Below are 53,385 nucleotides of genomic sequence, written 5' to 3'. Positions count from 1 at the left end.
CAAGGCTCTGGTCGGTCGTCACGTCGGGCATCCTCGCCGGTGACGGCCCCTTCCTGCCATGGCAGGAAGACACCAGAGGCCCGCTCGGCGTTCGTGCGGTTCTCCCGGCTCCTCCGCGGAAGGTGCGGCCGGCACCTCGCCGGATGCCGCAACCGGGGCAGGCTCAGGGGGCGCAGGAGGAGCGTTGCTCCATGTCGCCTTCGGGCGGGGTGAAGGCGTTCCATGTCGTGGGAAAGGCCTGGACGACGCTGGGCAGGTGGGTCCGGAAATCCTCCTCCCAGCGGTCCCGCAGGTACTCCTGAAGGGCTCTGAACACTCTCTTGCACAGGTCGGCGGAGGTCCCCTTCGGCAGCGCGATGCCGAAACTGCCGACGGGCTGCCCATCGGTCGCGGCCGGCGGCACCTCGGTGTCCTCGTACTTCTGCGTGTAGCCGTACAGGGCCACCTGGTTGTCCAGGACCGCGTCCGCCGCGCCGGTGCGCAGGGCCCGGATGCACTGATCCGTGTTCGGACGAATCACGACCTGCGCATGGCTGCCCTTGATCAGGCCTTCCTGCTCGGTGGCATGCTCACGCGTGCAGATGATCCGGCCGGCCAGGTCTGCGAAGGAGGAGACACGCTTGTCCCCCTTCCTGACCAGCACCCCGTGATACGTCCTCATGTAGGGCCCGACGAAATCCACCTGCCGCAGGCGCTCGGCCGTGATCTCGTCGTGCGCGACCACCATGTCCACCCGCCCCTCCCTGAGGGCCGAGAACCGCTCCTCCGCACTCACCGGCACCAACACGAAACCGTCCGCGAAGCCGAGGCTCTCGGCGAGGTGGGCCGTCATGGCCACTTCGAACCCGCTGAAGGTGCCGTGCTCCTGCGTGCTCAGCCCCGGGGCGTCCACGGCCATGCCGATCTTCAGGCGGCCGGCGTCGTGTCCGCCGGTCGTGGGGAGCGGGTCCCAGGCGAGCGTGATCCCCAAGGCCACCATGGCGGCGCATCCCAGGGCGGCGGTCGAGGTACGGGCACGGCGCGGCGTCGCCGAGCGCGAGACGGATGCCATGGCACCGCCGGCGTCCTGACCGCCCCCGCCGTTCTCTACGTCCCGGTCGTCCGAGCCGCCTGCGGGCAACCGGACGCGCAGGAGGGTCGCGTCGTGCACCGGACGGTCGGCGGCCGGGAGCCGCATGTCGGCCCTGAGCGCGTCCATCCCCCGGTCGTGCTCGTCCATTTCTTCGTCGATGGCATGCAGCGCGGGGACCAGTCCGTCCAGCGACGCGAGGTTCCGCGCGGTCTCCGACGGTGGGACGAGAGCCGTGCCGACCCCGGCTTCGGCCAGGCTGTCGCGGGGCAGGTCCAACTGTGCTCGTGCCACCTGGGCCTCGGCGGCCAGCCTCAGTTCGTACGCCTCCATCCGGGCAAGTCGTGCGCGCTTCAGCTTGTGGTTCGCCTGTCGTCGGTACTCCGCCGACATCTCCAGCGCGCGTTGGAGCTCGCCGCGGACCTCGTCGCGTGCCCGATCGCGTTGCCGTTCCAGCAGCACGCAACGCTGTTCGAGCGCGGTCACGAGGTTCTCTAGCCGCTCGCAGCGCCGCTCCGAGTCGGCGAGTCGGCGCATCACCTCCATCTGGCGCAGCCGCGCGTCATCGAGCCGTAGCGCGGCCTGCGCGAGGGCGTCCAGGTGCGGCGGACGGGCGACGGGTCTGAGCTCGGTGCCCCGGTCGGGGAGCGCGTCGGCGCTCCGCAGCGCCGCGTCCAGAAGCCGCAGTCCCACGTCGAGTTGGCGCTGTCGCATGGCCGGCTCGTGGAGGTAGCGGCTCACCACCTGGCCGAGGAGATCCCGTGGCAGGAGACGGCTGCCGTTGCGGAACTGGCTCCACATCGACTTGCTGTACGGGAAGTCCGCCTCCAGCCGGCGGACACCGACTCCGTTCGTGACCCTCCTCAGCCAGCGCGCCAGCTCGTTCGCCTGCTCCGTCTCGCCTCGCAGCTCGCCCAGAGGCCGCGCCATGGACCCCGCCCCCGACTTGTCCGGCGGACAACCCCGGTGTTGTCACCGATGCCGTGCCCGCCACCTGCACCGCGTCTCCGTACCCGGCCGGACAATCTGACCACGGAGCAGCCTGGGTCTTCAGCCGATCACCGAACCTGGAGTGCCCCCATGTCGAACTCGTTCCGGCCGCCGCGCCGTTCGTGGCCCTACGCCGTCACCGCCGTTCTCGTCCTCACGGTGCAGGAGGGATGGGCCGCCGAGGACGTCCGGAGGCTCGCTGCGACCCTCCTCGTACTCATCGCCTTGATCTGCGTCATCGGGGAAGGCGGTGAACAGTGATGCGTGCCCGGGCGGGCTCCCGAGCGCACCGCGCCCTCGAACCTCGATCATTGCCATCGGGCTTTGGTGATCATTAGGTTTGTGTCATCGAAGTACGGGCGGCACGGCGGGTGTTCGGGACCGCCGCACGTGCCGCCGATGCCGCAGGACGTCAGAAAGATGAGACAGATGCAACCGACATTCGTACTGGTTCACGGAGCCTTCTCCAACTCCTTCGCCTTCGCACCACTCCAGGCCGAACTCGGGCTCCTGGGACACCGCTCGGTCGCCGTCGACCTGCCCGGCCACGGTTTCGAGGCGACCTACACACGCGCCTACCAGACGCCGCAGGATCCCGGGGGGCTCGCCACCGCGCCCGGCTCGCTCAAGGGCATAACGCTCGCCGACAACGCCGCGCACCTGATCGGGATCCTCGAACGGGCCAAGCGGAACGGGCCGGTGATCCTCGTCTCGCACAGTCGCGGCGGCGTGACGGCCACGGCCGCGGCGAACGCGCGGCCGGATCTGATCGACCGCATCGTCTACGTCTCCGCCTGGTGCCCCGTCGACCTCGACGTCAATGACTACTACGCGGAGCCGGAGATGGCCACGGTCGACGCCGCATCCCTGGCCCTGGCGCTGGCCGGGAACCCCGCCGAACTCGGTCTGCTCCGCGTCAACTTCCGCACCGCGAATCCGGACGCGCTCGCGGCCTTCAAGGCCGCCTTCCTCGCCGACGGCACGGACGAGGAGTTCCTGACCTTCCTGAACACCTTCCAGCCGGACGAGAACCTGGACGTCGGCACCTCCGCCGACCGGGCCCAGGCCGAGACCTGGGGCCGCATCCCGAGGACCTACGTCCGCCTGGCCGACGACACGAGCCTGCCGCCCGCCCTGCAGGACCGGCTGATCCGCGAGGGCGACGCGCTGACACCGGACAACCCGTACGACGTCCGCACCCTGGAGGGCAGCCACCTGAAGTGGCTCGTCGACCCGGCGCCGGCGGCTCGGGTCCTGGGTGAGCTCGCGGCTCTGACGAAGTAGCCGGGCCGCGCGGGCGCGGGCACGGCCCGGTGACGGGGCCGGGGCCACGGCGAGCCGTTCCGTGCCGCCGTGGCCGGCTCACGCTTCGATGAAACGGGCGGTGCCTCAGACCACGGCCAGCCGGTCCACCAGGAGCTCCACCCTCCGCCCGGTGTCCCCGGGCGGCAGTCGTTGCGCCCGGGTCAAGGTCGCCAGCCCGTGCAGGGCCGCCCAGAACACCTCCGTGAAGAGCGCCGGGTGGACGCCCTCCCCGGCGACCTCGCCGAGGCTCTCCAGCAAGGCGGCGAAGGCGTCTTTCAGCGGCTCCGGGGTGTCCTCCCGGGCGAACGCCAGGCCGCCGTCGAGCTGGAACATGGCGTCGTAGACCGCCGGGTTGCGGGCGGCGAAGTCGAGGTACGCGCGGGCGAGGGCGGTGACCCGGGCGCGCGCGCCGTCCGCGGCGGAGGCCGCGGCCCGCAGCGCCGCGGCCATCTCGGCGGCCCCCTCGAGGGCGACCGCGCCGATGATCTCGCGCTTGCCGCGGAAGTGGCTGTAGAGGACGGGCTGGCTGTACTCGATGCGCTCGGCGAGCCGGCGCGTGGTGACCGCGTCCCAGCCCTGCTGCTCGGCGAGTTCGCGGGCCGTCGCCACGATGAGACGTTCGCGGCCCGCCCGCTCGCGCTCCTTGCGTTCCTGTACCGACATGATTCGATCCTAGCACCGCTAGACAAGCGAGCGGCAGTAGGTCTAGCGTTGAACCATCACCTAGCGCCGCTAGATTCCTGGAGGGTCATCATGCTCACCGCACTTGAGGTCTTCACCACCGTGGCCGTCGGCGTGATGGTGGGGGTGGAGTTCTCCGTCGCCTTCTTCGTCAACCCGATCCTGAGCGGCCTTCCCGGCGACAACGGCCTGCGCGGGCGCACCCACGGGGCCCGGCTGCTCGGCGCCGTGATGCCGTTCTGGTACATCGGCTCGCTCGTCCTCGCCGCGATATGGGCCGTCGCCGGATGGAACGAGCACGGCGCCGGCCTCGTCGTCACCGCGGCCGCGCTGCTGGTCCTCAGCGTGGTCATGTCGATCATCCTGCTCGTCCCGATCAACAACCGGGTCAAGGCGTGGACCGCCGACGGCCTGCCGGCCGACTGGAAGCAGCAGATGAACCGCTGGGACCGCTTCCACTACGTCCGCGTCGCCGTGATCATCGCCGCCTTCGCCCTGCTGGTCACCGCCCTCGCCTGAGCCCGCCCGGCCGGAGTCCGCCCCCCCGCCCGAGTCCGCCCGGCGCCCCTACGCGCGCCGGGCGAGCCGCTCGCGCGGCGCGAGCGGGACCTCGGCCCAGACCTGCTTGCCGCTGCTGAGCGGTACCGAGCCCCACGACGCGGTGGTCGCCTCGACGATGAGGATCCCGCGGCCCCCGGTCGCCGACCAGTCCACGGCAGCGGGCTTGACGGGGCTGCGGGGCGAGGCGTCGTTCACCGCGATGCGCAGCCGGTCCGCGGACAGGGTCAGATCCAGCCGGACCTCGCCCTGCGTATGGGCGATCGCATTGGTGACCAGCTCGGACACCACCAGCAGGGCGACGTCGAGCTCCTCTTCCACACCCCACGAGCGCAGGGCGCGCGCGGCGAAGCGGCGGGCGTGCTGGACGGCGTTGGGGAGCCGCCAGACCGTCCAGTTCGTCCGCATCGGCCGGACGCGGGTGCCGTCGTAGCGCAGGAGCAGCAGCGCCACGTCGTCGTCCCTCCGGTTGACCCCCGCGAGCAGTTCGTCCGCCACCATGCCCGGGTCGGCGGGGTCCGCGATCGCCAGTGCGTTGCACACCCGGCGCATGCCGTCCTCCAGACGGACGTTGGACGACTCGACCATGCCGTCCGTCAGCAGGGCCAGCATGGTGCCCGGGACCAGACCGACTTCCGTCATGGGGAATTCGGCGTCCGAGACCACTCCCAGGGGCGGTCCTCCCTCGACCGCCAACTCCTCGGCGCTGCCGTCCGGGTGGCGCAGGATCGGTTGCAGGTGGCCGGCGCGGACGAACCAGGCGATGCCCTCCTCCATGTCCAGGTCCACGTACAGACACGTGGCGAACAGGTCCGTCTCCATGCCGACGAGCAGCCGGTTGGCCCTGGCGATGACCACGTCGGGCGGGTGCCGCTCCACCGCGTAGGCCCTCACGGCCGTCCGGATCTGGCCCATGATGGTCGCGGCTCCGGCGCTGTGCCCCTGCACGTCGCCGATGACGAGCGCCACGTGGCCGTCGTTGAGGGGGATGACGTCGTACCAGTCGCCGCCCACTTCGAGCCCGACGGTGGCGGGCAGGTACCTGGCGACGGCCATCCCGCCGGGCAGCGAGGGCAGTTTGCGCGGCAGCAGGCTGCGCTGGAGCATCGTGGCGAGTTCGTGGCCCGCGTCCAGCGCGTGCGCGCGCATCAGCGCCTGCCCCACCAGCCCCGCGGTGGCGGTGAGCAGCGAGCGCTCCTCCGGCCCGAACCGGTGCTCGCCGTCCCATCCGACGAGGCAGACCCCGACCATCCGGCCGTCCGCCGGCAGCGGCAGGACCGCCAGCCCGCCGGGCCCGATGCCCGCGAGAGCGGGTTCGAGGTCCGCGCCCGGCGGCCACAGGCTCACATGGCCCTCCCGAATCGCGTTCTGCAGTGTGGGCAGGTCGTGCATCGAGGCATCCGGCCACTCCGATCGCCATTCCGAACGCCACATGTCCGGCCAGGCGCGCGGCTCGGGCGGGTCGAGCACCGTGAACACCAGCCGGTCGGCCTCCAGCTCGGCGACCGCCACCCGGCTCGCGTCCAGCGGGCCGCGCAGGGAGTTGACGACGATCTGGCTGACGTCCCTGATGGTCGTCGCGCCGGCCAGCTTGGTGGACAGCCGCTGCACGATGGAGACTTCGTCGGCGCTCGGGCGCAGGTAGGAGGCGTCGGCCACGACGCCGAGGACCCGGACGGGGGCGCCGTCGTCGTCCGTCATCACCCGGCACCGCAGGCCCAGCCAGCGCAGCTCACCTCCCGGCCTGCGGATGCGGAAGGCCAGCTGCTGTGGATCCGTCGTGAGTCCGTCTGGCTCCACGATGGCCATGAGCGCGGGGACGTCGTCCGGGACGGCGCTCGCGAGCAGCATCTCCACGTTGCCGGCGAACTGGTCCGGCGGGATGCCGAGCAGTTCCAGTACGCGTGCGTGCGCCTCCATGCGGCCGGAGGCGAGGTCCAGGATGAAGGCCCCGCCCCGCAAAGGCACCAGGGTGTGTCCCAGTACGGGGCGCGGGGTCGTACGCCCGGGGGCGTGGGCGGCCACGGATTCGAGCCCGGCGGCGACCTGGTCGGCGTACAGCTCCAGCAGGCTCCGGCGGTCGCTGCTGAACCCGTCGGGGACCTCGCCGGCGACGATCAGGCAGCCCAGCTCCTTGGCGCCGTGCCCGAGCGGCAGGGCGCCGAGCGAGAGTGTGGCCGGCGATGTCCTGACGGCGTCGTCCCGTACTCGGCCGGGGAAGTGGTGCGGGTCCTCCTCCACGTACGCGGCGAGTGCCTTCGGGGTCAGCCACAGCGGGCGGCCCGAGCGGTAGGCCTCGGCGGCCGGGGAGTGCCCGTCCACGGAGAGGACCGCGGGCAGTCCGTAGAGCATGGAGCGGTTTCCGGTCATCTCGGCCAGATGGAGTTCCTTGCGGCCGTCGGAGAGCACGTAGACAGCGGCCAGCTCAGCCCCGCAGAACGCAAAGCGCTGCCTGCTCACGATCCGTGACGCCTCCTGTGCGGGCAGCCGCAGTCGACCGCCCTCCCTCCATGCTGTCGCGCCTCGTGCCATCAGCGCGAGTCAGGAGGGGCGAGTGGTGGGTGCCCGGACGAGGGCGACGGGTGTGGCCGGCCGGGACCGGCCGGGACCGGCCGAGGCGGGTGCGGCGGTCTCAGGCGCCGTCGATGAGCCGCTGGAGCCCGGGGGCGTAGAGGTCCGCCAGGCGCTCGGCGCCGGCATGGGAGCCGGCGCCGTCGGGACGGTGCAGGCTCAGGGTGGCGCCGAGCCCCAGCAGCTGGCCCGCGATGAGCTCGGCCCGCAGCCGTGTGTCGGGGCCCGTCAGAGAGGCGGCGAGCCGGTCGGTGACCTGTTCGCGGAAGCGCGCGCGCAGCAGGGTGCGCTCGTCCTCGATCCCCAGGGAGAACACGACCCGCAGCAGCGGGTCCCCGCGCAAGCGGTCCCGCAGTTCGACCATCGTCAGGACCAGGTGCCGGCCGAGGGCGTGGGGCGCGGCGGCGAAGAGCTCGTCGGCGGCCGCCCGGAAGTCGGCGACCGTGTTGAACAGGGCTTCCTTGCTGCCGAAGCGTTTGACGATCAGCGACGGGCTCACCCCTGCGTCGGCCGCGATGCCGCGCATCGTGACCTCGGCGTACGGCCGCAGCGTGAACGCGCGGCGGGCGGCGCGGACGATGGCCTCGCGTCCGGTCTCGGAGCCAGGCTCCCCGCCCGCTCCCGCGCCGGCCTCCGCACGGGCCTCCCCGTCGGCCGTGGCCGGCGTCGGGGCGAGGGATTCCTCGGTGCTGCTCATGAGATCTCCCGGGCGGCGGTCGCGGACGCTGACACCGTGACCGTACCGCCCGCACTGCCGCGCAGCGGGCCCCGGCCGCCCCCGGTGCGGTCCGACGGCAGGAACAGCGTGGCGACGAGGGCGGCGAGCGCCGTTCCCCCGGCGATCAGGAAGATGAGCAGGTAGGCGTGCAGGGTCGGTGCGGTGCGCCCGCCGGCGACGAAGGTCACGTGGGCCAGGATCGCGGCGACCACGGCGCTGCAACAGGCCTGGCCCACGGAGCGCATGAGGGTGTTGAGGCCGTTGGCCGCGGCCGTCTCGCTCACCGGCACGGCCCGCATGACGAGGGCGGGCAGCGCCGAGTACGCGATCGCGGTGCCGGAGGCCACCACGGTGGCACCGGCCACGATCATCCAGAGGGTGTGGCTGGTGAAGAAGCGCACCGCGTAGCCGACGGCCATGACGACGGCGGCCAGCGCGAGCGCCGTGCGCGGCCCGTAGGCGGCCGAGATCCGTGCGGAGACGGGGGAGAGGGCCACCATGGCCACGCCGCCGGGCAGCAGGCACAGCCCGCTCACCACGATGGACGCGCCGAGTCCGTACCCGGTGCTGGTGGGCTCCTGCACCATCTGGCCGGTGACCAGGGAATTCGCGTAGAAGGCGAATCCGATCAGCAGGGCCGCCACATTGGTGAGCAGCACGGCGGGCCGGGCGGACACCCGCAGGTCGACCATGGGGGAGACGGTGCGCAGCTCGAACCAGCCCCACAGCAGCCCCCCGGCCACGGAGGCGCCGAACAGGCCGAGCGTGCGCGCGGAGGTCCAGCCCCAGTCCGAACCCTGGGTGATCGCGAGGAGCAGTCCGACGAGGGTGGCGGCGAGCCCCAGGGTGCCGGGGAGGTCGAAGCGGCCGTACGAACGCACCGGCGACTCGGGGACGATCCACAGCACCAACAGCAGGTCGAGGAGGCCGAGCGCCGCCGACGCCCAGAACATGGTGTGCCAGTCGAAGTTCTCCATGACCACCGCGGCCACGGGCAGGCCGATCGCCGCACCGATGCCGAGCGTCGAGCTCATGAGCGCTATCGCGGACAGGACCCGGTCGGCGGGCAGCTCGTCGCGGATGATGCTGATGCCCAGCGGGATCACCGCGAGCGCCGCGCCCTGGAGGGCCCGGCCGGTGATCAGGACGCCGATGTCGGAGCTGACCGCGCACAGCACGGAGCCCGCCGTGAGCACGCCCAGTGAGGCCAGCAGGACGCGCCGCTTCCCGTACATGTCCCCGACGCGGCCGAGGACGGGAGTGAAGACCGCGCCGGTCAGCAGCGTGATGGTGACCAGCCAGCCCGCGGCGCCGGGGCTCGCCCCCGTCAGGTCGGGGACATGAGGCAGCAGGGGGACCACGAGGGTCTGCATGACGGCGACGACCATGCCGCAGAAGGCGAGGACGGGCATGACGAACCCGGGGTGCCGGCTGCGGGGGGTGGCGGGTGCGGGGGAGGGGGAGGGGGAGGCGATCGCGTCGGGTGGCGGGCCGGGTTCGGGTATCGCGGGGGGCATGTTGCTCCAGGGGCGTGAAGGGAGCCGGGACACAAGGGGGTGCACAGTTGTTCACCCCCAGGGTAAACGATTGTGCACCCCCTGGTTCGGTAGGGATCGGCGCCCAGATCCGCGCCCATTGGTCCAGACCTATTGACGGGCCCTGTCGGCGCTCCTACGCTCCGGTCCGGCGCAGCCCCACATGTCCCCCCACCTCACCCAGGCCGGTCGTCACGCCCCCACGCGTGGTCATGCCCATGACGCTCGGCGGGAAGGGAGCACCACATGTTCCGTCGAAGGTCGCGTACTCCACGTCCGCCGGAGCCGCCCGAGGCCCCCCGCCCGTACGGGGAGAGCGCCGAGCGCGCGGTACGGAGGGACCGGACCGGCCGGACCCGGCCCGGACCGGCCGTCCTGAGGCGCGTTCTGGCCGGGGTGAGTGCGGCCGCGGTCATCGCCGCCGGGCTCGCGGTGGCCGGCTCCGTCACGGCCGGGGCCGCCACCGCCGACCTGGTGGCCAACTCCGGCTTCGAGAACGGGCTGACCGGCTGGACGTGCCCCGGCGGTGCCGCCGCGGCCGTCGGCAGTCCGGTCCGGTCCGGCACCTCCGCGCTCAAGGCGGTGCCGACCGGTCAGGACACCGCCCAGTGCAGCCAGACCGTCAGCGTGCAGCCCAACTCCCAGTACACCCTGAGCGCCTACGTCCAAGGCAGCTACGTCTACCTGGGCGCCACCGGCACCGGAATCACCGGCACCCCGTCCACGTGGACGCCGAACAACCCGTCGTACGGCATGCTCAGCGTCGCCTTCACCACCGGGCCGAACACCACCTCGGTGACCGTCTACCTGCACGGCTGGTACGGGCAGCCCGCGTACTACGCGGACGACGTGTCGCTCAGCGGCCCCGGAGGTACGGACCCCACCCCGACCCCCTCGCCGTCGACCACTGCCCCGCCGACGACTGCCCCGCCGACGACTGCCCCGCCGACGACCGCCCCGCCGACGACCGCGCCACCGACCACCGCCCCGCCGGGTGACACCTGCCCCACGAAGCCCAAGCCGTCGGGCAAAGTCCTCCAGGGCTACTGGGAGAACTGGGACGGCGCCTCCAACGGCGTCCACCCCGGCATGGGCTGGGTCCCCATCACGGACAGCCGGATCGCCGCGCACGGATACAACGTCATCAACGCCGCCTTCCCGGTGATCCTCTCGGACGGCACCGTCCTGTGGCAGGACGGCATGGACACCGGGGTCAAGGTCTCGACCCCCGCCGAGATGTGCCAGGCCAAGGCGGCCGGGGCGACGCTCCTGATGTCGATCGGCGGAGCCACCGCCGGCATCGACCTGAGCTCCGGCACCGTCGCCGACAAGTTCGTGGCGACCGTCGTCCCGATCCTGAAGAAGTACAACTTCGACGGCATCGACATCGACATCGAGACCGGTCTGTCCGGAAGCGGCAACATCAACACCTTGTCCCCCTCCCAGTCCAACCTGATCCGCATCATCGACGGCGTCCTCGCGCAGATGCCCGCCGGCTTCGGCCTCACCATGGCCCCCGAAACCGCGTACGTCACCGGCGGAAGCGTCACGTACGGCTCGATCTGGGGCTCCTACCTGCCGATCATCAAGAAGTACGCCGACAACGGCCGCCTGTGGTGGCTGAACATGCAGTACTACAACGGCAGCATGTACGGCTGCTCCGGCGACTCCTACCAGGCCGGCACCGTCCAGGGCTTCACCGCTCAGACCACGTGCCTGAACAACGGCCTGACCATCCAGGGCACCACCGTCAAGGTGCCGTACGACAAGCAGGTGCCCGGTCTGCCCGCCCAGCCCGGCGCGGGCGGCGGCTACATGGCGCCCAACCTGGTCACCCAGTCCTGGAACGCCTTCGGCGGCTCGCTGAAGGGGCTCATGACCTGGTCGGTCAACTGGGACGGCTCCAAGGGCTGGACCTTCGGGGACAACGTCAAGGCCCTCCAGGGCCGCTGATGTCCCGTTGACCCCCGTCTCCCACGCGTCAGGCGGCCGGTCGGCCGCCTGACGCGTGGCGCGGCGAAGGCCGGGGCCCGCAGTTCCACTACGGTCGCGTCATGAGCGACCCGGAGAAGAACAAGGCCAGCGCCATGGCGTTCTACGACCTGATGTTCAACCAGTGCCGTCCCGCCGAGGCGATCGAACGGTACGCCGGCGACACGTACATCCAGCACAACCCGCACGTGGCGGACGGCAAGCAGGCGTTCGTCGACTACTTCGAGCGGATGGCCGCCGAGTATCCCGGCAAGCGCGTCGAATTCAAGCGCGCCATCGCCGAAGGAGACCACGTCGTCCTGCACTGCCGTCAGAGCTGGCCCGACGAGGAGTACGCGGGCATCGACATCTTCCGCTTCGACGCGGACGGCAGGATCGTCGAGCACTGGGACGTACTCCAGGTTGTCCCGCCCACGTCCCGGAACGACAACACCATGTTCTGACGGTCGGCTCCGGCCCGTTCAGGCGTCCGGCGGGCCGGACAGACCAAGGCCTGCAAGGCGCGGGCCGCGCGTGCGCCTCAGCCGTTGAAGCCGCTGCACTGGGTCAGTTCGCCGCCCTGTCGGATGCTGTACTGGGCCGGCGGCACGTTCATGATCTGGAAGCCGCCGTTCTGGGCGATCTCCACGGTCCCGCCGAAGCCGGCAGACCCGTACACGTACGCCGGGCCCGGGGTGAAGCCGCCTCCGGAGAGGTGCACCTTTCCGTTGTCGAGCACGCCGGATACGGAACAGGTCGCGGCCGGGACCGCGGCAGGCGGGGACTGGGGGACCGCCGCGAGGGCGGTGGGGGCGGCGACGAGCGAGGCGGCCGCGAGGGAGCCGATGACGAACATGCGGGTGCGCCGGTTCATGGGCCTTCCTTACGCATGGGGGGGGGGGAGGGAGGCGCGCCCATTCGCCCCGCGCCGACACCCTGGCCGCCCACGGCGAGCGCGAGGTCCGTCCGCCCGCCGGAGACCGGGGCCGCGATCGCGATCGCGAGCGCGCTCCGCCTTCCCATCGTCACCCCGCCCGTCCCGCGGTGCGACCGGGAGCCGGAACGCCCGGCCCCGCGCGGACCGACCCCGCCGTTGCGGGCCGAGCCGGGCGGCACCCTGTCGCCGGGCCGCGGTCCGTGCGGGTTCCTATGCTCGAAGCAGGTGGGGATTCGACACCAGGCGAAGGAGGCGGACGGCATGACCGACACGGCAGACGCACGCGACGCTGACCGCGCGCTCAAGGCGAAGCACCGGACCATGTGGGCCCTCGGCGACTACCCGGCGGTCGCCAAGGAGGTCGTCGGGGCCCTCGGCCCCGTCCTCGTCGAGGCCTGCGGGGTCAAGCACGGCGACCGGGTCCTCGACATCGCCGCGGGGTCGGGGAACGCCGCCATTCCGGCCGCACTGGCCGGCGGCGACGTGATCGCCTCCGACCTCACGCCCGAGCTGATGGACGTGGGGCAACGGGATGCGGCGGCGCGCGGAGCCGAGCTGCGCTGGCAGGTGGCCGACGCCGAGGCCCTGCCCTTCGCCGACGGGGAGTTCGACACGGTCATGTCCTGCGTCGGGGTCATGTTCGCCCCGCACCACCAGGCCACCGCCGGCGAACTGCTCCGGGTCTGCCGGCCGGGCGGCACCGTCGGGCTGATCAGCTGGACCCCGGAAGGGTTCATCGGGCAGATGTTCACCGCCATGAAGGCGTACGCGCCACCGCCGCCTCCGGGGGCGCAGCCGCCGCCCCTGTGGGGGCAGGAGGAGCACGTCCGTACCCTCCTCGGTGACGGCGTCACCGGGGCGGAGGCGCGACGGCAGACGGTCCGCGTGGACCGCTTCGCCAAGCCCGCGGACTTCCGCGAGTTCTTCAAGGCCACCTACGGCCCGACGATCGCGGTCTACCGGAACATCGCCGACGCTCCCGAGAAGACCGCCGCCCTGGACCGGGCCCTCGACGAGCTGGCGGACGGCGCGCTCCAGGACGGGGCGATGGAGTGGGAGTACCTCCTGTTCACCGCGCGCCGGAGCGGCGCCGCGCCCGATTAGGCCCGGCCTCGTCGAGCGGCGGCCCCGGATGCGGGCAGCACCCGCGTGTCCGCTCAGACGGGCGCCGACCGGTGCTGGTGCGGCATGTTCCAGCCTTCGGCGAGCCTCGACGGGTGGATGTTCTCTCCGCCGCCGAAGAACTCGCAGAACTTCATGATCAGAGGATCCCAGCGGAGCGGGTCCACGTGGTGCGTCCCCGGGATGACCAGGTCCTCTTCCACATGGGAACGGAGGATCTCGACCTCGAAGGCGGTGGCGTGGAGTGCGGGACCGGCGAAGGGGCGGGCCGAGACGACCCTGCACTCCAGCTGGATCGGGCATTCCGCGACCCGAGGGGCCCGGACGAGGTCCGACGCCTGCTCGGTCAACCGAGCGGCCTCGAACTTGTTCGGCTCGTGCCGGTAGCCCTGCTTCGCCTTGTAGTCCGGTACGGCCGGCCTCCCGGTGGTGAGCGCGATCCGGTCGACGGCATCGACCATCGCCGAAGAGGGCAGGTTCAGCACGCACTCGCCCTCCCGCAGGAGGTTCGCGGTGGTCTGGGCGGCGTCGCCGAGACCGAGCATGCAGGACTGGCCCAGCCACCACGCCGAGGACATGGGCGCGAGGTTCGCCGTACCGTCCTCGTTGAGTGAGCTGATCAGCACCACAGGGGTTCCGAAGTACAGGACCTTGAGCCCGGGGACGACGTGCATGTGTCGTGCCTCTCGTGAAGTGTCGGACGGACGGACCGGCCCGCGGTCGACACCCCGGGCCGTGGCCGACTCTCCCGTGAACGGGCCCACCGACGCTGGCGGGAATACGACGTCGCGTTCCTTCCGCACCCGCGGAGATACCCCGGGGTGCCCCGGGATGCCCTGGGCGGCTTGACTCTCCAGTGGCTGGAGACAGGAGAGTTGCCGTCATGAACGGCACGACACCCCCGCACTCGATCGGCGGCCTTTCGGCCCGAACCGGCATTCCGGTCCGCACGATCCGGTTCTACTCGGACACCGGACTGCTGCCCCCGACCCGGCGCACCCGGGCCGGCTACCGCCGCTACGACGACGCGGCTCTCGACCGGCTGCGGACGATCGGTGTGCTGCGGGAGCTGGACGTCGGCCTGCCCACCATCCGCCGCGTACTCGACGGCGACCTCTCCCTCACCGAGGTCGCCACCGCGCACGCGGACGCCACCGAACTCCAGATCCGGGCCCTGCGCACGCGGCTGAACCTCCTGCGCCGCATGGCGGGGCACGGCTCGACTCCCGAGGAGATCACTCGAATGCACCGCCTGACCCGACTCGCCTCCGACGAACGGCGCCGCCTGGTGGCCGACTTCCTGGGCGGCCTCCAAGCCGCGACGCCCGCCGCGCAGAGTGCGGTCGCCGCCCTGCGCACCGCCGTGCCCCACCTTCCCGACGACCCGTCCGACGCGCAGCTCGACGCGTGGCTGGAACTCACCGAGCTGGCCGCGGACGACACCTTCCGCGCGCACCTGGCCCAGGCCGAACTCCCGCCCGCCGACGAGGAGGCCCTGGCGGGTACGGGGCCCGGGGAGGCGGCGGACCTCCTGTGCTTCGCCCGGCAGGCGGTCACCGCAGCGATGGACGCGGGAACCGACCCGCAGAGCGCCCGGGCCGTCCCCGTGGCCGACGCCGTCGTGGCGCGCTTCGCCGCCACGCTCGACCGGCCCGACGGCGACGAGCTGCGGGAATGGATGGCCGGGCAGCTCGAAGTGGGGCACGACCCGCTCGTCGCCCGCTACTGGCGCCTGGTCTGGACCGTCAACGGCTGGCACGTGCTGCCCGGCCACCTGCCCTTCCAGCCCTGGCTGGTGACGGCCCTGCGCACGCCCCGGCCGCCCAGGACCGACGCCCGGTACCCCGAGTAGGGAGGCTTGCCGCGGGTGTCCGTCCCGCCTCTCCCGTACGACCGTCAGCCCCGCCCCGGATCGCCCCCGCGGCCCCGCCCGTCGTCAACGCGGGGATTGACCTCCTCCCGTGCCCTCCGTCGGCTCGGCGCCATCGCCCCGTCGGCCCGGGGCCGGCGGTTGGGCGCGGCGCGCCAGTTCGTCGTGGACGAGGCGGCCGACGAGTGCGCCGCCGAAGACGACGACGCCGACGCCGACGAGCCAGCTCTGGATGACGAGGACGGTTCCGAACGGGCCGTAGGTGACGGCGCTGGACGCGATGAGCGGTGAGAAGACGAACCGGGAGAAGACCCGCAGCCCGAGCAATCCGAGCATGGTGGCCACCGCCCCGGGCAGGAGGGCGAGCCAGCCGACCCGGCCGCCGAGCAGCAGCCGCTGGGACCACCAGAAGAACAGCATGCCGATCGCCACGGTGACGAACCCCCGGGCAGGGGACTCGCGCCACGGTGGCGTGATCGCCGACAGGTAGAGGACGGCGACGAGTACGCCGAGCCACAGGACGTGCCGCCAGCGGGCCCACCAGCGCGCCGGAGGCAGGTCCCAGATCCTTTCGTAGCCGCTCTGCAGCAGGGTGCCGAACGACAGACCGAACACGGCGAGCAGGGCCAGGCCGAACGCCGTGGTGGTCCGCCATACCTCGCCGGGGAGGGCGAAGAGACGGTCGATCTCCGCCCTGGCGGCCGGCGACACTCCGAGCCCGTCTCCCAGCCATTGGGCGAACCCTTGCCCGCCGGCGGTGTTCGCCGCGGACACGACGATCAGCAGCGGTACCAGCGTCAGGAACCCGAGCGCGGCGAAGCCCAGCGAGCGCTGCCACAGGTCCACGTCCCGGACACGCCCCCAGCGCCTGCCGGCCCGCGTACGGCGGATCGTGCTGAGCATCCTTCCGAGGCCCGGCCACCGGGCCGGCCCGCGGGAGCCGGTCATGGCGGTCCCGTCCGCGGGTGCGGCGACCGGGACGGGGCATGCGGGGCTGATGTCACGGGCATGGCCGCTCCAGGTGCTGCTGGTTCCCACGGTACCCGGGCCCTGCGGTCCGCCCGGGCGGCATTCCCGCCGGGTGCCCGCGCTCGGGTCCGCGCCCGGATCGGCAGGCTTGGGCGCGGCGGTGTGGGGTAGTCGCGGGACACGGGAGCCACCGAAGGAGGACGCGATGGCGGACAACGAGAGGTCCGGGCGACGCCCGCGGACCACGCCCGCCGAGGCCGCGGGCGAGAGCGGAGACCGCGAGGCCCGGCGCCAGGCGGACGACGCCGTCGTCCGGGGCAGGCCGCAGGAGGACGCGGACGCCGGGGGCCACCGCGCCAAGCGCCACCGCCCCGGCATCGGTCGTGAAGAGCAGACCGAACCGGACCGGGCCTGAGAAGCGGACTCCGCACGAGGCCGGTGCGAACCGGTCCCCACACGTGCCTGCTCGCCGTGGCCGGTCGACGAAGGACTTTGCCATGTCCCCCCAAGAGATCACCCCGGATCGTGCGGTCGATCCCGTCCGGGCAGGCCCGCCGCGGGGTGCCGGACGGATGACGGTGGGAGTGGAGGAGGAGTTCCTGCTGGTGGACCGGCGTACGGGAATCCCCGTGGCGAGCGGTCCGCACGTCGTGGACGCCGCACGCGCGGTACTGGGCGCACAGGCACAGCCGGAGTTCCACGGCGCGCAGGTCGAGGTGTGCACCCGCCCCACGGCCCGGCTGGCCGCGCTGCGGTCGGAGCTGGCGCTGCTGCGGCAGGTGATGGCGGAGGCCGCGGCCGGGGAAGGATGCCTGCTGGTCGCGACCGGCACCCCGGTGATCCCTCCGGAGCGGCCGCCGGCCGTGACCCCCGGCGGGCGGTACGGGCGGATGGCAGCCCGCTGGCCCTCGCCGGCGGCTTCGTACGAGGGCATCGTGTGCGGCTGCCACATCCACATCGGGGTGAGCGGACGAGGCCAGGCACTCGCACTGGCCAACCACATGCGGCCCTGGCTGCCGCCCCTCCAGGCGCTCGCGGCCAACTCGCCCTTCTCCCTGGGCCACGACACCGGCTGGGCCGGCCGGCGGTCCGTGGAGCACGCCCGCTGGCCCGGCGTCGGGCCCGCACCCCTGCTCGACGAGGCCGGCTACGAGCGCCTCGCCGACCACCTGGTGCGCACCGGCACCCTGCTGGACCGCCGGATGATCTACTGGTACGCCCGCCCCTCCGAGCACGTACCGACGCTGGAGATCCGGCTCTGCGACGTGAACGCCGACCTCGACCAGGTGGTGCTGCTCACCGCCCTCGTACGGGGGCTGGCCACGGCCCTGCTGCCCGAGATCGCCGACGGCCGGCCGGTTCCCCGCCCGCCCGAGTCGCGCCTGCGTGCCGCGCACCGGCTCGCCGCGTGGCAGGGGCTGGAGGGTGAGGGGATCGATCCCGTGAGCGGGGAGTGCGTACCGGCCGCCAGGTCGGTGGAGCTGCTGCTGGCGCGGGCGGGGCCGGGGCTGGCGGCGCTCGGGGACTCCGATCTCGCCGAGGAACTGTTCGACCGGGTGCGGCGCCGGGGCGGCGGGGCCGCCCTCCAGCGTGCGTCGTACGAGAGACGGGGGCGCCTGGGCGACGTGGTCGGCGACCTGGTGCGTACGACCCTCGGCGCCCCGGTGGGCGGCGGCCGTCGCGCGGGCGGGCCGGCCTGGTCTTCACGACGTACGTGACCTGCCCGACCCGCCCCCGATCTGGATCGCCGTCTCCGGAGACCGTTCCTCGGTGAACACCTGTACGGCCCGCTCCAGGCGGAGGGCCTCCAGGATCCGGATCTGCCGCTCGGCGCGCCGCAGCAGCTCTCGAACCCGGGCGCCGTCGATGCGCGGGTTGGTGTCGGCCAGGGCCGCGAGCGATCGCCAGGCACACGCCTTGCCCTCGACGCCCAGGCGCATGGCTTCCAGCTCGAGGACGTCGCTGAGCGGCGAGCGGGAGAGGAGACGGCCGTTGAGCTTGAGCCGGCCGGCCTTCTCGGCGAGCCATCCGAGGGCGATCCGGTTCCGCATCACCGGGATGTCGAGGTCGGCCATGATGCGGCGCAGGCTCTCGCGGTCCTGGGTGACCTCCAGCGCGAGGGAGGCCAGCGGGGGCCCCAGGGCGGTGCCCCGATGGACTCGCGCCGCGCGGCGCAGGAGTTCGACACCGGAACCGGCACCGGTCAGATGGTCGTTGAGGTAAATGCCGAGGAAAGGAGGACGGCTGTTCATGGCGGTGGCTCCGTGAGGGTGGATCGCGGCGGGGGAGTCCAGGGGCTGCCGCGCAGAGCGCAGACTCCCTGCTCCCGGGCCGCTGGGATGCGCGTCCGGGCCCGCGGCGGCGGAACACGCCCGGCTTCGGCAAGGGGCGGCTACCCGGAAACCGGCCCCCTACCCGCCGCTCGTCATCCCGGATGAGACCCGCGGCGCTCGCGCCGTGCCGGTGCGTCCCGGGCACCTGGGCGTGAGGAGTACGAAGGGGACGAGCGGGTAGGCGCCTGCGCAGCCGAACCCGGGCCCGGGCTCGGCCACCGGACCCGGCGGGAGGCGCGCATGAACCGGGCCGCGCTCTTCGACGTCGACGGAACCCTTGCCGACACCAACCACCTGCACGTCACCTGCTGGTGGGAGGCACTGCGGCAAGGCGGCCACGACGTCGCCATGCACGACATCCACCGCGCGATCGGCCTGCCCGGCGAGGACCTCCTCGCGCATCTGCTGGGCGAGGACCGCGATACGGACCAGGACGACACGCTGACCACCGCGCACGACACCCTCTACGGGACGTACCTCGACCGGCTGCCGCCGCTGGACGCGGCGGCCGACCTGCTGCGCGAGCTGGACCGGAGCGGCTGGCGCGTGGTGCTCGTCACCTCCGCCCAGCAGGCCGAACTCGATGCCCTGCGGCGTGCCGTCGACGCCGACGACGCCATCACGGCGACGGCCAGTGCGGACGACGTGGAGCGGGGCAAGCCCGCGCCCGACCCGGTCCACCACGCCCTCGACCTCGCCGACGCGTCCGCGCGCGACTCGGTCTTCGTCGGCGACACGGTCTGGGACATGCGGGCGGGCAGCCGCGCCGGAGTCACCTGCGTGGGACTCCTGTGCGGCGGCATCCCCCGCGGCGACCTCGAAGGGGCCGGAGCCCGGGCCGTGTACCGGCATCCCGCGGACCTCCTCGCCCACCTCGGCGACAGCCCGTTCTCCGTCAGTCCCCGCGGCTCGACAGGGTCTCCTTGACCTTGGCGATGGCGAAACCCCACCCCTGGGCCACGGTCGGCTTGCCCGGCACGGCCACCTCCTCGGGGTTGGTCAGTACGTCCAGCAGGACGGGCCCCGGCGTCTCGAAGGCCCGGCGCACACTGTCGTGGAGTTCGGCCGGATCGGTGACCCGGATCCCCGTCAGGCCGAGGGCGGTGGCGACCGCGGCGAAATCGGGATTGTCGAGCCGCGTACCGAACTCGGGCAGTCCCGCCTGCTCCTGCTCCAGTTTGACCATGCCCAGCCGGCGGTTGTCGAAGACGACGAGCTTCACCGGGAGCCCGTACGTCCTGATCGTCATCAGGTCGCCGAGCAGCATGCTCAGCCCGCCGTCGCCGCAGAAGGCGACGACCTGCCGGTCGGGCGCCCAGAGCTGGGCCCCGAGGGCCTGCGGCATGGCGTTCGCCATCGAGCCGAGGTTGTACGAGCCGATCAGCCGCCTGTTTGCGCGCATGCCGACGAAGCGGGACAGCCAGACGGTGGCCATGCCGGTGTCGGAGGTGAACACGGCGTCCTCGTCGGCATACCGGTCCACCGCGGCGGCCAGGGCTTCGGGGCGGATCTCGTGGTCCCGGTTGTCCAGGGCGGCCCGCAGCCTGCCGGTCCAGCGGTGCTCGTGCCCCGGGTCGGCCAGGCGCTGCTGCCCCTCCTCCCAGCGTACGAACCGGTCCCGGGCGCTCTCCAGGTGCGTACGGTCGGAAGCCTTCTCCAGCAGCGGCAGCAGGGCGCGCAGGGTGGCCCCGACATCGCCCGCGAGACCCACGTCCACCGGAACCCGGCGGCCCAGGTGCTCCGCACGGGTGTCCACCTGCACCACCTTGCAGCCCGTCGGGTACCAGTCGCGGTAGGGGAAGTCGGTGCCCAGCATCAGGAGCGCGTCGCCGCCGTCGAGCGCGTGCGCCGCGGCGGGATTGCCGATCAGGCCGGTCTGCCCCACCTGGAAGGGGTTGTCGCCCTCGAAGCCCTCCTTCGCCTTGAGCGTGAGCACCATGGGCGCGGCGAGCAGCTCCGCGGCCCGGAGCACCTCGGTACGGGCCCCGCGCGCCCCGCGGCCGACGAGCAGCGTGACGCGGGAGGCGGAGTTCAGCAGCTCGGCGGCCTCGGCGAGGGCCGGGTCCTCGGGGCGCGTGCGCGGCGCGGCGAGGGCGAAGCGCGTGGGGCGGTCCTCGCCCAGCTCCCGGTCGCCCAGGTCGCCGGGGACGGTCAGGACGGCCACACCGCCCAGGGTGACGGCGGCGCGCACGGCCGATTCGAGCATCCGCGGCATCTGGTCGGGGGAGGTGACCGTGGCCCGGTAGACGGCCACGTCGCGGAAGAGCAGGTCGTTGTCGACCTCCTGGAAGTAGTCGCTGCCCACCTCGGCGAGCGGGACCTGCCCGCAGATCGCCAGGACCGGCGTGCGGCTCTTGGCCGCGTCGTAGAGCCCGTTGAGGAGGTGCACCGACCCCGGACCGACCGTGCCCATGCACACTCCGAGAGTGTCGGAGAGCTGTGACTGCGCCGAGGCCGCGAAGGCCGCCGCCTCCTCGTGCCGGCAGCCGATCCATTCCAGGCCGTCCGTGGTGCGGATGGCGTCGGTCAGGGGGTTCAAGGCGTCCCCGACGACGCCGAAGACGTGGCGGACACCCAGTTCCTTGAGTGCGTCGATGATCACGTGGGCGACGGTACGTGCCACAGGAGTGCCCTTCCGTCCGGGTGCGGCCCCCGGGGCGGGGGCCGGCGCGGTGTCAGTGGGTGAAGCGGTCCGGGTCGGCCGCCCGCCAGTCGGATGCCCAGCCCTCGGGCGCTGATGCGAGCAGTTGTCCCGGTGCGAGCCACTCGTGGAGTTCCGCGTAGGAGCGGACGGTGTGCGGATCCACCCGCTGGAGCAGCTGGTGCGGGCGCAGCCCGGACGGCTCGTCGACCCCCATCGCCGCCATGATCTGCAGGGCGCTCTTGACCGTGGCCTCCTGGAAGCGCCGCACGCGCTGGGCCTTGTCGCCGACGTCGAGGGCGCGGGCGCGCCGCTCGTCCTGGGTGGCGACGCCCACGGGGCAGGTGTTCGTGTGGCAGCGCTGGGCCTGGATGCATCCGACCGCGAACATCATGGCGCGGGCGGCATTGGTGTAGTCGGCTCCCTGGAGGAGGCGTTTGACCAGGTCGCTGCCGGTGGCGACCTTGCCGCTGGCCCCGATCCGGATCCGCTCGCGCAGACCCGCCCCCACGAGGGCGTTGTGCACGGTCATCAGCCCCTCGCCGAGCGGCAGGCCGACGTGGTCGGCGAATTCGAGCGGCGCGGCGCCCGTTCCGCCCTCCGCGCCGTCGACGATGACGAAGTCCGGCGTGGTGCCCTCCTCCAGCATCGCCTTGCACACGGCGAGGAACTCCCGGCGCGAGCCGACGCAGAGCTTGAACCCGACGGGCTTGCCGTCGGCGAGTTCGCGCATCCGGGCCAGGAAGCGCACCAGCTCGCGCGGAGTGGAGTAGACGCGGTGGAAGGGCGGCGACACGACGGTCCTGCCCTGAGGGACTCCGCGGACCTTCGCGATCTCGGCGTTGACCTTGGCTCCCGGCAGGACGCCGCCGATACCCGGCTTGGCGCCCTGGCTGATCTTCAACGACACGCACTTGACCTGCTCGTGCGCGGCCTTCTCGGCGAACTGCCCCTCGTCGAAGCCCCCGTCGTCGGTCCGGCAGCCGAAGTAGCCGGTGCCGATCTCCCAGACGAGGTCCCCGCCGGGGCGCAGGTGGTACTCCGACAGTCCGCCCTCGCCGGTGTCGTGGGCGAAGCGGCCCGACCGGGCGCCGGCGTTGAGGGCGAGAACGGCCTGGGCCGACAGGGAGCCGAAGCTCATCGCCGACACGTTGAGCAGGGCCATGTCGTACGGGCGGGTGCACTCGGGTCCGCCGATCCGGACCCGGGGCGGGTCCGTGCGCACCGCCCGCGGGGCCATCGAGGGCGTGAGGAACTCGCTGCCGGGCCGGTACAGGTCGAGCTCGGTGCCGAACGGCTCCTCCGCGTCCGTCCCCTTGGCCCGCTCGTAGACGATGCTCCGGGTGTCCCGGTCGAAGGGGCGGCCGTCGAAGTTCCGCTCGATGAAGTACTGCTGGATCTCCGGCCGCAGTGCCTCCAGGGCGAAGCGCAGGTGCCCGAGCAGCGGGTAGTTCCGAAGGATCGAGTGCCGGCGCTGTACGAGGTCGTGTACGGCCACCAGCGCGAGCAGGACCAGGGGGACGGCCAGGGCCAGGAACCAGGGCGTGGCCAGGGCGGAGGCGGCCGACGCACATGCGGCGAGCAGGACGAGCAGGACCACGAGAGGTGTCTTCAGCACGTCGCGCTTCTGTCCCGAAGTCTCCCGGCCAACCGCCCGCGGGGTGCGTGCCCGGCCGCCCTCGTCCGCGGGCCCGCCCGTCTCACGACGGCCGCAGGCACACCGGGGTCAGATCGCGACGCCCGTCTCATCGGCCAGCGCCCGCAGCAGGCGGTCCTGGAACGCCTGGTCGTGGACCGCCTGATGCGGCGGTCGCAGCCGGCGGTGATACCAGTACCCGCCGGTGGTCAGGGCCTGGGAATCGTCGCTCGTCGCCAGCCACTCCTGTGTGCGGTGGCCGAGTTCGAGATCGTCCGGCGCGTGCGGGCCTCCCATCCTGGTCGGCACCCAGCCCGGATCCACGGAGTTGCTCAACACCCCCGGGCGCAGGCGGGCCACGGCGGCCGCGAGCGCCGTGACGAACAGCTTGCTGTCCGCGTACGAGCCCGCGTGCTCGCCCCGCCAGTCGACGCCGGCGAGCGAGGGGTGGGGGTGGCCGTCGAAATGAGAGCCGCTGCTCACGTACACGAGGCGGCGGGGTTCGCGCAGCAGGGCGGTGAGCAGGTACGGCGCGACGATGTTGACCGGCATGACCGCCGGGCCGTTCCACACGCCCGCGTTGTGGATGACCGCGTCGAGCGGCCGCGCGTCGTTCAGCTCCTCGGCGATGCGCCGTACGGCGTCGCGGTCCGTGAAGTCACCCACCACGATGCCCGCTCCCCGATCCAGCAGCGGGGCGAGGCCGGCCGCGCGCTCCGGGTTCCGGGCGTGCACCACCACCTCGTGTCCCGCGGACAGCAGGGAGTGCGCCGCGGCCCGTCCCAGGCCGTCGGCGGAACCCGTCACCAGGATCCGGCTGGTCGTGTCTTCCACGGCTCTCCTCGTCGAGGCGGCAGGCGGCAGGCATCACTCGTGGCGACGTGCGACGTGCGACGTGCGGCGGACGCGCAGTCGTTCCGCATCCTGGCATGAGCCGGACAGCCGTGCGCCGAACGGAGCAGGGAGTCGACGCGGGTCTGCCCGAAGGGCGTACGTGCGCCCGCCGGGGCCGACCGTATTCTGGAAGGCCGGACCGAGCAGGGGGCCTACGATCGCGCTGCCCGCCGGAGGGGAGGGGTGCCGCAATGCCACAGCGTTCCCGGGCGGATTCGCCGGGTCGGACGAGTTTCCGGACCACGGACCTGGAGGCCGCCCGCGACTGGATGAGGTCCGCCTACGGCACGAGCCTGCGGATGAAGTCACCGGCTCCGAACGGCACTTTCAGCTACTCCCGCACCCTCGCCGGTCCCGTCACGCTGAGCACGCTCGCACTGGCGACCGAGTACGCGTACGCCAGCGATCCGCTCGGCGCCGTGGCCATCACCCACGTGGTCAGTGGCCGGATGCGCCGGGAATGCGCCGACGACGCCTACTCGGCGGGACCGGGCGACGTCTTCGCGATCTCGCAGCCCGACCTGCCGTACACCGGCCACGTCGACGGGGCCGAACTGCGCGCGGTGTCGCTGTCCCGCCGCATCGTCGAGGACGCCGCGGGCCGTCTGCCCGGACGGCCCGCGCCGCCGCTGCGGTTCATCCGGTTCACGCCCGTCTCCCCGGCCCGGGCGGAGCAGTGGAAGAGGGCCGTGGACTATCTGGAGTCGGGAGTCCTGGCCGGGCCCGCGGCCGGCGAACCGCTGGTGGTGGACGCCGCCGCCCGGATGATCGCCGCCCATGCGCTGACCACGTTCCCGAACACCGCGCACCCCGCGTCCGTACCGGCCGACACCCGCGACGCGACCCCCGAGACCGTCCGGCGAGCCGTGGCCTTCATCGAGTCCGCGCCCGATGCGGAGATCGGACCGACCGAGATGGCCGCGGCCGCCGGCGTCACCCCGAGGGCCCTCCAGTACGCCTTTCGCCGGCATCTCGGCACGACGCCGACCGCCTACCTGCGCCGTGTACGGCTCGACCTCGCGCACGCCGACCTCGTGGCGGGCGACGCGGCGAGCGGGGCCGGCGTGGCGGCGATCGCGCACCGGTGGGGGTTCCACCACCTGGGCCGCTTCGCCGCCGCCTACCGCGCGGCGTACGGCCACTCGCCGAGCCGCACCCTGGGGGAGAGCGGCCGCGCCCGATAGCCGGGCCGGGTGCGTCAAGCCCTAGGGGGTGTCCGCAAAGTAGCGCCGTGCGCCCGCGGGGCAGGCGGGACTTTGCGGACACCCCCTAGGGGGCCGGCCCGGCGTCCGCGGCGTCCGCCGGGTCCGCCGCGTTCCGGGGCCGTACCGCGAGGAGGTGCTCGCCCCGGATCGCCACGTCGAGGCCGCCGTCCCGCAGGGTCACCGCCAGAGCCGTCCGCAGGGCGGTGTGCAGGCCCGGCAGGGCCGTGAACCGGGAGAGGTCCTCTTCGTGGCCGTGGACCTGGATGGTCGGCCGCAGTACCTCCTGAGCGGCCCATCCGATCATGACGCCCTCCGGCGCCGCCCAGACGCGCAGGCCGTTGCCGTCCTGCGGCACCGTCTCGAAACCGGCACGGGCGAGCAGACGCCGTACGCGTGCGCAGTCGTCGCCGGGCCCGTCCTCGGGCGACCCGGCGACCGTTGGGGAGGACATGCCCCAACTGTCGATCAAGCCCGCCCGCCCGCGAAAGCCGTATCGCGAAGACCCTTGCCCGCCACGAGCCGGAATACGAAGAAGACGCCGGTCCCGGCACCCACGTGGGGGCGCCGGGACCGGCGTCATGATGCGCGGAGCGGATCAGAAGGGGCGGCCGCCGAAGGGAGTGGTGCCGTAGTACGTGCCCAGCTCCTCCCGGTATCCGGCGTCGCCGAGGTGCTTGTCCCGGTGGAACTCGGGTGCGTTCTTGATCTGTTCCTTGGTGCGGTCGACGTAGATCTTCCGCTCTTCCGGGTCGATCTTGACGACCGTGCGCGCCGGCAGCAGGACTTCCTTGCCGAAGATCCATACGCCGGTGTCGACGACCAGGTAGGCGTCACCGACCTCGTCGGAGTGCTTGTCGACCTTGCCGATGCCCCCGTCGGTCGCCTCGACCTTGTAGCCGGTCAGGTCCGTACCGGCCAGGTGGCCCGCGGTCGGCTGGTAGCTCCACACATGTTCAGTCACGCGAAAACAACTCCTCGGTCAACGGGGGACGGCGGGGAACTGCTTCTCCGCCGATCCTCCTTGTTCCGTACGTCGTGCGGGGCGGGCCGTGCTTTCCGCCCTGGACTTCGCCTGCCCCGCTTTCACCGCTTGACGCACCCGGATTCCTCCGGTGTACGGCCGACTCTCCGCGGCCGGGCAGGAGGACCCGCCTCGTTCATGTGGCGGGGTGGGCTCCGACGGCCCGCCGGTAGGCCACGTGCCCGCCCAGTGCGCCGGTGACGGCGACGGCGGCCAGGCCGCCGAGGGACCACAGGCGGGCCTTCGCCGAACGGCCCTGGAGCCGTGAACCCAGGGACACGGCATAGCAGGCCACCGCGGCCACGTTGGAGACCGCGTGGGCCAGTCCGACCCGGGCCTGCTCGGGAGGAAGGTCCGCCCAGTCCGCCCAGCCGGCCACCGCCGCCGGGGCGACCCCGGCGAGTCCGACGGCGGTGAGGGTCGTCGTCGCACGCCGAGTCCCCGGTACGACGTCCAACACGGCGGCCGACAGCCAGCATCCGACGGGTACCTGCACCAGCACGGGATGCACCGGGTGGCCCAGCGGCCTGCCGCGCAGCAGATCGCGCATCCCGCCCAGGGGGAGTGAGCGGATTCCCCGCTGGAGCACCTTGACCGCAGGGTCGGCCACCGTTGTCCGCTCGAGCCGGTCCAGGGCCGACAGCCACCAGGCGGAGGCCGTGTCGATGACTGCGGCCGGCCCTGGCGTGGTCGAGGTACCGGGGGTGTGAGAGTCCATACACGACGCCTACCCGGTGTCGCGCCGTGATCCCGGCCTGACCTCGAGTGCACCCGAACGACTGGCCAGCCAATGGGGGAGCCGCGCCCGCCCGGGCAGCGCCGCGCCCGGCGTCCCCGGCGGACCGGGTGTTTCCGCGTGCCGTACGGGCATGAGTGGCCCTGGAGCGGACAGCAGACGGGTATGACACCCCCTGCGAAGCGTGGCCATGGCGGCGAGCGCGACCGTGACCGCGATCGTGCCGGCACCGAGCGCGACAGCGTGGCTGGGCCGAGCGGGCTGGTCGAGGAGCGGGCCCCTGATCAGCTTTCCGACCTGCCCGCACGCTCCTGGCGGGCAGTACTGCGCGGCACGGCCAAGGAGTTCCGGAACGACGAACTGGCCGATCGCGCGGCGGCCTTGACCTACTACGCGGTGCTGGCGGTCTTCCCCGCCCTCCTGGTTCTCGTCTCCCTCCTGGGCCTGGCCGGCGCGTCGACGACCGAGCGGCTGCTGGACAGCCTGCGGCAGCTGACTCCCGGCTCCGCACAGGACGTGCTCAGTGACGTGGTCAGGCAGCTGCAGGGCCGCAGCGGCGTCGGGTCGCTGATGGCGGTCGTCGGTCTCGTCGTGGCACTCTGGTCGGCTTCCGGTTACGTGGCCGCGTTCATCCGCTCCGCGAACGCCGTCTACGACATGCCCGAGGGCCGTCCGGTGTGGCAGGTGCTGCCGCTGCGCCTGGCGCTCACCGTGACACTGATGGTCCTCGCCTGTGCCAGTGCGCTGATCGTGGTCTTCACCGGAGGACTGGCCCGGCAGGTGGGCACCGCCCTGGGGATGGGCGACAGCGTCCTCACCGTGTGGTCGATCGCGAAATGGCCGGGCCTGGTGCTCCTCGTCACGATCATGGTCGCGCTGCTGTACTGGGCGGCGCCGAACGCCAAGGGCCGTGGATTCAGGTGGGTGACACCGGGCAGCGTCCTGGCCCTGGTGATCTGGATGGTCGCCTCGGCCGGCTTCGCGTTCTACGCCGCGACCTTCGCTTCCTACAACAAGACGTACGGGACCCTGGCGGGTGTCATCGTCTTCCTGGTCTGGCTGTGGATCACCAACCTCGCGATCCTCCTCGGCCTGGAGTTCGACGCGGAACTGGCGCGCCGGCGTGCGATGGCCGGAGGGCTGCCCGAAGGCGCGGAACCCTATGTCCGGCCCCGGGAGACCCGTGCCTGGAGCGAGGAGGACCGCCGCCGCATGGAGCGGTGACCGCGCAGGACCGTGCGGCGAACGCGGGCAGCCCCCTCTGGCCGGGCTGATCCGCCGAGATGCCGGCCCTTTGCCGCCGCTCCCACGACACCGTCCTTTCTCTGCCTGAATCACGGGAGGGGAGGTTCCTTAAGCCCGCCGATTGCGGGTAGGCGCCAGCCATGATTCCTACCGAAATTCTTGCGGCCGAAGGCCAAGGATCGTTTTTCCTCATATTCGCCGGCGTGGTGGTGGTCGTCCTTTTGGTCGGCGCGTTCTGGTACGGCAGCCGCAGGAGTGCCCGCCGCCGGGCGCCCGCCCGGCCGGCCGAGCAGAATCCCGTGGCCCGCGGGCGCGAGGATTCCTGGCAGACACCGGACGGCAGCACCAGCGACCAGGGGCCCCGCGCGTGAGCGGGCCCGGTGCGCTGCGGGAGGGGCTGGGCTGGCCGCTCGGTACGGCGCCGTCCCCGCCAGCGCTGCCCGGCGGCCTGATGACCCTGCCGGGGGTCTACCGGCCGCAGGCGGACACCCTTCTCCTCGCCGAGGCCCTCACCCAGGAGGAGCTGGGGCCGAGCACGGACGCCCTGGAGATCGGTACGGGCACCGGCGCGCTGGCCCTGCACGCCGCGGTCAGGGGAGCCCGGGTCACGGCGGTCGACGTCTCCTGGCCCGCCGTGGTCACGGCGCGGCTGAACTCCCTGCGCCGAAGACTGCCCGTCCGCGTCCTGCACGGCGACTTCGCGGCACGCACCGCGGGGTCCCGCTTCGACCTCGTCATCACGAATCCGCCGTACGTGCCCGCCCCGGGGCGCCGGCTCCCCTCGTACGGGCCCGAGCGGGCCTGGGACGCCGGTCCGGACGGGCGCGGGGTCATCGACCGGATCTGCGCCGACGCGCCCGCCCTGCTGCGTCCCGGCGGCGTCCTGCTCATGGTGCACTCGGGGATGTGCGGGGCCGAGCGGACGCTCGACCGGCTGACCGGGGTGGGGCTGGCCGCGGAGGTCACGGCGAAGGCCTCCGTGCCGTGGGGCCCCGTACTGCGTTCGCGACGAGCCTGGCTGGAGCGGCAGGGGCTGGCGGCGGAAGCCGAGGAGTGGGAAGAGCTGGTGATCATCCGTGCCGAGTCCGAATGACCGCGGCCCGTGCCGGGCTGCTTGCGCGGCGGCGCCCGCCCGCCGCCTTTCCGTGGATCCGCAGGGCCCGGTCCTGGTCGAGGGTCCGGTCGAAATCGTCCTGGACGACGGGACGGTCGCCCGCTCGGACCGCTTCATGGTCGCGGTGTGCACCTGCCGTCGCAGCCGTACGTACCCGTGGTGCGACACCAGTCACCGCCGCCGCGAGCGGGCGGACGCCCCGCCCGAGGACAGGATCCCGAGATGACCCCTCCCAGCCCGAGCACGACGGCGACCACCGGAGGCCCCCGCCTCGTCGAGGGGCAGGGCGAGCTGTCCCGCGCCGTGACGCAGGCCCTGCGATCGGGCGCCCCGCCGGTGTACGCCACCGGGTCGGTACTGAAGGCGGACCCGTGGGGTGAGGACCTCCAACTCGCGCTGTACCTCCTCTACGAACTGCACTACCGCGGTTTCGCCGGCGTGGACGACGAGCGCGAGTGGGACCCGGAGCTGCTGCGGCTGCGCCAGGCCCTGGAGACGCGGTTCCTCCACGCCCTGCGCACCGAGCTGTCCGGTGCTCCCCGATCGGTCGAGGAGGCCTTCGCCCCCTTGCTCGTCGAGCCCGTCGACCTCTCGGGCAGCCTGAGCCACCGTCTCGAGACCGAGGGCGAGCTGTGGCAGCTGCGCGAGTACGCCGCCCTGCGCTCGCTCTACCACCTCAAGGAGGCCGACCCGCACCTGTGGGTCGTCCCCCGGCTCACCGGACGGGCGAAGGCCGCGATGGCGGCCATCGAGTACGACGAGTTCGGTGCCGGCCGCGCCGAACGCATCCACGCGAGGCTCTTCGCGGACCTCATGGCCGACCTGGATCTGGATCCGGGGTACGGCCGCTACCTGGACCGAGCTCCCGCGCCCCTGCTCGCGACCGTGAACCTGATGTCCCTCTTCGGCCTCCACCGGGCCCTGCGCGGCGCTCTCGTCGGGCACTTCGCGTGCGTCGAGGTCACTTCGTCGCCCGGATCCAGGCGCCTGGCCAAGGCCATGCGGCGCTGCGGGGCGGGTCCCGCGGCGGAGCACTTCTACGCCGAGCACGTGGAGGCCGACGCCGTCCACGAGCAGGTCGTACGCCACGAGGTCGTCGCGGGCCTGCTGGCCGACGAGCCCGGCCTCGAGGCGGACGTCGCCTTCGGGTGCGCGGCCACCGTCCTGCTGGAGGAGCGCCTCGCGACCCACATCGGCCGGGCCTGGGACCGGGGCCGCAGTGCGTTGCGGTCGCCCTTGCCACGGTCGTAGGGCCTCGGCCGATGAGGATCGGCCAAGGCCCCGGGGGCTTGCTCCGGACCGTCGCTGTCAGCGAGGCGCGGTTCGGTGCCCGAACCAGCGGCCACGGCCGCGTGGAGCATCCTCCGCCGGAGCCGTGGTCTCGGCCACTGGAGCGGCGGTCCCTGCGCGCCCGTCGTCATGGGTGGTCTCGTCACGGGTGGTCTCGGCGCGGGCGTCGTCACGTTGCTTGATCAGGTCGTCGCGCTCGCGTTCGTGCTCGCGCTCGACGGCCGTGGCCTCACGGCGTGATGTCCCCAGCTCCCGTCGGGCCCGCATCGAGCGACGGGCCGAACGACGGGTGCCCATGATGACGAGAGCCAGGCCCAGGAGGGCCACGGCTCCCACGATCATCCCGGTCAGAAAGAGAGCCCCGGTCGAACCGGTCGCGTGGTAGCCGAATATCGAGAAATCGCCGCCGGCGCCGAGACCGTGCCCCGCACCGGTATTGCCGAATACCCCGGCCAAACCGACGACGATGGCGGCGATGAGAATGATGAGTCCGAGGATGAGAATCATGGAACTGCTCCTTGGATCCGCGCCCGGACAATCCGCCGAACACGGTCGGCGCCTACCCCGGTTTTGAACCGGCAAGCCACAACAGCAGACATCAGGGAACGCGCAGCGCCAGTACGACGACATCGTCGCCGGGAGGAGCGTCCGCCGGCCTGCTGCTGATCCGGCGGAGCAGTTCGGCCGGTGGAAGGTCACCGTGTCGAGCGAGCAGGGCGACGAGTTGCGCGATGGAGGCATCGATGTCGTGGCCGCGGCGCTCGATGAGCCCGTCGGTGTAGAGCAGCAGCGTGGAGCCCGGCGGAAGGTCGCGCCGTGCCTCGGTGCGCGGGAACGGCCCGAGGTTCTGGTGGATGAGGATGTCGTGCTCCACGAGGGCGGTCACCCGGCCGTCGGGAGCGCGGAGCAGCGGCGGCGGATGGCCGGCGTTGGACCAGGTCAGCGTCCAGCCGGGGCCGTTGTCGGCCGGGGCGAGGCGTGCGTGGACCAGCGTGCCGCCGGCCTCGACCGGCAGGACCGAGCACGCGGCTTCGAGGGCGGTCAGAGCGGTGGCGGGGCTGTACGGGGGGTGGTCGAGGGTGGCCTGCCGCAGCATGCTGCGGATCTGGCCCATGATCGTGGCGGCGTGCATGTCGTGGCCGGTGATGTCGCCCACCGTGATCATGAGCGCCGCGGGCCCGCCGGCTGAGGCGGGCGGCAGGTGGTAGGCGTCGTACCAGTCCCCACCGATCATGTCGCCGACCGCGGCCGGCTGGTACAGGGCGCTGATCTCGATGGGGTCGGCAAGGGGGAGATCGGTGAGCATGGCCTCCTGGAGCTGCCGGGCCACGGAGATCCGCTCGTCGAGGTACAGGGCGCGCTCCACCGCCTGCGCGATGTAACCGGACGCCGCGGTGAGCGTGGCACGCTCGGTGACGCCCACCTCGTGCCGCTTGGCCCAGCAGATCGCGAGTACGCCCAGCACACCGCGGCTGCCCCAGAGCGGCAGGCACAGCAGCGTGGTGAAGCCCATGCGGTCGAAGAAGCCGACCGCCTCGGAGCCGTAGTCGGCGACGAGCGCCTCGCGGTCGGCTACGAAGACCGCACGCCGCTCCCGCAGGGCCCGCGTGCTCGGGAACGCCGCGGTCACGGGCATCGTGAGGACCTCGCGCTCCACCGAGTGCTCGATGTCCGGGTCGGGAACCCGGTGCAGTTCGTCCTTCTCGGCGACGAGCAGACCGACGTACGAGGGCTCCCCGGCACCGACGAAGAGGTCCCGCAGCCGCCGTCGTACGTCCTCCAGCCCCGACGTCTGCGCCAGCTCCTCCGACGCCCTCAGCAGCAGCTCGGCATGGTCCAGCCCGGCCTGCGCCTCGCGCTCCAGGCGCTGCGCGTCGCTCCGGGCACGGTCGGCACCGGCCCGTGCGGTCTCCAGCACCTTCTGCACGGACCGGCTCTGCGCCGACAGGATGCGCAGGCACAGCTCGGCGGAGCATGCCGCGGCCAGATCCTCCAGGTCGGGCAGCTCGCCGTCACTCCAGGTACGGGGCTCGTGATCGACGGCACACAGGGCGCCGAGGACGATTCCGTCACCGTCGGTCAGCGGCATCCCGGCATACGCGACGACCCCGAGGTCCGCGACGGCCGGGCTGGTACGAAGCAGCTCATCGGCGCGCGCGTCGGGCACGGCCAGGGGCTGCCCGGAGTCCACCACACTCCGGCAGAGCGCGTGCGACGGCGGCAGGGCGCGGGCGGCTGCCCACGGGTGGGGCAGACCGTACAGGCCGGGCAGGATCTGCCGGTCTTCCTCGACCAGGGAAACGAAGGCCACCGGCACGCGAAGCAGCCGGGACACCAGCCGGGCGAAGCGGTCCATCCCGGAATCGGATGCCGCCGAAAGACCGGCCAGGCTCAAAGCCCGCCGCCGGGCACTTTCGGGGGCCACTCCGGCTGTCCCGCCCTGCTCCGACATCTGCCCTCCGGTCCCGCTGTCCCGAAGCGCTGAACGGCACCGTAGACCGGCGCCGGGCTGCCCGGCCGGTCGTCGGTGACGGGGCCGCCGCCGGCAGGTCACTCGTGGGCCTGGTCTACATGGGGTCCATGGTTCCGCTGCCCCTGCCGTTCTCCTGCTCCGTCTTCTCACGGATACGCATGGCCCTGTCCTTCAGCCGCTGCCGCTCTGCGGGATCGGTGGAGTGCTGCGCCGCCTGCTCCAGTTCTTCGGCCCTGGCGCGCATCTGCTGGGCTCGCTTGCTCGGCTGGCTGTCGCCGCTCATGATCACTCCTCGGGTGCGGGGTGCCGGTCCCCCCAGGCAAACAGCGTGAGCGCCGACGCGCCACCGCAGCCGTCCACCCCGGCGGCGGCGCGAACTTCTGGCCGTGGCCGCCATGGCCGTCCTCTCCGGCTACCTGCGCCGGCGCGGATCCCCGGAATCCGATCCCGTGGCGGGCCGTGTGCCGAGGGCGAGGCGGGGCAGACGAGTGCCACCGTGCAGCCCACCCCGGAGGCCCGTCGATGTCCTTCACATCTGCCCTGATCACCGTTCAACTGGACGCGGTGAGGGGCCGTGTACCGCTCCTCGCCCGGTTCTCGTACGACGGCGAGGACCCGTACGCCGTGCGGGCCACGTTCCTCGACGGCCCCACGGTCCTGGCGCGTTGGCACTTCGACCGGCAGATGCTCGCCGAGGGACTGCACCGCCCGGTGGGCGAGGGAGACGTCGTGTTCCGTCCCCACGGGGCGGCCGGCGTCGACGAGCTCCGCGTCGCCTTGCGGGGGCTCGCCGGGGAGGGGCAAGGGGACGCCGTGCTCTTCGTGGAGGCCCGCGCGCTCACGGACTTCCTGCACCAGACGTACGCCGTCACCGGCGCGGGGGAGGAGTTCCTCGACGTGGACAAGCTCCTCGACGAGTTGCTGGCCCGCTGACGCGCGGGCGACCGACTCGGGATCGCCGTGGGCGGGAAGCCCCGGACATGCCTCGGTCCCGAACCCGGACGGGTTCGGGACCGAGGCACCGCTCTGCGGCGAGGTCAGGTCACCGCCGCTTGAACATGTCCTTCATCTTTTCCTTGGCCTGGCGGGCATCGCCCTTCGCCGCTTCGCCGCGGCCTTCGGCAGTCAGTCGCTCGTTGCCCACCAGGCGGCCGGCCGTTTCCTTGAGCTTGCCCTTGGCCTGCTCGGTCTTGGCCCGGCCCTTCTCGTCCTTCGACACAGCTGATCACTCCCTGGGGTGCGGGGAACTGCTTGCCCTGCGCGTTTGGCCCGGATCGCGGTGCGCAAACGTGTCCTGGGGCCGCCGGATGCGATGAAGGACAGAACCGGTGATCAGGCGTGCCGGTGGGAGTGCCGGTTTCCCGGTGACGAGGCGGTAAGCGATGCCAGCCAGGCGGAGGTCTCGTCGGGGTGGGCGAAGCGGAGGGCGTCGAGAGGCGCGAAGCGGGGATCGTGGATGCGGCGTTCGACCTCGCGGCGGCGGGCTCCGTGTTGCGACCAGGCCCACCAGGCGGGGTGTTCCCGGCTCAGCCAGTCGGTCCAGGTTTCCCTGTTGCCTCCGAAGAGGACCTCGCGCGTGACGGTGCGCCGGAAGGACCGGCGCAGGACACGGGGCATGACGACGCGTTTGGGGTAGTCCAGCCACACCACGGTGTCGGCCCGGTCCCACAGCAGGTCACGGACTTCCGGATAGCCGACAGAGTCGATGATCCAGCGAGTCCCGGTGGTGAGCGTCGATACGTCTTCAGAGAACCTGTTGTTGACGGCCCAGTCGGGGCCGTGGAAATACAACGCGTCCATCTCGTGGTAGGGCAACCTCAGATGACGACCCAAGGCTCGGGCGAGCGTGGATTTGCCCGCACCGGTGACACCCACCACCAAGATCCGCTGCACCGGTGCACCCTACCTCGGCGCCATGAGGAGCAGGGGTTCGTACCGCTGTCGCCGGCGACGCACGACACGGTTCCGGTCGCGAGGTGACGAGGTATCACCCGGGGGACGGGCCGTGGTGAACCGTCGGCCAGGGGGCGGCGTGCTCCGTTCACCGGAACTTCGGCGAATGTACGACAGGTGGGCATCTCGCGTGGCGAGGCGCCTCCTGTTGACCGTCGCCGCCCTCACGCCGCCCCCATGGAAGAGGCATCGTCATGGCCCTGACGAGCAAGAGGCCGACGCTTCGGCCGGTTCCCGAGCAGCACACCCCGCGTACGCCCCTGATGTCCCCGCCCGCTGCGGCCGCTCTCGCCGGCAGCGAGGAGCGGTTGGAGCAGGACCAGGACAAGGCGTACGCCGAGCTCCTGCAGGAAGTGCGCGTGGCCCGGACCGGAGTCCAGATCCTGCTGGGATTCCTGATGACCTTCGCCTTCAGCCCGCGTTTCTCGGCCCTGACCGAATTCCAGGCCGGTCAGTACGTCCTCACCCTGTTGGTGGCCTTCGGCGCGGGCGTATTCCTCACCGCCCCCGTCCCCTTCCACAGGGTCGTCTTCCGCTGCGACATGCGAACCGAGCTGTGGTCTGGCTGTGGTTCGGCATGCCGCTGTGGTGCCGCCTGCGGCACGGGCTCGGCGGTTCGTTCGCGCTGGGCACCGTCGGCGGTCTGGACGGCACCGGGGTTCCCCGGCTGCTGGGGGAGTACCACCGGCGGTATCCGCGCGTCGCCGTGAGTCTCATCGGGGCGTCGAGCCCCGCCCTGCTCGGGAAGGTCCGCGACGGGGAGATCGACGCGGCCGTGGTTGCGGGACCGCCGGACGGCGATCCCTCCGGGGTCGCCTCGCGCGTGCTCCTGGAGGACCGGATCGTCGCGGTCCTCCCCGCCGGGGGCCGGCCCGCGAACCTGGCGGGCCTTGCGATGACCCTCGACGAGGCGGTCCGGGGCCCGGTCATCAGCTACGGCCCCGACAGCGGCGTGCACGCGTACATCCGAGAGGCCTTCGCCGCGCAGGAACTGAGGCTGGACATCGCGTACGCGACGAACGACGCCGCCCTCCAACTCGCGCTGGTGGCCGAGGGGATCGGCACGGCCCTCACCTCCCACGCGAGTCCCGTCCTCGCCGCGGCCCCGCGGTTCGACGTCGTACCGCTGGAGCCCGCCATCCGACTGCGGAAGGTGTTCGTGTGGCGCGGAGGCACCCGGCCGAGCGCGCCACTGCGGGCGTTCCTCGACCTGTGGACGGAACTGTCCGGGTAACGCGGTCCGGCGCGGCGGTCAGGGCGCCGCGACCGCTTCGATTTCGATCACCAGGGCACTTCTCCGGCGTCGTTGAAGAACTTGCCGGTCGGACCGTCGTCGGGCAGCGTGGCGAGTGTGACGGCGATGGCCGCGCCCTGTTCGGGGGTGCGCACGCCGCGGAAGCCGTTGAGGTCGGTGGCGACATAGCCGGGGCAGCCGGCGTTGATCAGGATGTTCGTGCCGCTCAGCTCCCGGACGTACTGGAGGGTGACGGCGTTCAGGAACGTCTTGGACGGCGCGTACGCGACGGCCACCGGCCCCGTCGTCTGCTCGGCAGCCGTTCCCGACTGCCGGGTGAGGGAGCCGACGCTGCTGGACATGTTCACGATCCGCGGTGAGGTGGAGCGCCGCAGCAGCGGCATCATCGCGTTGGTGACGCGGATGACGCCGATCACGTTGGTCTCCACGACCGCCCGGATGGTGGCGGGGTCGACCAGGGTGGGCTCCTGCGGCACCCCGCCGGTGATGGCGGCGTTGTTGACGAGCACGTCGAGGCGTCCGGCCTGTTCCTCGATCAGTCGTGCGGCAGCGGTCACACTGGCGTCGTCGGTCACGTCCAGCGGGACGCCGAAGGCGTCGACGCCGGCCGCGCGCAGTCGCTCCACCGCGGTCGTACGCCGCCGGTCGTCGCGGGCGCCGACGCCGACGCTCCAGCCGAGGGCGCCGAGGCCCGCGGCGATCTCGTAGCCGATTCCCTTGTTCGCGCCGGTGACCAGCGCAATCTTTCGTTCGCTCATGGGGCCATGCTGCCCTCGTGCCCCGGCGGGGGTCCAAGACCGATAGGGTGGTCATCGATACCGTCAGGGTATGGAACCGGAGTGGCATAACCGCATGGAGACCCGGGAACTGCGATATTTCGTCGCCGTCGCCGAAGAGCTGCACTTCGGGCGTGCCGCGCAGCGGCTCGGGATCTCGCAGCCGCCCCTGTCGCGGGCGATCCAGCAGCTCGAACGCCGGCTGGGGACGGCACTTCTGGATCGGACCAGCCGCACCGTCACGCTGACCGACGCCGGTTCGGTGCTGCTCGTCGAGGGCCGGGCGGCCCTCGACGCGGTCGACGCGGCCGAGCGCCGGACCCGCCGCGCCGCGCCTTCCGCGCCCGGCCGTCCGGGCCTGGTCCTCGTCACGAAGGCCAGCGCGTCCAGAGAGTTGCTGGCGAGACTGCTCGACGCGTACGCCGCCGAACCCGGCGCGGTTGCCGTCGACGTCATCCTGTGTGGTCCGGCCGAGCAGGAGCGATTCCTGCGGGAGGGCCGGGCCGACGTGGCGCTGCTGCACCGGCCGTTCGACTCGACGGCCGGTTTCGACACCGAGGAACTCGGCACGGAGAATCAGGTCGCGGTCCTGCCGGCAGGGCATCCGCTCACGGCCCGGCCCCATGTGCGCATGGCCGACATCGGCGAGCTGCCCGGCCTGCCGCTGCCGCGCTGGCCCGACCCCGACGGCACCTACCCGCCGGGCCCCGGACCGAAGGTGCGCGACCACGCGCAGCTGCTGCAGCTCGTCGCTCTCGGCCGCGCTTGCGCGGTCTCCCCTGAGTCGTGCCGAGCCGAACTGCACGACGACCTCGCCGCCGTGCCCGTGCTGGATGCGCCGCCAGTCACCACCGTGATCGCATGGCCGCCGCACAGTCGGTCCAGAGCCGTCGCCGACCTGGTCCGCACGGCGACACGTCTCCATCCGCTGCGTCGTGGCACCTGATCGCCGCCGATGACTTCCGGCCGGGACGGCCCGGCCCGGCCCGGCCCGGCCCGGCCCGGTGAAGGTGCCCCGGATCGACAGCCAGGACGCGCACCGCCTGCCGTCGGGGCTCTCGAGCGGCCCCCGGCCGCGAGCGCGCGTGTTCGATCGCCACGTCGCACAGCGCCTTCAGTGATCCGAAGTGGCAACTCGCCGCGGCCACGTTGGCTCCGGCGTTCTCCGAGCTCCCTTGACCTTGCCGCGACGTCAGGGTCTGTACTGGGTGGCATCCCGCCCGGAGCAATCACCGAGCTCGCGGGACGGCCCTCAGAGAGGACATCGAGATGAGCACCGCGCCCGAGAAGAACGTCACCCTGCTGCGCACCGCGTACCGGGCGGTGGAGAGCGGCGACCTCGACGCGGCCGAGCAGATGCTGACGCAGGACTTCATCGCCAATGTCCCGGGCAGTGCCGCGCCGTTGATCGGCCGTGACGTCTGGCGGCTGGGCACGCAGGCGATGAAGGACGCCTTTCCCGACCTGAAGATCAAAATCCAGGACATCTTCGGCGTCGGCGACAAGGTGACGGTGCTGCTCCGCTTCGAGGGAACGCATCAGGGAGCGTTCCAGCAGATCGAGGCGACGGGCCGGCAGGTCGGCTTCGCAAGCATCGAGGTCTACCGCATCGAGGGCGACAAGATCGCCGAGGAGTGGGTCGCTCCGGACATGATCAGCCTCATGCGGCAGATCTCGCCCGCCGCCGATCACGACCCCGGGAGCCACGTCTCTCCGTAGCGGCGGCCATGACCGGCCCCGGGCGGTCACACCTCAGGTGGACCACGGGGACGGGGCGTGCGGGTCGGGCACGTAGGCGCAGTAGGTCCCCGTACGGACGGTGCGGTCCAGGTGGTCACCGAGCGGTGGGCAGGCATCGCGGAGGCGGCCGATGGCCTTGCGTACGGCCTGGGTGACGGCGGCCCGCGCCCGTTCGGAGGCTGCGCCGGCGTGCCGGTCGCGCCCGCCGAGCCCGACGGCACGGGCGAGCTCATCGATCAGGAAGTCCCGTTCGAGCTCGGTCTGTTCCTGCCTGGCGAGGTCGTGGTCGGCACGGGCCTCCTCGACGTCGTCCTCGATCTCCGCGAGCCGCCGCCGGTACATCTGCTTGGCGCGGGCGTCCAAGAGGGGACCGGCGTCGCCGACGCGGGCGAGTCCGGCGACGGCGCCGGGGTCGTCGCTGTCGGCGGCGACGAGGTCGAGGACGTGGAACTCCCGGCCCGGCGCGGCGAGCAGCCGCGCGAGGTGGTGCATGCCCTTGCTGTCCCGGACGGTCAGGCGCCGGTCCTCGAAGACGACCCTCCAGTACTCGCCCTCCCGGACGAAGGTGTCGGGCCCCGCCGTGTCCTGCCCCGCCGTGTCCGGCTCGGCCGAGCCCGGCCCCGCCCTGCCCGACTCCGCCGTGTCCGCCTGCGGCTCGTCGGCCGCGGGCGCGCGGGCGATCCGTTCGAACTCGGCACGCGCCGCCTCCCGTTCGAGGGCTTCGGTCTGGAGATTGCCCAGGGCGAGCTGCGCGTCCGCGAGCCGAAGCCGGCACTCGGCCGTCTCGTACGGGGCCCCGACCTCGCTCCAGGCACGAACGGCATCGGCGAAGAACCCCGACGCACCGTCCGTATCGCCCTCGGCGAGCAGGACCTCGCCCCGGGCGCGCAGCGCCGAGGCGGCGAGCGCGCTGCTGCGGAAGCGGGCGGCCACCTCCCCGAGCTCCCGCGCCGCTGCCCGCGCCGTCTCCTGGTCGCGGCGGGCGACGGCGATCGTGACCTGCGCGTCCAGCAGCGGCGCCCGCCGCAGCTCGGAGGTGGGCGGCAGCTCCTTCGACGGCACCGGCAGCGGCCGGGCCAGCGCCTCCCGGATCGCGTCGGCCGCGCTGTCGGCCTCGCCTCCCGCCAGCCGTACGAGCGAGAGCGTCGGTTCGGGATCCCACCCCAGGCGATGCGCGGCGAGCAGCGCCTCTTCGGCGCCGCCGAGGTCGCCGCGCCGGAGCCGGATCCGGCCCAGTTCCGTCAGCGGCCAGCCCAGCTCTCGCCGCACGTACGGGCTCAGCTCGTCGCAGGCCAGCAGCACCTGCTGCTCGGCATGCGCGCACTGGCCCCGCAGGCGCAGGATCTCGGCCCGGTGCACCCGGCACCGGCCGCGGAGGCTGCCGATCGCGTTCGTTCCCGCCCAGCGGTCCATCGCGTCGGTCCACTGCTCGGCCAGGTCGTACTGGGCCATGCCCTGCAGCGCGCACACCAGCTCGCAGTAGACGACACCGGTCGACAGCGCGTCGAGGTTCCCCGACATCACCGCCGTTCCCGCATCGTCGAGGAGCTCAAGACCCCGCTCGACGTCGCCGTCGAGGATCACCAGCCTGGCTTGCGCCACGCGCCCGACCGCGGCCGCCGCCGGATCGGTGCGCGAGCCGGTCTCGACCGCCCGCCCGGCCCAGTCCCGAGCCGCGTCGAGGTCGCCGCTGAGGAGACGCTCGTACGTTCGTACCGCTGCGAACCACGCGTGAGCGGGAGTCGCCGCCGAAGCGTCGAGCAGGTGTTCCGCGCGACGCAGCCACCCCCGTACGGGTGCCATGAGGGCGGTGTCGAACAACAGGTGCATGGCGACGCGTACCGCGGCCCCGGCGGCCGCGTTGTCCTCGCCGAGCCCTGACAGCTCGGCGTGGAGGCGCTCCCAGGTCTCGATCGTGACGTCGAGGTGCCCCGCGGCGTACGCGACGCCGGCGAAGTCCGCGAGCTCCGCCGGGCCGAGCCCGCCCTCCTGCCGGGCCGCCAGATAGCCGTCGTAGGCGTCCGCCCATGCCCCACGGGCCGCGGCGTTCCGCGCCCGCTCCAGCGCGGATCCCTCGCCGGTGGCATCGGTCACTGCGGCTTCCTTCGGTCCCGGGTCGAGACGGTTACGGCGGTAAGCATCCCGCTTACGCCTCCATGGTGAGCCACAACCGCATCGGAGGACATCATGGACACCGTCACGGTCAACGACATCCGGCTGGAATACGAGATCCGCGGGACCGGGGAGCCGGTTCTGTTCATCAGCCCGGTCATCTCCGACGGGTTCGCACCACTCCTCGCCGAACCGGCGCTCACCGAGCGCTACCGGCTCGTCCGCTACCACAAGCGGGGCTGGGGCGGCAGCACCCACACCCCCGGGCCCGTCTCCGTCGCCGACCACGTCGCCGATGCGGTCGCGCTGCTCGACCGGCTCGGCATCGACCGCGCCCATGTGGCCGGCCATTCGAGCGGCGCGGCAGTCGCCGCCCAGATGGCCCAGGACCATCCCGGCCGCGTCGCCACCGTCGCCCTGCTGGAGCTCTCCCTGCTGTCCGTGCCCGCGGGGGCTGCGTTCTTCGAGCAGGCGGCGCCGGCGTTCGAGGCGTACGCGGAGGGGGACGCGGAACGCGCCCTCGGGCTGTTCCTGTCCCTGGTCAGCGGGCTGGACCCGGATCGCTGCCGTGACCTGCTCGACGAGCGGGTGCCGGGCAGTTTCGAGCAGGCGGTCAAGGACGCCGACACGTTCTTCGGAGTCGAGCTGCCCGCCCTGGCCGAGTGGCGGTTCGGTCCCGACGAGGCCGCGGCGATCCGGCAACCGGTGCTCTCCGTGCTCGGCAGCGGTACCCGACCGCTGTGGGTCGAGGTCGCGGCCTTCCTCCGCTCGGCCGTGCCCGAAGTCGAGGAGTGCGTCGTGGACGGCGTGGGCCACCTGCTCCACATCGAACGGTCCCGGCCCGTCGCCGAACCCCTCGCCCGCTTCCTGGCCCGGCACCCGATCGCACCCTGACCAAGGCCGGCTCGACGGCACGGCCGCGTTCCGCCGGGCGGGTGATGCCACTGCGGCGGCCTGCGCTAGGTTCACTCCCATGAACGTCACCCCCATGAACTCTTTGGCGCAGATCTACGACAGGGAGTTCCGGGTGCGGGGCCTGCGCCAACAGGGCTGGGGACGGGGGCTGATGGCCGTGGCCGTGCTCATCTGGCTCTGGCTGGGGTACCTGCTCGTCTTCCCGTTCAGCGCGGACCAGGGCGCGCACCTCAAGTCCGTCGCGTGCGAGTCCCGCGCCTTCCACCAGAACGGGAGGTTCGCCGTGTCCTACCGCTCGGACACGGGGGAGCGCTGCGATGCCGAGCGTGACTGGGGCCCCATCACCGCCGGTCTCCTGCTTTCCCTCCCCTTCGCCGTCCTCGGTACCGGCATGTACGTGTCGGGAACCTCGACGCTCCGCACCGCCGCGTACGCCGCGGACATCGCCCGCCTGAACGCCACCAAGGAGGCCTGAACCGCCGGGTGGCGTGGGGCGTGCGGCAGAGGGCTAAGGAGAGAGCATGTGGGTCGTCCGCGACGACGGCGATCGCTGGTCCGGAACCGTGTTCACTCTCGACGAGGTGCTGCACCGGATCATGGACCGCCAGCGGCAGGCAGGCGAACCAGAAGGCGACTACTGGTGGTGCTGGGACGGCCTCATCGTCCGTGAAGCGGGTCTGCCGTCGATGGTCAAGGTCATCGACGGGCTCGTCGCCGCCGGCGAGCACGAGACCGTCCTTCGCCACGTCGGACCTGAAGAGGACGACGCCTGATCTCGCCGACCCGGGCTCAGCGGAAGATGCCCCGACGTGATCGCGCGCACGCGGATTCCGGGAACGCGAACACGGGATCCGGCACGTGCGCCCGTCAGGCGGTCAGGTCGGCTCCGGCGAGGTCGCGTACGGTCGCCATGTCGCTGAACGGGAGGAGTTCCTCGCCCACGATCTGGTGCGGTTCGCTGCCCTTTCCGGCGATCAGGACGATGTCGTCGGGCCGTGCGGCGGCGAGCGCGAACCCGATGGCCCTGCGCCGGTCGGCGGAGCGTTCGTACGGGGTGCCGGTGGCCGCGATGCCGGGGGCGATCTGGTCCAGGATCGCCTCGGGGTCCTCCGTGCGGGGGTTGTCCGAGGTCAGCACGCACAGATCGGAGTGGGTTCCGGCGATCCGGCCCATCTCGGCCCGCTTGGTGGTGTCCCGGTCGCCGCCGCAGCCGAAGACGGTGATGATCCGGCCGCGGGCGAAGCCCCGGATGGCCGTGAGCACCTTGTCGAGGGAGTCGGGCGAGTGCGCGTAGTCCACGATCACCGAGGTCCCGGCGGGGGTCACGAAGCGCTCGAACCGGCCCGGTACGGGCGGCATCTGCGCGAGAGCCGCGACCAGTCCGTCCAGGTCGTGCCCCAGGACCCGGCAGGCCGCCACGGCCGCCAGCGCGTTGGACACGGAGAACCGGCCCGGGACCGGGATGGTCGCGGGGTACGCGCGGCCCGCGTGGTGCAGGGTGAACCGCGTGCCGGACGCGTCCGCGACCAGGTCCGCGGCGTGGAAGTCGGCCTCCGCGTCGAGTCCGTACGTCGTCACCGCGCCCGGCATCATCGCCCGGATCCCGGCTCCCACCGCGTCGTCCACGTTGACCACCGCGTGCCGGCAGAGCCCCTGGAACAGCCGGAGTTTGGCGTTCGTGTAGCGGTCCATCGTGCCGTGGTCGTCCAGGTGGTCCTGGGTCAGATTGGTGAAGACGCCGACGTCGACGAAGGTGCGGTCCATCCGGTACGTCTGCAGCGCCATCGAGGTGGCTTCCAGTACCACGCTGCTCGCGGCCTGGTCGCGCATGCGGCCCAAGAGGTACTGCAGGTCGGGCGATTCCGGAGTGGTCAGGACCGAAGGCGGCATGGGGATGACCTCGTCGCCGATCCTGCTGCCCGCCGTTCCGATGACGCCCACCGAGGCGCCTTCGGAGATCCTCAGCAGCGACTCGACCATGTACGAGATGGAGGTCTTCCCGTTGGTCCCGGTGACCGCCACCACGTCCATGTGCCGCCCCGGCTCGCCGAAGTAGCGGGAGGAGGCGACGGCGGCGGCCTTGCGGGTGTCGGCCACCCGTACGACGCACACCGCGGGCGGCAGTTCGCGTTGCGGGGGCACGGTGGCGGCTCCCGCCGCGTCGACGAGCACGGCCACCGCCCCGCGCGCGAGCGCCGCGCCGATGGCTGCGGGGCCGCCTCCGCGGTGACCGGGTACGGCGATGAAGAGCGAGCCCGGCACGACCCGGTCGACGTCGAAGGTGGTGCCCGCGGTGATCCGCGTCGAGGCGGCGTCCCCCTGGATGACGTGGTACTCGTGGCCGGTCAGCAACCCGCTCAACTTCACGGTGGTCCCTTCGGGAACGGCGGCAGCGCCGACGGATCGCCGGTACCGCGGTGATGGGGTGAGGGGCGAGGGGTCGCCCCGGGCGACGGGACCGGGAAGGTCGGGGCGCGGTGGTCCGGCAGGGGTGCCGGAGGTGGGCCGTCCCGGGAAGGGGAACGGGAGGGCCCGAACGGGGTGGGGGGGAGAGAGGCCGACGGGGGAGGGCGGGAAGCGCTAGCCGTGGCCGTGCGGGGCACAGCGGCCGACCGCGGGGGCCTGGCCGTCGGCGGCGGTCCGGGAGCGGGCGCCCGTCCGGTCGGTACGGGCCGCACGCGCGGCGGGAGCGGCCTGCGGCAGGCACTCCTCCGTGACGCGTGTGCGGTTCATGGGCCGAGTGTACGGGCGCCCGCACCCCCCCGAACGCCACGCCGGGTCCGGCCGGCCCTCTTTCCCCACCGGCTGAATGGCCGCCCACCCGGCCGGGCCTTCTCCTACCGGCCTTCTCCTACCGGCCTTTTCCTTCGGGCCTTCGCCTTCGGGCCACTCTCACGGGGCTGCGATAGGTTGCCCGCCATGACTGAGCTCGGATTCCTCGCCTGGCCACCCGCCCCGATGGAGACCGAGCGGCTCGTGCTCCGCCAGTCCGTGGCCCGAGACCGGGCCGCGTTCATCGAGCTGTTCGCCTCGCCGGAGGTCCGCACCTACCTCGGCGGTCCGCGATCGCGGGATGAGCTCGAACGTGAGGTACCTGCCGTGCCGGGGCGCCGCCCTGGTGTATTCGTGGTCGAGGCCGACGGGGCGATGATCGGCACGGTCTCGATCGACCGGCGCGATCCGGGGCGTCCCGGCCACGTCCTCTCGGGCGCGAGCGAGGCCGAGCTCGGTTACATGCTCCTGCCGCAGGCGTGGGGACGCGGGTACGCCGCCGAGGCGTGCACGGCGGCACTCGACTGGTTCGCCGGGGCGATTCCGGGCGAGCCGGTGGTGCTCTGCACCCAGACCGCCAACACCCGCTCGGTGCGTCTCGCGGAAAAGCTGGGGTTCACCGAGGTGGAGCGGTTCGAGGAGTACGGCGCCGAGCAGTGGTTCGGCGTGCGGTCCCCGGTCGGCGGGATCACGCACGCTCCGAATTCTTAGCATCAGAGGCCAACTATGCGCCCGTCCGCCACAAGGGCGACTACAAATGATCGGACCGATCCGAACCCTGGGACGGGGAGTACGTAGAAGGCGGTGGTTGCGCATGCGCGAATACGGCGGGATCGATCCGATCGTCGTCGGATTACAGCGGAGACGATCGATATCCTGTGGTCTCCTGTGATGCGGGTGGCCATGCTGAAACCGGTGTCGTTTTCCCCGGCGTACGCTTCAGTGGACGAGTATCAGCTCCTGACCTCGACGATCCGGTCGAGGGCAGAGAATGCTCAGGGATTCTTCGGCGGAGCCTCGCGAAGGCCGGGCGAAATGGCCTACCTGCCGATGCGTATTCACCTTCGAGGTTTGTCGATCGAGCTCTACATCGAGCTCCGCCTGCAGGACGCCGGCATGCGCATCGTCGGATTCCGCAACACTTTCGAGAATGGGCAGGCCCCCCAGGAGGCATGCGTCCGCCACGTGCGGAACTCCACTGCGCCACCTGGGATCCGCCGAACCGAAGTCCTGCCGTTCGGCGGAGACCGCTCCGATTTGGAGACGGCCGCCGCCGTGCGGCGCATGGGGATCTTCCTCGGGCGCCGGCCCCTGGGCAACGCGGTCACCTGGCTGCACCGGAACCGCGATCCGAAGCGCACCGCGCACGGAATGCTCGTCCTCTCGGAAATGATCTGCGAGGCCGCCCGGTATCCCGCCCTGGCCGATGCGATGTCGCGCATCTGGGTGACGGGCGGACGACTGTCGGCCGCGGCACCTGCCTGAAGCGGCGGTGGTCCGGAGCCCCGTACGACGCGGACGGCTCGCCTCAGGAGGGCTTCGTCGCCGAATAGGCCGTGACCGTGGCCTTGTTGTCGCACAGGGCGAGGACTCCGTCGACGAGGGCCGTCTGGTGCGCGCCCGCGCCCGGGACCCCGACCACGAGCGTGGGGAACGAGGCGGGCGTCGCGCCGGACACGCAGTATCCGTCGGCCTCGCCCTGCACGTTGACGAAGGTGAGCTTGGTCCAGGCACGGGCACCCGGGGCCAGGGACACCGTGGCCGCCGAGCCGCTGTGGGTCGTGGTGAGCGGTACGTTCTTGTCGGGGGACCCGTTGCCCGCACCCGCGACGGTGGGGAATCCCTGCAGCGTGCAGGCGCTCTTCGAGACGTTGGCGACGGCGACGACGGCGGCGCCGGTTCCCGTGCCCGGCGGCCGGACGGCGGCCTGGCGGGCCTCCGCGACCTTGACGTCGTCGCTCGTGCAGGGCTTCGTCTTACCGCCGGACGCGGTGGGGGAGACGGATGCGGCGGGCTTCGCCTGCCCCGTGCCGCCGGAGCTGCTGCCGCCCGCGGCGGCCCCGGGGGCCGGTGACTGGGCGGACTGCGAAGGCTCGCCGGCCGCGCCGGCCTCGCCCGACGGGGTGCAGCCCGTCATCAGGGCGGCAGCCGTGGCAACGACCACCAGCGCGGACGCGGTCCGTCGGACGCCTGCTGTGTACTGCATGGGGAACCTCCCGAGGGTTGCGACCGGTCCCGCCGCCGGCCCGCACGCCGACAGGCACGGCGAAGCGGCCCGCAGGGGTTCCCGCAGGTACAGCGCTGTGCCGCTCCGGTGACGCAACCATGACGTACCGGCCCGGCCGCCGCCCGGTGCCGCGCCCTCTGCGGGGGCGAGGGACGAGGAGCGGGGGCCGGGAGCGGACTCAGCCGCCGCCCCTGTGGAGGAAGAGAAGAAGGTTGTTCGCCTGGGCGGGGGTCAGTTCAACCGGAACGCCGTGGGGAGCCGGTCGCCCGTCGGCGATGGCGAGGAGGCAGTCCTCGGCCTGCTCGGGTGGGACGCTGTCGAGGATTTCGTTGATCAGTTTCATCATCTCCTCGTCGGAGAGTGCTTCCGGATCATCCGGCTTCTGCGGTTTCGGCCTGTCCATTTCCATTTCCGTCCTTACCCGAGGTAGGTGTAGGGGAGTGGATTCGTGAGCTGTCCGCAGGGGGTGGCCGCGTAGACGGAGACGGTGGCCGCCGTGGGCCATTCGGGGGCGATGGCGAGGACGGTGGTCTCGCTGAGCACCACCACGTTCGCGGCTTCCCGGCCGGTGAAACAGCCGTCGGGCCCGAGGGCGCCGAAGAGCACCCGGGTGTACGGGGTGAGGTCGGCGCCGGACAGGGTGACCTGGGTGCCGCCGCCGAGGGGCCCGGCATCGGGCCGGAGTGCGACGAGCCGGCCCTGCGGGGCGCCGTCGGACGGGCCGGGGTGGACGGGGAGGGCGCCGGGGGCGCAGTGCGCGGGCCCGGCGGCCTCCGCGTGCGGGGCGGATTGGACCAGCGGCAGGGTGCACAGGGACAGCGCGGCGAGCAGGAGCGCGGCTCGGCGGCGGTTACGCGGCATGGCGGAGCCTTCCGGTGGTGGGAGCGGGACCGGGGCAGTCCCCGCCCGCCCCCATCATGGGAAGTCGTACCGCGCGAAGCCAGAACAAACCGCTCATGTCGCCCACGACCCGGTACCGGCCTCGCGGCGCCGAGCGACACCCCCGTCAGCGTGGAGAGCTGTCCGCGGGCGCGGCCAGACGGCGCAGGGCGAGCATGCCGCCGATGCCGGGGATCGCGGCGAGGAGCGCGGCGGTCCGGTCGGGACCGGCCTCGCGGGCGGCCGAGATGATGGCGATCAGGTAGGCGCAGCCGTGGAGGGGGCCGATCGCCGAGGCGACCGCGGGCAGGTGCAGTACGGCGACGTTGGCCAGCAGCACCAACAGGGAGAGGAGTTCTACGGGGGCGCTGACGCGCAGGAGTCGGCTGGATGGCTGCACGGTCAGGCTCCTGTGGTGGATCCGGGACGGACGATCATCAGAATGGTCACCGCGGCCCAGAGCAGGTTGAACACCCCTGTGAACATCCCGAGTTGACGGGTGAGACGTTGGACGGCCGCGGGTTCGGGCGCCTCGGCAGGACCGTCGAGGGCGGCCAGGGCCGAGCTCTGTCGGGGAAGGATGCGGGCAGCGAGCACGGCGGCGGCCAGGACCGTGAGGGCGATCGAGGTGATGAGCCAGGCGCTGCCCAGGACGTGGAGGCTGTTGGCGGTCGCGAGGCCGAACACCGGTACCGCGACCGCGATCACGGCGTAGACCCGGCAGATGCGGTGCAGCGTGCCGACGGTGGCGAGGTGGGTGGGGTCGCCGGGTGCGGCCAGGGCGCGGCGGACTGCGGGCGGGAACATGCCGGCGGCCACGGTGACCGGGCCGATGGTGATGATGGCCGCCAGGACGTGGACGGCGAGGAGGAGTTTCGTCACGGGAGGGCGTTTCCGGGGGAGGTGGGGGGCGGCGGTCAGAAGGCGGCGGGGACGGGGCCGGTGGCGCGCCAGACGGTGCCCCGGCGCTCGTGGGCGAACAGCTGCTCCACGGCGTGCGCGATGCGCGGGCCCAGTTCCCGCTCCAGCAGGTAGAGGCCGAGGTCCAGGCCGGAGGTCACGCCGGCGCCGCTGACCAGGTCGCCGTCGTCGACGATGCGGGCGTCGACCGCGACCACTCCGGTGGCGTCCAGCAGGTCGAGGCCCAGGCGGTTGGTGGTGGCGTGGCGGCCTTCGATCAGCCCGGCCATGGCGAGCACGACGGAACCTCCGCACACGGTGGCCACGATCGAGTCCGGCCGGTCGAGGGCTTCCTTCAGCAGGGCCGGCAGCCCCGTGGTGATCGCACGGGCCAGCAGCGCGGGGATGGAGTCCTGGCCGCCCGGAGCGTTCGGCACCTCGGTCGCGTCCGGGTCACCCGCGTCGTGCGGTGCGTCCGACGGGTCCGGGGCGCCGAGCCGACCCACCGCTCCCGGAATCAGGAGCAGGTCGGCTCGCCGGGGGTCGAGCCGGGCGGTCGCCCGCAGCGCGAGCAGCCCGGAGCCGCTGGGCACCTCGCGCGGGCCCTCGGCCGAGACCAGCTCGACGCTCAGCATGCCCGGGGCGGCCATCGAGCCGGCGTACAGCACCTCGTACGGGGCGACGACGTCCAGCGGGTCGAAGCCGTCGAACAGCACGATCTGACAGAGCATCGGCAGGGGTCCTCTCCAGGGGCGGAACACCCCGACGCGGGGTGCCGGAGCCGACGCTAGTCACCGTCCATGATGATCAATAGTGGCTGGATTGCCGACTTCCACCGGATTCTGGCCAGCCGGGAAATCAACCGTTCAACGGGCCTTCGAAAGAGGCAGATGCAGGAGACGGCGGCTTTTCTCGGCTTGGCCGGAACACGGGGCAGCCCTAGAGTTGGGCCATGCATACCGTGGCCGTCCTCGCGCTGGACGGAGTCATCGCCTTCGACCTGTCCACCCCCATCGAGGTCTTCGGACGCACCCGGCTGCCCGACGGCCGCCCCGCCTACCGCGTCCGCGTCTGCTCGGCCGCGGGCGAGGTGGACGCCGGCGCGTTCACCCTCAAGGCGCCCTGGCCGCTGCAGGCCCTCGCGGAGGCGGACACCATCGTGCTGCCCGGCGTGGCCGACCCCGACGTGCCCGTCCCGCCCGAGGTGCTCGAGGCGCTGCGCGAGGCCGCCGGGCGGGGCACCCGGATCGCGTCGATCTGTACGGGCGCCTTCGTGCTCGCCGCCACGGGCCTGCTGGACGGGCTGCGCGCCACCACCCACTGGGTGGCCGCCCCGCTGCTCGCCGCCCGGTACCCCGCGGTCGAGGTGGACCCCGATGTGCTCTACGTGGACAACGGGCAGTTCCTGACCTCGGCCGGAGCCGCCGCGGGACTCGACCTGTGCCTCCACCTCATCCGGCGTGACCACGGCTCGGCCGTGGCCGCGGACGCGGCCAGGCTGTCCGTCATGCCGCTGGAACGCGACGGCGGGCAGGCGCAGTTCATCGTCCACGAGCACCCGCCCGCCCCGCGCGGATCGGCCCTGGAGCCGCTGCTGCGCTGGATGGAGGACAACGCCCGCCGCGAGCTCACCCTCGACGAGGTCGCCGCGCGGGCCGGCATGAGCGTGCGCACCCTGAACCGGCGCTTCCGCGAGCAGACCGGCACCTCGCCCCTGCAGTGGCTGCACCGCGCCCGGATCCGCCAGGCCCAGTACCTGCTGGAGACCACCGGCCACCCGGTCGAACGGATCGCCTCCCAGGTCGGCTTCGGCTCGCCGACGGCCTTCCGGGACCGCTTCCGGCGCATCACCGGTACGAGCCCGAACGCCTACCGCCGCGCCTTCCAGGGCCAGGCCGCGCAGTGATCCCGGCCTGTCGGCGCCGCCGGACCGCGCGTGCGCTCATCCCAGGGTGAAGAGGAAATTGACGGAGTTGTAGTAGTTGGGCAGCTGCACCAGGGCCGAACCCTGGCGGCGAGGATCGGCCTTCGGCCAGTTCCGCGGACCCAGCAGGTGGTCGGCATAGTCGCTCTTCGAGACCCGTGGCGCGAACCAGAGCCGGAAAGCGCCGGACCGTCCGGCCTGCTCGGGCTTCCAGAGCTGTGTCTCGCGGCCGGTGCCGGAGCGGCAGGTGCGAAGGACGACGTCGACGACGTTCCCGCCGGCCGTGGTTCCGTCGAGGCAGGTACCGGTCCCCGTGTTCCGGAACTGGTACGTGTCCCGGCCCGCCGGCAGGCGCTGCCAGCCCTGGGACGCGTCACCGTTGCACGGCTGGAGCTGCAACGGCCCCTCGGAACCGCTGCCGGCGAACCCGACGCACAGTCCCGAGGCGGTGTTGACCAAGGGCTGGCCGGTGGCGGCGGAGGTCGGAGAGGGCGACGCGGAGGACGGCGGCGCAGTGAACGGGGCCGGTGAGGGGGCGGTGGCCGACATGGGGGCGCCGATGGACACGATCGGCGGCGCCGAGTCCGTCGGGTACGGAATCAGGTACGGGTTCGGCTCCTCGCTCGGCCTCGGGCTCGCGACCGCGGGTGCCGGTGCGGCTCGCTCGAGCCGGTCCTCGGCCGGCAGCAGGACGAACGCGGTCATCGTCGTACCCGCGACCGCCGCCGCCGCGGTCCACTTCCCCGCGCCGAACCGCGCCGCGGTCAGCTTGAGCCCCACCACCTTGCCCGCCGCCACGTGATGGGCGCCGTGCACGCCGGCGGACAGCGCGGAGGAACCGGGGTGCCACAGCAGGATTCCGGCCGGCAGCAGCGCGCCCAAGCGGCTGTTGACGGCTCGCAGATCACGCTCGGCCCGTCCGCAGTCCTCGCACTCCCGCAGGTGCCGTCCCAGGTCCCGGGTGATGCGCTTGCCCGGACGGCGGAGCGCGGCGGCGAGGAGGCCGCCGTAGTGCCGGCACTCGTCACTCGCGCTCTGGTCGAGATGGGCGCGCAGGTATGCCTCGCGCAGGCCCTCCCGGGCGCGCGCGGCCAGGGAACCGACGCCGCCTGCCGAAATCCCCAGGCGCCGGGCCGTCTCGGCCGCGGGCTCGTGTTCGACCACCGCGTGCCACAGTACGGCCTGCCAGCGCTCCGGCAGTGACCGGTACGCCCGCAGGACCAGCGAGCCCTCCTCCGCCAACAGGGCGGCGCCCTCGACGTCCTGGTCGTCGGACAGGCCGGCGGCCCAGGTGTCGAAGTCGTCCGTCAGCTGTGTGCGGGCACCTCGGCGTGCCCATTCGGTTGCCACCCGGCGCACGCAGGTCAGCAGGTACGGCCGCCAGACGTACTCGGGGCCGGCCCCCCAGGCGACCGCCCGGTAGGTGCGGGCGAAGGCCTCGGCCGCGAGGTCCCTGGCGGTGGCCAGGTCGCGGCAGCAGGTGCGGGCGTAGGCGAGTACGGCGTCGTGGTGACGGGAGAACACCTCGCCCATCACGTCGCTGACTTCGTCACCCGACCCCGAGTCCCGCTCGCGGAGCAGCGCGCAGAGCTGTGCGTCGCTGAGGTCGTGGAGGTCCTGCTGGCGGGCAGTCGCCGATGTGCTCAAACTCGCTCCCGTTGGCTTGCTGATGGCCGGCGCGCTGAATGCCTTGCAGGTGGGCAGTGGGGTGCGACGCTGCGCCCGGCCGGAATTCGCGCAAGTGTGCACGCTCTGAGGGTCCGTGAGCAACCAGGCTCCCCGGCACCTCCCGGCCCGACGCGACTTCGGCAAAGGCCTGGCAAAGCCGCGGGACCGCGCCCTGGCCGCGCCGTCTCCCACGTACCGGCGACAGGTGCAGGAGGCGAGAGTGAGGTACCGCGGGACCCGGCTCGGCGGCGGCGGGAGTGCCGGTGCGGCGGGGCGAACAACGCCCCCGAATCGGGCGAGGCTTGTTCTTGAATGGTCGCTCATGTATTTTTTTCTCGTGCCCAGACCACGAGAGTTCGAGCCCGACGCCGTCCTGAACGTGGCCATGCTGCGATTCTGGGAGCGCGGGTACCGGGCCGTGTCCGTCGAGGATCTGGTGAAGGCGACCGGAGTCAAGCCCGGCAGTCTCTACAGCGCCTTCCCGGGTGGCAAGCGTGCGCTCTTCCTGAAGTCGCTCGAGCGCTACTCGCGGCTGGTCGTCCCCCAGAAGCTGGGTGAACTCGAGGCCCCCGGAGCCTCGTTGGCCGAGGTCCGCGGTTACTTCGACGGGCTGGTGCGCGATCTGCTCAGCCCCGAGGGCCGCCAGGGCTGCCTGCTCGTCAACACGGCGATCGAGAACGCCGCCGAGGACGACGAGGCGGCGGCCGTCGTGCGCGGACACCTGGCCCGGCTGGAGCGGTGCATGACCCACGCGCTGGAGAACGCCGCCCGCAGGGGGCAGGTGCGCGCCTCGCTGGACTGTTCCGGGAGCGCCAAGCTCCTGGTCGCCACCTGCCAGGGGCTCATGGTCGTCGGGAAGGCCGATCCCGACGAGAAGCTCCTGCGCGCGATCGTCGACAACGCCTTCCTCGCACTCGCCTGACGGCGGGGCATACGGGCCACCGTGCGCGGTGGCCCTTCTTTCGCGCCAATAGTTGAATAACTGCTCAAGAATGGAGTCGGTACATGAAGGCCATCGTCATCTCCGCCCACGGCGGACCCGAGGTGCTCACGATCACCGATCTGCCCGACCCCGTGCCCGCCGACGGCGAAGTGCTGATCCGGGTCGCGGCGTTCGGCCTCAACCACGCCGAGGCCTACATGCGCAGCGGTGCCTGGGGGAAGGTCGCCGCCGTACCGGGGATCGAGTGCGCCGGCGTGGTCGAGGCCGCCCCGTCCGGTGAACTCGCCGTCGGAACCCGGGTCGTGGCGATTCTCGGCGGCATGGGCCGGACCCGCAACGGAAGCTACGCGGAGCTGGTCACGGTACCGGCGACCAACGTGGTGGCCGTCCGCTCCCCGCTGGGCTGGGCCGATCTCGCGGCGGTCCCCGAGGTGTAC

At 72.4% G+C, this 53,385-nt stretch carries 60 protein-coding genes and 2 pseudogenes (2 of these 62 cut by a window edge); 30 read left to right on the top strand and 32 right to left on the bottom strand.

What is annotated here, in order from left to right:
• On the bottom strand, positions 1-31 hold the 5' portion of the coding sequence (locus tag ACFYZS_RS34235; RefSeq protein WP_389021398.1) for a sulfite exporter TauE/SafE family protein. Its footprint begins 794 nt before the window's first position; the window shows 31 of its 825 coding nt (coding positions 1-31); its start codon is at positions 29-31; the stop codon falls past the left edge of the window.
• Between the two features lie 132 nt (positions 32-163).
• Positions 164-1,999 (bottom strand): transporter substrate-binding domain-containing protein, encoded by a 1,836-nt coding sequence (locus tag ACFYZS_RS34230; RefSeq protein WP_389021396.1) that lies wholly within the window; start codon positions 1,997-1,999, stop codon positions 164-166.
• A 150-nt stretch (positions 2,000-2,149) separates the two neighbouring features.
• Here ACFYZS_RS34230 and ACFYZS_RS34225 point away from each other — a divergent pair, with 150 nt between their 5' ends.
• Both ACFYZS_RS34225 and ACFYZS_RS34220 read left to right on the top strand, forming a co-directional pair.
• Positions 2,150-2,320, top strand: coding sequence for a hypothetical protein (locus ACFYZS_RS34225; protein WP_389021394.1), 171 nt, complete (start codon positions 2,150-2,152; stop codon positions 2,318-2,320).
• 168 nt (positions 2,321-2,488) lie between these two features.
• Positions 2,489-3,343: an alpha/beta hydrolase gene (locus tag ACFYZS_RS34220; protein ID WP_389021392.1), complete on the top strand. Its 855-nt coding sequence runs from the start codon at positions 2,489-2,491 to the stop codon at positions 3,341-3,343.
• Between the two features lie 105 nt (positions 3,344-3,448).
• Here ACFYZS_RS34220 and ACFYZS_RS34215 read toward each other — a convergent pair whose 3' ends face one another.
• A complete protein-coding gene (locus tag ACFYZS_RS34215; RefSeq protein ID WP_389021390.1) occupies positions 3,449-4,027 on the bottom strand; it encodes a TetR/AcrR family transcriptional regulator in 579 nt (192 codons plus the stop codon).
• Positions 4,028-4,117: 90 nt separating this feature from the next.
• Between ACFYZS_RS34215 and ACFYZS_RS34210 the strand changes: the two genes are divergently transcribed.
• Positions 4,118-4,564 carry an anthrone oxygenase family protein gene (locus ACFYZS_RS34210; RefSeq protein WP_389021388.1) on the top strand — a complete coding sequence of 149 codons (447 nt, stop codon included), beginning with the start codon at positions 4,118-4,120 and terminating at the stop codon, positions 4,562-4,564.
• Between the two features lie 48 nt (positions 4,565-4,612).
• Here the strand turns inward: ACFYZS_RS34210 and ACFYZS_RS34205 are convergent, their stop codons facing one another.
• The 3 genes from ACFYZS_RS34205 to ACFYZS_RS34195 form a co-directional block, all read right to left on the bottom strand.
• Entirely contained in the window at positions 4,613-7,135 is a 2,523-nt protein-coding gene (locus tag ACFYZS_RS34205; protein WP_389021385.1) for a SpoIIE family protein phosphatase, read from the bottom strand.
• Positions 7,136-7,235: 100 nt separating this feature from the next.
• On the bottom strand, positions 7,236-7,871 hold the full coding sequence (locus ACFYZS_RS34200) for a TetR family transcriptional regulator (RefSeq protein ID WP_389021383.1): 636 nt from the start codon (positions 7,869-7,871) through the stop codon (positions 7,236-7,238).
• Positions 7,868-9,409: an MFS transporter gene (locus ACFYZS_RS34195; protein WP_389021380.1), complete on the bottom strand. Its 1,542-nt coding sequence runs from the start codon at positions 9,407-9,409 to the stop codon at positions 7,868-7,870. Before ACFYZS_RS34195 ends, ACFYZS_RS34200 begins: the two co-directional genes overlap by 4 nt.
• Before the next feature lie 264 nt (positions 9,410-9,673).
• On the opposite strand from ACFYZS_RS34195, the pseudogene ACFYZS_RS34190 reads away from it, so the two are divergent.
• The 3 genes and pseudogenes from ACFYZS_RS34190 to ACFYZS_RS34180 all read left to right on the top strand — a co-directional run.
• Positions 9,674-10,234, top strand: a pseudogene (locus tag ACFYZS_RS34190) (carbohydrate binding domain-containing protein); the annotation flags it as partial.
• A 147-nt stretch (positions 10,235-10,381) separates the two neighbouring features.
• Positions 10,382-11,380 (top strand): annotated as a pseudogene (locus ACFYZS_RS34185) (chitinase); the annotation flags it as partial.
• 101 nt (positions 11,381-11,481) lie between these two features.
• Positions 11,482-11,862: a nuclear transport factor 2 family protein gene (locus tag ACFYZS_RS34180; RefSeq protein ID WP_389021378.1), complete on the top strand. Its 381-nt coding sequence runs from the start codon at positions 11,482-11,484 to the stop codon at positions 11,860-11,862.
• Between the two features lie 77 nt (positions 11,863-11,939).
• Here the strand turns inward: ACFYZS_RS34180 and ACFYZS_RS34175 are convergent, their stop codons facing one another.
• Complete coding sequence (locus ACFYZS_RS34175) at positions 11,940-12,272, bottom strand: hypothetical protein (RefSeq protein ID WP_389021375.1); 333 nt, start codon at positions 12,270-12,272, stop codon at positions 11,940-11,942.
• Between the two features lie 324 nt (positions 12,273-12,596).
• Between ACFYZS_RS34175 and ACFYZS_RS34170 the strand changes: the two genes are divergently transcribed.
• Positions 12,597-13,439 carry a class I SAM-dependent methyltransferase gene (locus ACFYZS_RS34170; RefSeq protein WP_389021372.1) on the top strand — a complete coding sequence of 281 codons (843 nt, stop codon included), beginning with the start codon at positions 12,597-12,599 and terminating at the stop codon, positions 13,437-13,439.
• A 53-nt stretch (positions 13,440-13,492) separates the two neighbouring features.
• Here ACFYZS_RS34170 and ACFYZS_RS34165 read toward each other — a convergent pair whose 3' ends face one another.
• A complete protein-coding gene (locus tag ACFYZS_RS34165; protein WP_389021369.1) occupies positions 13,493-14,131 on the bottom strand; it encodes a flavin reductase family protein in 639 nt (212 codons plus the stop codon).
• Positions 14,132-14,340: 209 nt separating this feature from the next.
• Between ACFYZS_RS34165 and ACFYZS_RS34160 the strand changes: the two genes are divergently transcribed.
• Complete coding sequence (locus ACFYZS_RS34160; RefSeq protein ID WP_389021366.1) at positions 14,341-15,309, top strand: MerR family transcriptional regulator; 969 nt, start codon at positions 14,341-14,343, stop codon at positions 15,307-15,309.
• Positions 15,310-15,393: 84 nt separating this feature from the next.
• Here ACFYZS_RS34160 and ACFYZS_RS34155 read toward each other — a convergent pair whose 3' ends face one another.
• Complete coding sequence (locus tag ACFYZS_RS34155; RefSeq protein ID WP_389021363.1) at positions 15,394-16,230, bottom strand: ribonuclease BN; 837 nt, start codon at positions 16,228-16,230, stop codon at positions 15,394-15,396.
• A 271-nt stretch (positions 16,231-16,501) separates the two neighbouring features.
• Here ACFYZS_RS34155 and ACFYZS_RS34150 point away from each other — a divergent pair, with 271 nt between their 5' ends.
• Together ACFYZS_RS34150 and ACFYZS_RS34145 are read left to right on the top strand one after the other, a co-directional pair.
• On the top strand, positions 16,502-16,711 hold the full coding sequence (locus ACFYZS_RS34150) for a hypothetical protein (protein ID WP_389021360.1): 210 nt from the start codon (positions 16,502-16,504) through the stop codon (positions 16,709-16,711).
• Positions 16,712-16,868: 157 nt separating this feature from the next.
• Positions 16,869-18,014, top strand: coding sequence for a YbdK family carboxylate-amine ligase (locus tag ACFYZS_RS34145; RefSeq protein WP_389021357.1), 1,146 nt, complete (start codon positions 16,869-16,871; stop codon positions 18,012-18,014).
• Here ACFYZS_RS34145 and ACFYZS_RS34140 read toward each other — a convergent pair.
• On the bottom strand, positions 18,000-18,548 hold the full coding sequence (locus ACFYZS_RS34140) for a hypothetical protein (RefSeq protein ID WP_389021354.1): 549 nt from the start codon (positions 18,546-18,548) through the stop codon (positions 18,000-18,002). The genes ACFYZS_RS34145 and ACFYZS_RS34140 overlap by 15 nt on opposite strands.
• 321 nt (positions 18,549-18,869) lie before the next feature.
• Here ACFYZS_RS34140 and ACFYZS_RS34135 point away from each other — a divergent pair, with 321 nt between their 5' ends.
• Complete coding sequence (locus tag ACFYZS_RS34135; RefSeq protein ID WP_389021351.1) at positions 18,870-19,556, top strand: HAD family hydrolase; 687 nt, start codon at positions 18,870-18,872, stop codon at positions 19,554-19,556.
• On the opposite strand, the gene ACFYZS_RS34130 is transcribed toward ACFYZS_RS34135, so the two are convergent.
• The 3 genes from ACFYZS_RS34130 to ACFYZS_RS34120 all read right to left on the bottom strand — a co-directional run bounded on the left by ACFYZS_RS34130 (position 19,525) and on the right by ACFYZS_RS34120 (position 23,740).
• The gene (locus ACFYZS_RS34130) at positions 19,525-21,252 is read right to left on the bottom strand and encodes a thiamine pyrophosphate-dependent enzyme (protein WP_389021348.1); all 1,728 of its coding nucleotides are present in this window, start codon (positions 21,250-21,252) and stop codon (positions 19,525-19,527) included. The genes ACFYZS_RS34135 and ACFYZS_RS34130 overlap by 32 nt on opposite strands.
• A gap of 52 nt (positions 21,253-21,304) precedes the next feature.
• A complete protein-coding gene (locus ACFYZS_RS34125; protein WP_389021345.1) occupies positions 21,305-22,888 on the bottom strand; it encodes an FMN-binding glutamate synthase family protein in 1,584 nt (527 codons plus the stop codon).
• A 108-nt stretch (positions 22,889-22,996) separates the two neighbouring features.
• Entirely contained in the window at positions 22,997-23,740 is a 744-nt protein-coding gene (locus ACFYZS_RS34120; RefSeq protein WP_389021341.1) for an SDR family NAD(P)-dependent oxidoreductase, read from the bottom strand.
• A 251-nt stretch (positions 23,741-23,991) separates the two neighbouring features.
• Here ACFYZS_RS34120 and ACFYZS_RS34115 point away from each other — a divergent pair, with 251 nt between their 5' ends.
• Complete coding sequence (locus tag ACFYZS_RS34115; RefSeq protein ID WP_389021338.1) at positions 23,992-24,984, top strand: helix-turn-helix domain-containing protein; 993 nt, start codon at positions 23,992-23,994, stop codon at positions 24,982-24,984.
• An 85-nt stretch (positions 24,985-25,069) separates the two neighbouring features.
• Here the strand turns inward: ACFYZS_RS34115 and ACFYZS_RS34110 are convergent, their stop codons facing one another.
• The 3 genes from ACFYZS_RS34110 to ACFYZS_RS34100 form a co-directional block, all read right to left on the bottom strand.
• Positions 25,070-25,456 (bottom strand): hypothetical protein, encoded by a 387-nt coding sequence (locus ACFYZS_RS34110; RefSeq protein ID WP_389021336.1) that lies wholly within the window; start codon positions 25,454-25,456, stop codon positions 25,070-25,072.
• A gap of 144 nt (positions 25,457-25,600) precedes the next feature.
• Complete coding sequence (locus ACFYZS_RS34105; protein WP_389021333.1) at positions 25,601-25,966, bottom strand: PRC-barrel domain-containing protein; 366 nt, start codon at positions 25,964-25,966, stop codon at positions 25,601-25,603.
• 196 nt (positions 25,967-26,162) lie between these two features.
• Complete coding sequence (locus ACFYZS_RS34100; protein WP_389021331.1) at positions 26,163-26,744, bottom strand: DUF2231 domain-containing protein; 582 nt, start codon at positions 26,742-26,744, stop codon at positions 26,163-26,165.
• A gap of 183 nt (positions 26,745-26,927) precedes the next feature.
• On the opposite strand from ACFYZS_RS34100, the gene ACFYZS_RS34095 reads away from it, so the two are divergent.
• The 5 genes from ACFYZS_RS34095 to ACFYZS_RS34075 all read left to right on the top strand — a co-directional run bounded on the left by ACFYZS_RS34095 (position 26,928) and on the right by ACFYZS_RS34075 (position 30,372).
• Positions 26,928-27,986: a YihY/virulence factor BrkB family protein gene (locus tag ACFYZS_RS34095; protein WP_389021328.1), complete on the top strand. Its 1,059-nt coding sequence runs from the start codon at positions 26,928-26,930 to the stop codon at positions 27,984-27,986.
• Between the two features lie 161 nt (positions 27,987-28,147).
• Positions 28,148-28,378: a DUF6479 family protein gene (locus ACFYZS_RS34090; protein ID WP_389021325.1), complete on the top strand. Its 231-nt coding sequence runs from the start codon at positions 28,148-28,150 to the stop codon at positions 28,376-28,378.
• An 80-nt stretch (positions 28,379-28,458) separates the two neighbouring features.
• Positions 28,459-29,100: a HemK2/MTQ2 family protein methyltransferase gene (locus tag ACFYZS_RS34085; RefSeq protein WP_389021507.1), complete on the top strand. Its 642-nt coding sequence runs from the start codon at positions 28,459-28,461 to the stop codon at positions 29,098-29,100.
• Between the two features lie 52 nt (positions 29,101-29,152).
• Positions 29,153-29,347, top strand: coding sequence for a CDGSH iron-sulfur domain-containing protein (locus ACFYZS_RS34080; RefSeq protein ID WP_389021323.1), 195 nt, complete (start codon positions 29,153-29,155; stop codon positions 29,345-29,347).
• Complete coding sequence (locus tag ACFYZS_RS34075; RefSeq protein ID WP_389021320.1) at positions 29,344-30,372, top strand: iron-containing redox enzyme family protein; 1,029 nt, start codon at positions 29,344-29,346, stop codon at positions 30,370-30,372. The genes ACFYZS_RS34080 and ACFYZS_RS34075 overlap by 4 nt, the downstream gene beginning before the upstream one ends.
• A gap of 57 nt (positions 30,373-30,429) precedes the next feature.
• On the opposite strand, the gene ACFYZS_RS34070 is transcribed toward ACFYZS_RS34075, so the two are convergent.
• From ACFYZS_RS34070 to ACFYZS_RS34060, 3 genes are all read right to left on the bottom strand, one after another.
• Entirely contained in the window at positions 30,430-30,918 is a 489-nt protein-coding gene (locus tag ACFYZS_RS34070; RefSeq protein ID WP_389021317.1) for a hypothetical protein, read from the bottom strand.
• A gap of 91 nt (positions 30,919-31,009) precedes the next feature.
• A complete protein-coding gene (locus ACFYZS_RS34065) occupies positions 31,010-32,767 on the bottom strand; it encodes a GAF domain-containing SpoIIE family protein phosphatase (protein WP_389021314.1) in 1,758 nt (585 codons plus the stop codon).
• A gap of 211 nt (positions 32,768-32,978) precedes the next feature.
• Entirely contained in the window at positions 32,979-33,167 is a 189-nt protein-coding gene (locus ACFYZS_RS34060) for a DUF6381 family protein (protein WP_389021311.1), read from the bottom strand.
• Positions 33,168-33,406: 239 nt separating this feature from the next.
• Between ACFYZS_RS34060 and ACFYZS_RS34055 the strand changes: the two genes are divergently transcribed.
• Entirely contained in the window at positions 33,407-33,817 is a 411-nt protein-coding gene (locus ACFYZS_RS34055; RefSeq protein ID WP_389021308.1) for an SsgA family sporulation/cell division regulator, read from the top strand.
• Between the two features lie 109 nt (positions 33,818-33,926).
• Here the strand turns inward: ACFYZS_RS34055 and ACFYZS_RS34050 are convergent, their stop codons facing one another.
• Both ACFYZS_RS34050 and ACFYZS_RS34045 read right to left on the bottom strand, forming a co-directional pair.
• Positions 33,927-34,103 carry a CsbD family protein gene (locus tag ACFYZS_RS34050; RefSeq protein WP_389021305.1) on the bottom strand — a complete coding sequence of 59 codons (177 nt, stop codon included), beginning with the start codon at positions 34,101-34,103 and terminating at the stop codon, positions 33,927-33,929.
• A 113-nt stretch (positions 34,104-34,216) separates the two neighbouring features.
• Positions 34,217-34,777: an adenylate kinase gene (locus ACFYZS_RS34045; RefSeq protein ID WP_389021302.1), complete on the bottom strand. Its 561-nt coding sequence runs from the start codon at positions 34,775-34,777 to the stop codon at positions 34,217-34,219.
• A gap of 254 nt (positions 34,778-35,031) precedes the next feature.
• Here ACFYZS_RS34045 and ACFYZS_RS34040 point away from each other — a divergent pair, with 254 nt between their 5' ends.
• Together ACFYZS_RS34040 and ACFYZS_RS34035 are read left to right on the top strand one after the other, a co-directional pair.
• Positions 35,032-35,547, top strand: coding sequence for a DUF6328 family protein (locus tag ACFYZS_RS34040; RefSeq protein ID WP_389021299.1), 516 nt, complete (start codon positions 35,032-35,034; stop codon positions 35,545-35,547).
• Complete coding sequence (locus ACFYZS_RS34035; protein ID WP_389021504.1) at positions 35,433-36,071, top strand: LysR family transcriptional regulator substrate-binding protein; 639 nt, start codon at positions 35,433-35,435, stop codon at positions 36,069-36,071. Before ACFYZS_RS34040 ends, ACFYZS_RS34035 begins: the two co-directional genes overlap by 115 nt.
• Positions 36,072-36,118: 47 nt before the next feature.
• Here ACFYZS_RS34035 and ACFYZS_RS34030 read toward each other — a convergent pair whose 3' ends face one another.
• A complete protein-coding gene (locus tag ACFYZS_RS34030) occupies positions 36,119-36,850 on the bottom strand; it encodes an SDR family oxidoreductase (protein WP_389021297.1) in 732 nt (243 codons plus the stop codon).
• Between the two features lie 94 nt (positions 36,851-36,944).
• Between ACFYZS_RS34030 and ACFYZS_RS34025 the strand changes: the two genes are divergently transcribed.
• Together ACFYZS_RS34025 and ACFYZS_RS34020 are read left to right on the top strand one after the other, a co-directional pair.
• A complete protein-coding gene (locus ACFYZS_RS34025) occupies positions 36,945-37,814 on the top strand; it encodes a LysR family transcriptional regulator (protein WP_389021502.1) in 870 nt (289 codons plus the stop codon).
• Positions 37,815-38,137: 323 nt separating this feature from the next.
• Complete coding sequence (locus ACFYZS_RS34020; protein WP_389021294.1) at positions 38,138-38,587, top strand: ester cyclase; 450 nt, start codon at positions 38,138-38,140, stop codon at positions 38,585-38,587.
• A gap of 33 nt (positions 38,588-38,620) precedes the next feature.
• Here the strand turns inward: ACFYZS_RS34020 and ACFYZS_RS34015 are convergent, their stop codons facing one another.
• The gene (locus tag ACFYZS_RS34015; RefSeq protein ID WP_389021291.1) at positions 38,621-40,702 is read right to left on the bottom strand and encodes a transcriptional regulator; all 2,082 of its coding nucleotides are present in this window, start codon (positions 40,700-40,702) and stop codon (positions 38,621-38,623) included.
• Between the two features lie 93 nt (positions 40,703-40,795).
• Here ACFYZS_RS34015 and ACFYZS_RS34010 point away from each other — a divergent pair, with 93 nt between their 5' ends.
• The 3 genes from ACFYZS_RS34010 to ACFYZS_RS34000 all read left to right on the top strand — a co-directional run bounded on the left by ACFYZS_RS34010 (position 40,796) and on the right by ACFYZS_RS34000 (position 42,408).
• On the top strand, positions 40,796-41,614 hold the full coding sequence (locus ACFYZS_RS34010) for an alpha/beta fold hydrolase (RefSeq protein ID WP_389021288.1): 819 nt from the start codon (positions 40,796-40,798) through the stop codon (positions 41,612-41,614).
• Between the two features lie 79 nt (positions 41,615-41,693).
• Positions 41,694-42,110: a hypothetical protein gene (locus ACFYZS_RS34005; RefSeq protein WP_389021285.1), complete on the top strand. Its 417-nt coding sequence runs from the start codon at positions 41,694-41,696 to the stop codon at positions 42,108-42,110.
• Between the two features lie 46 nt (positions 42,111-42,156).
• Positions 42,157-42,408, top strand: a complete 252-nt coding sequence (locus ACFYZS_RS34000) for a hypothetical protein (protein WP_389021282.1) — start codon at positions 42,157-42,159, stop codon at positions 42,406-42,408.
• A gap of 94 nt (positions 42,409-42,502) precedes the next feature.
• Here the strand turns inward: ACFYZS_RS34000 and ACFYZS_RS33995 are convergent, their stop codons facing one another.
• A complete protein-coding gene (locus ACFYZS_RS33995; protein WP_389021279.1) occupies positions 42,503-44,002 on the bottom strand; it encodes a UDP-N-acetylmuramoyl-L-alanyl-D-glutamate--2,6-diaminopimelate ligase in 1,500 nt (499 codons plus the stop codon).
• Between the two features lie 213 nt (positions 44,003-44,215).
• Complete coding sequence (locus ACFYZS_RS33990) at positions 44,216-44,368, bottom strand: hypothetical protein (protein WP_389021276.1); 153 nt, start codon at positions 44,366-44,368, stop codon at positions 44,216-44,218.
• Positions 44,369-44,554: 186 nt separating this feature from the next.
• Here ACFYZS_RS33990 and ACFYZS_RS33985 point away from each other — a divergent pair, with 186 nt between their 5' ends.
• Positions 44,555-45,118, top strand: a complete 564-nt coding sequence (locus ACFYZS_RS33985; RefSeq protein ID WP_389021273.1) for a GNAT family N-acetyltransferase — start codon at positions 44,555-44,557, stop codon at positions 45,116-45,118.
• A gap of 180 nt (positions 45,119-45,298) precedes the next feature.
• The gene (locus tag ACFYZS_RS33980; RefSeq protein WP_389021270.1) at positions 45,299-45,892 is read left to right on the top strand and encodes a ribosome-inactivating family protein; all 594 of its coding nucleotides are present in this window, start codon (positions 45,299-45,301) and stop codon (positions 45,890-45,892) included.
• 43 nt (positions 45,893-45,935) lie between these two features.
• Here ACFYZS_RS33980 and ACFYZS_RS33975 read toward each other — a convergent pair whose 3' ends face one another.
• The 6 genes from ACFYZS_RS33975 to ACFYZS_RS33950 form a co-directional block, all read right to left on the bottom strand.
• Positions 45,936-46,613, bottom strand: a complete 678-nt coding sequence (locus tag ACFYZS_RS33975; protein ID WP_389021267.1) for a DUF4232 domain-containing protein — start codon at positions 46,611-46,613, stop codon at positions 45,936-45,938.
• A 199-nt stretch (positions 46,614-46,812) separates the two neighbouring features.
• Positions 46,813-47,043, bottom strand: a complete 231-nt coding sequence (locus ACFYZS_RS33970; RefSeq protein WP_389021264.1) for a hypothetical protein — start codon at positions 47,041-47,043, stop codon at positions 46,813-46,815.
• Between the two features lie 8 nt (positions 47,044-47,051).
• Positions 47,052-47,495: an IPT/TIG domain-containing protein gene (locus ACFYZS_RS33965; RefSeq protein ID WP_389021261.1), complete on the bottom strand. Its 444-nt coding sequence runs from the start codon at positions 47,493-47,495 to the stop codon at positions 47,052-47,054.
• 145 nt (positions 47,496-47,640) lie between these two features.
• Positions 47,641-47,913 carry a DUF3817 domain-containing protein gene (locus tag ACFYZS_RS33960; RefSeq protein ID WP_389021258.1) on the bottom strand — a complete coding sequence of 91 codons (273 nt, stop codon included), beginning with the start codon at positions 47,911-47,913 and terminating at the stop codon, positions 47,641-47,643.
• A gap of 2 nt (positions 47,914-47,915) precedes the next feature.
• Positions 47,916-48,395: a hypothetical protein gene (locus ACFYZS_RS33955; RefSeq protein WP_389021255.1), complete on the bottom strand. Its 480-nt coding sequence runs from the start codon at positions 48,393-48,395 to the stop codon at positions 47,916-47,918.
• A 35-nt stretch (positions 48,396-48,430) separates the two neighbouring features.
• Positions 48,431-49,144 carry a DJ-1/PfpI family protein gene (locus ACFYZS_RS33950; RefSeq protein WP_389021252.1) on the bottom strand — a complete coding sequence of 238 codons (714 nt, stop codon included), beginning with the start codon at positions 49,142-49,144 and terminating at the stop codon, positions 48,431-48,433.
• Between the two features lie 221 nt (positions 49,145-49,365).
• On the opposite strand from ACFYZS_RS33950, the gene ACFYZS_RS33945 reads away from it, so the two are divergent.
• Positions 49,366-50,319 (top strand): GlxA family transcriptional regulator, encoded by a 954-nt coding sequence (locus ACFYZS_RS33945; protein ID WP_389021249.1) that lies wholly within the window; start codon positions 49,366-49,368, stop codon positions 50,317-50,319.
• 36 nt (positions 50,320-50,355) lie between these two features.
• Here ACFYZS_RS33945 and ACFYZS_RS33940 read toward each other — a convergent pair whose 3' ends face one another.
• A complete protein-coding gene (locus ACFYZS_RS33940) occupies positions 50,356-51,984 on the bottom strand; it encodes a sigma-70 family RNA polymerase sigma factor (RefSeq protein ID WP_389021246.1) in 1,629 nt (542 codons plus the stop codon).
• A gap of 358 nt (positions 51,985-52,342) precedes the next feature.
• On the opposite strand from ACFYZS_RS33940, the gene ACFYZS_RS33935 reads away from it, so the two are divergent.
• Both ACFYZS_RS33935 and ACFYZS_RS33930 read left to right on the top strand, forming a co-directional pair.
• Positions 52,343-52,927, top strand: coding sequence for a TetR/AcrR family transcriptional regulator (locus ACFYZS_RS33935; protein ID WP_389021243.1), 585 nt, complete (start codon positions 52,343-52,345; stop codon positions 52,925-52,927).
• Positions 52,928-53,010: 83 nt separating this feature from the next.
• Positions 53,011-53,385, top strand: partial view of a zinc-binding dehydrogenase gene (locus ACFYZS_RS33930; protein WP_389021240.1) — the 5' portion only. 606 nt of this gene lie beyond the right edge of the window; 375 of the gene's 981 nt are visible here — the first part of the coding sequence; it begins with the start codon at positions 53,011-53,013; the stop codon falls past the right edge of the window.

The sequence above is a fragment of the Streptomyces sp. NPDC001903 genome (genome assembly GCF_042891345.1).
Lineage (GTDB): Bacteria > Actinomycetota > Actinomycetes > Streptomycetales > Streptomycetaceae > Streptomyces.
This window is presented reverse-complemented; position numbering and strand designations above follow the sequence as displayed.

Coding starts and splice junctions, on each gene's coding strand:
- ACFYZS_RS34135 (WP_389021351.1), top strand. CDS start 18,870: ATGAACCGGGCCGCGCTCTTCGACGTCGACGGAACCCTTGCCGACACC.
- ACFYZS_RS34150 (WP_389021360.1), top strand. CDS start 16,502: ATGGCGGACAACGAGAGGTCCGGGCGACGCCCGCGGACCACGCCCGCC.
- ACFYZS_RS34195 (WP_389021380.1), bottom strand. CDS start 9,409: ATGCCCCCCGCGATACCCGAACCCGGCCCGCCACCCGACGCGATCGCC.
- ACFYZS_RS34030 (WP_389021297.1), bottom strand. CDS start 36,850: ATGAGCGAACGAAAGATTGCGCTGGTCACCGGCGCGAACAAGGGAATC.
- ACFYZS_RS34160 (WP_389021366.1), top strand. CDS start 14,341: ATGAACGGCACGACACCCCCGCACTCGATCGGCGGCCTTTCGGCCCGA.
- ACFYZS_RS34165 (WP_389021369.1), bottom strand. CDS start 14,131: ATGCACGTCGTCCCCGGGCTCAAGGTCCTGTACTTCGGAACCCCTGTG.
- ACFYZS_RS34140 (WP_389021354.1), bottom strand. CDS start 18,548: ATGAACAGCCGTCCTCCTTTCCTCGGCATTTACCTCAACGACCATCTG.
- ACFYZS_RS34225 (WP_389021394.1), top strand. CDS start 2,150: ATGTCGAACTCGTTCCGGCCGCCGCGCCGTTCGTGGCCCTACGCCGTC.
- ACFYZS_RS34085 (WP_389021507.1), top strand. CDS start 28,459: ATGACCCTGCCGGGGGTCTACCGGCCGCAGGCGGACACCCTTCTCCTC.
- ACFYZS_RS34070 (WP_389021317.1), bottom strand. CDS start 30,918: ATGATTCTCATCCTCGGACTCATCATTCTCATCGCCGCCATCGTCGTC.
- ACFYZS_RS34020 (WP_389021294.1), top strand. CDS start 38,138: ATGAGCACCGCGCCCGAGAAGAACGTCACCCTGCTGCGCACCGCGTAC.
- ACFYZS_RS34000 (WP_389021282.1), top strand. CDS start 42,157: ATGTGGGTCGTCCGCGACGACGGCGATCGCTGGTCCGGAACCGTGTTC.
- ACFYZS_RS34220 (WP_389021392.1), top strand. CDS start 2,489: ATGCAACCGACATTCGTACTGGTTCACGGAGCCTTCTCCAACTCCTTC.
- ACFYZS_RS34230 (WP_389021396.1), bottom strand. CDS start 1,999: ATGGCGCGGCCTCTGGGCGAGCTGCGAGGCGAGACGGAGCAGGCGAAC.
- ACFYZS_RS33950 (WP_389021252.1), bottom strand. CDS start 49,144: ATGCTCTGTCAGATCGTGCTGTTCGACGGCTTCGACCCGCTGGACGTC.
- ACFYZS_RS33990 (WP_389021276.1), bottom strand. CDS start 44,368: ATGAACCGCACACGCGTCACGGAGGAGTGCCTGCCGCAGGCCGCTCCC.
- ACFYZS_RS34055 (WP_389021308.1), top strand. CDS start 33,407: ATGTCCTTCACATCTGCCCTGATCACCGTTCAACTGGACGCGGTGAGG.
- ACFYZS_RS34110 (WP_389021336.1), bottom strand. CDS start 25,456: ATGTCCTCCCCAACGGTCGCCGGGTCGCCCGAGGACGGGCCCGGCGAC.
- ACFYZS_RS34145 (WP_389021357.1), top strand. CDS start 16,869: ATGACGGTGGGAGTGGAGGAGGAGTTCCTGCTGGTGGACCGGCGTACG.
- ACFYZS_RS34215 (WP_389021390.1), bottom strand. CDS start 4,027: ATGTCGGTACAGGAACGCAAGGAGCGCGAGCGGGCGGGCCGCGAACGT.
- ACFYZS_RS34175 (WP_389021375.1), bottom strand. CDS start 12,272: ATGAACCGGCGCACCCGCATGTTCGTCATCGGCTCCCTCGCGGCCGCC.
- ACFYZS_RS34205 (WP_389021385.1), bottom strand. CDS start 7,135: ATGGCACGAGGCGCGACAGCATGGAGGGAGGGCGGTCGACTGCGGCTG.
- ACFYZS_RS34200 (WP_389021383.1), bottom strand. CDS start 7,871: ATGAGCAGCACCGAGGAATCCCTCGCCCCGACGCCGGCCACGGCCGAC.
- ACFYZS_RS33975 (WP_389021267.1), bottom strand. CDS start 46,613: ATGCAGTACACAGCAGGCGTCCGACGGACCGCGTCCGCGCTGGTGGTC.
- ACFYZS_RS33970 (WP_389021264.1), bottom strand. CDS start 47,043: ATGGAAATGGACAGGCCGAAACCGCAGAAGCCGGATGATCCGGAAGCA.
- ACFYZS_RS33945 (WP_389021249.1), top strand. CDS start 49,366: ATGCATACCGTGGCCGTCCTCGCGCTGGACGGAGTCATCGCCTTCGAC.
- ACFYZS_RS34065 (WP_389021314.1), bottom strand. CDS start 32,767: ATGGACCGCTTCGCCCGGCTGGTGTCCCGGCTGCTTCGCGTGCCGGTG.
- ACFYZS_RS34180 (WP_389021378.1), top strand. CDS start 11,482: ATGAGCGACCCGGAGAAGAACAAGGCCAGCGCCATGGCGTTCTACGAC.
- ACFYZS_RS33965 (WP_389021261.1), bottom strand. CDS start 47,495: ATGCCGCGTAACCGCCGCCGAGCCGCGCTCCTGCTCGCCGCGCTGTCC.
- ACFYZS_RS33985 (WP_389021273.1), top strand. CDS start 44,555: ATGACTGAGCTCGGATTCCTCGCCTGGCCACCCGCCCCGATGGAGACC.
- ACFYZS_RS34155 (WP_389021363.1), bottom strand. CDS start 16,230: ATGCTCAGCACGATCCGCCGTACGCGGGCCGGCAGGCGCTGGGGGCGT.
- ACFYZS_RS34060 (WP_389021311.1), bottom strand. CDS start 33,167: ATGAGCGGCGACAGCCAGCCGAGCAAGCGAGCCCAGCAGATGCGCGCC.
- ACFYZS_RS34100 (WP_389021331.1), bottom strand. CDS start 26,744: ATGGACTCTCACACCCCCGGTACCTCGACCACGCCAGGGCCGGCCGCA.
- ACFYZS_RS34210 (WP_389021388.1), top strand. CDS start 4,118: ATGCTCACCGCACTTGAGGTCTTCACCACCGTGGCCGTCGGCGTGATG.
- ACFYZS_RS34010 (WP_389021288.1), top strand. CDS start 40,796: ATGGACACCGTCACGGTCAACGACATCCGGCTGGAATACGAGATCCGC.
- ACFYZS_RS34005 (WP_389021285.1), top strand. CDS start 41,694: ATGAACGTCACCCCCATGAACTCTTTGGCGCAGATCTACGACAGGGAG.
- ACFYZS_RS34040 (WP_389021299.1), top strand. CDS start 35,032: ATGGCCCTGACGAGCAAGAGGCCGACGCTTCGGCCGGTTCCCGAGCAG.
- ACFYZS_RS34115 (WP_389021338.1), top strand. CDS start 23,992: ATGCCACAGCGTTCCCGGGCGGATTCGCCGGGTCGGACGAGTTTCCGG.
- ACFYZS_RS34095 (WP_389021328.1), top strand. CDS start 26,928: ATGACACCCCCTGCGAAGCGTGGCCATGGCGGCGAGCGCGACCGTGAC.
- ACFYZS_RS34025 (WP_389021502.1), top strand. CDS start 36,945: ATGGAGACCCGGGAACTGCGATATTTCGTCGCCGTCGCCGAAGAGCTG.
- ACFYZS_RS33980 (WP_389021270.1), top strand. CDS start 45,299: ATGCGGGTGGCCATGCTGAAACCGGTGTCGTTTTCCCCGGCGTACGCT.
- ACFYZS_RS34170 (WP_389021372.1), top strand. CDS start 12,597: ATGACCGACACGGCAGACGCACGCGACGCTGACCGCGCGCTCAAGGCG.
- ACFYZS_RS34075 (WP_389021320.1), top strand. CDS start 29,344: ATGACCCCTCCCAGCCCGAGCACGACGGCGACCACCGGAGGCCCCCGC.
- ACFYZS_RS34090 (WP_389021325.1), top strand. CDS start 28,148: ATGATTCCTACCGAAATTCTTGCGGCCGAAGGCCAAGGATCGTTTTTC.